Origin of the sequence: Demequina sp. (assembly GCA_024707205.1) — a bacterium.
Classification (GTDB): domain Bacteria; phylum Actinomycetota; class Actinomycetes; order Actinomycetales; family Demequinaceae; genus Demequina.
Map to the genome: position 1 here is coordinate 344,698 of JANQAD010000001.1, position 56,973 is coordinate 401,670.

Annotated in this window: 55 protein-coding genes, 3 tRNA genes, 1 pseudogene and 1 riboswitch (2 of these 60 cut by a window edge); of the genes and pseudogenes, 29 read left to right on the top strand and 30 right to left on the bottom strand. The window is 68.4% G+C overall.

Going from position 1 to position 56,973, the window contains the following annotated elements; genetic code table 11:
- Positions 1-381, bottom strand: partial view of a trigger factor gene (tig, locus tag NVV57_01745; GenBank protein ID MCR6711479.1) — the start only. Its footprint begins 939 nt before the window's first position; the window shows 381 of its 1,320 coding nt (coding positions 1-381); the start codon lies at positions 379-381; the stop codon falls past the left edge of the window.
- Between the two features lie 114 nt (positions 382-495).
- Between tig and NVV57_01750 the strand changes: the two genes are divergently transcribed.
- The 5 genes from NVV57_01750 to NVV57_01770 all read left to right on the top strand — a co-directional run bounded on the left by NVV57_01750 (position 496) and on the right by NVV57_01770 (position 4,761).
- Positions 496-1,056 (top strand): hypothetical protein, encoded by a 561-nt coding sequence (locus NVV57_01750; GenBank protein MCR6711480.1) that lies wholly within the window; start codon positions 496-498, stop codon positions 1,054-1,056.
- Between the two features lie 26 nt (positions 1,057-1,082).
- Positions 1,083-2,261 (top strand): MFS transporter, encoded by a 1,179-nt coding sequence (locus NVV57_01755; protein ID MCR6711481.1) that lies wholly within the window; start codon positions 1,083-1,085, stop codon positions 2,259-2,261.
- A 236-nt stretch (positions 2,262-2,497) separates the two neighbouring features.
- A complete protein-coding gene (locus NVV57_01760; protein ID MCR6711482.1) occupies positions 2,498-2,914 on the top strand; it encodes a MarR family transcriptional regulator in 417 nt (138 codons plus the stop codon).
- Complete coding sequence (locus NVV57_01765) at positions 2,911-4,122, top strand: MFS transporter (protein MCR6711483.1); 1,212 nt, start codon at positions 2,911-2,913, stop codon at positions 4,120-4,122. The genes NVV57_01760 and NVV57_01765 overlap by 4 nt, the downstream gene beginning before the upstream one ends.
- A gap of 36 nt (positions 4,123-4,158) precedes the next feature.
- Complete coding sequence (locus NVV57_01770) at positions 4,159-4,761, top strand: GNAT family N-acetyltransferase (protein MCR6711484.1); 603 nt, start codon at positions 4,159-4,161, stop codon at positions 4,759-4,761.
- 10 nt (positions 4,762-4,771) lie between these two features.
- Here NVV57_01770 and crcB read toward each other — a convergent pair whose 3' ends face one another.
- The 4 genes from crcB to NVV57_01790 form a co-directional block, all read right to left on the bottom strand.
- Positions 4,772-5,149 (bottom strand): fluoride efflux transporter CrcB, encoded by a 378-nt coding sequence (gene crcB / locus NVV57_01775; GenBank protein ID MCR6711485.1) that lies wholly within the window; start codon positions 5,147-5,149, stop codon positions 4,772-4,774.
- Positions 5,146-5,661, bottom strand: a complete 516-nt coding sequence (locus tag NVV57_01780) for a CrcB family protein (protein MCR6711486.1) — start codon at positions 5,659-5,661, stop codon at positions 5,146-5,148. Before NVV57_01780 ends, crcB begins: the two co-directional genes overlap by 4 nt.
- A 43-nt stretch (positions 5,662-5,704) precedes the next feature.
- Positions 5,705-5,778: riboswitch (Fluoride riboswitch) on the bottom strand.
- 78 nt (positions 5,779-5,856) lie between these two features.
- Complete coding sequence (locus NVV57_01785; protein MCR6711487.1) at positions 5,857-6,903, bottom strand: NAD(P)-dependent alcohol dehydrogenase; 1,047 nt, start codon at positions 6,901-6,903, stop codon at positions 5,857-5,859.
- A 159-nt stretch (positions 6,904-7,062) separates the two neighbouring features.
- Positions 7,063-7,136: transfer RNA gene (locus NVV57_01790), tRNA-Pro, on the bottom strand.
- A 55-nt stretch (positions 7,137-7,191) separates the two neighbouring features.
- Here NVV57_01790 and NVV57_01795 point away from each other — a divergent pair.
- Positions 7,192-7,265: transfer RNA gene (locus tag NVV57_01795), tRNA-Gly, on the top strand.
- Positions 7,266-7,278: 13 nt separating this feature from the next.
- Here the strand turns inward: NVV57_01795 and NVV57_01800 are convergent.
- Genes NVV57_01800 through NVV57_01815 form a run of 4 tightly spaced genes read right to left on the bottom strand, consistent with a single transcriptional unit; the run spans position 7,279 to position 10,909 of the window.
- Entirely contained in the window at positions 7,279-8,688 is a 1,410-nt protein-coding gene (locus tag NVV57_01800; GenBank protein ID MCR6711488.1) for an aminotransferase class III-fold pyridoxal phosphate-dependent enzyme, read from the bottom strand.
- Between the two features lie 26 nt (positions 8,689-8,714).
- Positions 8,715-10,046 (bottom strand): phosphotransferase, encoded by a 1,332-nt coding sequence (locus NVV57_01805; GenBank protein MCR6711489.1) that lies wholly within the window; start codon positions 10,044-10,046, stop codon positions 8,715-8,717.
- A gap of 1 nt (position 10,047) precedes the next feature.
- Positions 10,048-10,464, bottom strand: a complete 417-nt coding sequence (locus NVV57_01810; protein MCR6711490.1) for a DUF1761 domain-containing protein — start codon at positions 10,462-10,464, stop codon at positions 10,048-10,050.
- A 28-nt stretch (positions 10,465-10,492) separates the two neighbouring features.
- The gene (locus tag NVV57_01815) at positions 10,493-10,909 is read right to left on the bottom strand and encodes a DUF1761 domain-containing protein (protein ID MCR6711491.1); all 417 of its coding nucleotides are present in this window, start codon (positions 10,907-10,909) and stop codon (positions 10,493-10,495) included.
- 170 nt (positions 10,910-11,079) lie between these two features.
- On the opposite strand from NVV57_01815, the gene NVV57_01820 reads away from it, so the two are divergent.
- From NVV57_01820 to cysE, 6 genes are all read left to right on the top strand, one after another.
- The gene (locus NVV57_01820; protein MCR6711492.1) at positions 11,080-11,973 is read left to right on the top strand and encodes an ABC transporter ATP-binding protein; all 894 of its coding nucleotides are present in this window, start codon (positions 11,080-11,082) and stop codon (positions 11,971-11,973) included.
- Positions 11,970-12,875: an ABC transporter permease subunit gene (locus NVV57_01825; protein MCR6711493.1), complete on the top strand. Its 906-nt coding sequence runs from the start codon at positions 11,970-11,972 to the stop codon at positions 12,873-12,875. Before NVV57_01820 ends, NVV57_01825 begins: the two co-directional genes overlap by 4 nt.
- Positions 12,872-13,783 (top strand): ABC transporter ATP-binding protein, encoded by a 912-nt coding sequence (locus tag NVV57_01830; protein ID MCR6711494.1) that lies wholly within the window; start codon positions 12,872-12,874, stop codon positions 13,781-13,783. Before NVV57_01825 ends, NVV57_01830 begins: the two co-directional genes overlap by 4 nt.
- Positions 13,780-14,505: an ABC transporter permease subunit gene (locus NVV57_01835; GenBank protein ID MCR6711495.1), complete on the top strand. Its 726-nt coding sequence runs from the start codon at positions 13,780-13,782 to the stop codon at positions 14,503-14,505. The genes NVV57_01830 and NVV57_01835 overlap by 4 nt, the downstream gene beginning before the upstream one ends.
- A 304-nt stretch (positions 14,506-14,809) precedes the next feature.
- Positions 14,810-15,745, top strand: coding sequence for a cysteine synthase A (gene cysK / locus NVV57_01840; GenBank protein ID MCR6711496.1), 936 nt, complete (start codon positions 14,810-14,812; stop codon positions 15,743-15,745).
- Positions 15,746-15,755: 10 nt separating this feature from the next.
- A complete protein-coding gene (cysE, locus tag NVV57_01845; protein ID MCR6711497.1) occupies positions 15,756-16,415 on the top strand; it encodes a serine O-acetyltransferase in 660 nt (219 codons plus the stop codon).
- Between the two features lie 151 nt (positions 16,416-16,566).
- Here cysE and NVV57_01850 read toward each other — a convergent pair whose 3' ends face one another.
- Complete coding sequence (locus NVV57_01850) at positions 16,567-17,058, bottom strand: DNA starvation/stationary phase protection protein (protein MCR6711498.1); 492 nt, start codon at positions 17,056-17,058, stop codon at positions 16,567-16,569.
- A 124-nt stretch (positions 17,059-17,182) separates the two neighbouring features.
- Between NVV57_01850 and NVV57_01855 the strand changes: the two genes are divergently transcribed.
- Both NVV57_01855 and NVV57_01860 read left to right on the top strand, forming a co-directional pair.
- Positions 17,183-17,677, top strand: a complete 495-nt coding sequence (locus NVV57_01855) for a CoA-binding protein (protein ID MCR6711499.1) — start codon at positions 17,183-17,185, stop codon at positions 17,675-17,677.
- Between the two features lie 72 nt (positions 17,678-17,749).
- Entirely contained in the window at positions 17,750-19,006 is a 1,257-nt protein-coding gene (locus NVV57_01860) for a GNAT family N-acetyltransferase (GenBank protein MCR6711500.1), read from the top strand.
- Positions 19,007-19,200: 194 nt separating this feature from the next.
- Here NVV57_01860 and NVV57_01865 read toward each other — a convergent pair whose 3' ends face one another.
- Positions 19,201-19,650 carry a ribose-5-phosphate isomerase gene (locus NVV57_01865; protein MCR6711501.1) on the bottom strand — a complete coding sequence of 150 codons (450 nt, stop codon included), beginning with the start codon at positions 19,648-19,650 and terminating at the stop codon, positions 19,201-19,203.
- A gap of 90 nt (positions 19,651-19,740) precedes the next feature.
- Here NVV57_01865 and NVV57_01870 point away from each other — a divergent pair, with 90 nt between their 5' ends.
- The gene (locus tag NVV57_01870) at positions 19,741-21,678 is read left to right on the top strand and encodes a peptidase M13 (protein MCR6711502.1); all 1,938 of its coding nucleotides are present in this window, start codon (positions 19,741-19,743) and stop codon (positions 21,676-21,678) included.
- Here the strand turns inward: NVV57_01870 and NVV57_01875 are convergent.
- Positions 21,668-22,174 carry an isoprenylcysteine carboxylmethyltransferase family protein gene (locus tag NVV57_01875; GenBank protein MCR6711503.1) on the bottom strand — a complete coding sequence of 169 codons (507 nt, stop codon included), beginning with the start codon at positions 22,172-22,174 and terminating at the stop codon, positions 21,668-21,670. The two genes, NVV57_01870 and NVV57_01875, sit on opposite strands and share 11 nt — an antisense overlap.
- Positions 22,171-24,018 carry an ABC transporter ATP-binding protein/permease gene (locus NVV57_01880; protein ID MCR6711504.1) on the bottom strand — a complete coding sequence of 616 codons (1,848 nt, stop codon included), beginning with the start codon at positions 24,016-24,018 and terminating at the stop codon, positions 22,171-22,173. The genes NVV57_01875 and NVV57_01880 overlap by 4 nt, the downstream gene beginning before the upstream one ends.
- Before the next feature lie 132 nt (positions 24,019-24,150).
- On the opposite strand from NVV57_01880, the gene NVV57_01885 reads away from it, so the two are divergent.
- Genes NVV57_01885 through NVV57_01895 form a run of 3 tightly spaced genes read left to right on the top strand, consistent with a single transcriptional unit; the run spans position 24,151 to position 26,861 of the window.
- Positions 24,151-25,488, top strand: coding sequence for a kelch motif-containing protein (locus tag NVV57_01885; GenBank protein MCR6711505.1), 1,338 nt, complete (start codon positions 24,151-24,153; stop codon positions 25,486-25,488).
- 30 nt (positions 25,489-25,518) lie between these two features.
- Positions 25,519-26,643 (top strand): MFS transporter, encoded by a 1,125-nt coding sequence (locus NVV57_01890; GenBank protein MCR6711506.1) that lies wholly within the window; start codon positions 25,519-25,521, stop codon positions 26,641-26,643.
- Entirely contained in the window at positions 26,640-26,861 is a 222-nt protein-coding gene (locus NVV57_01895) for a hypothetical protein (protein ID MCR6711507.1), read from the top strand. Before NVV57_01890 ends, NVV57_01895 begins: the two co-directional genes overlap by 4 nt.
- Here the strand turns inward: NVV57_01895 and NVV57_01900 are convergent.
- A complete protein-coding gene (locus NVV57_01900; protein MCR6711508.1) occupies positions 26,851-28,071 on the bottom strand; it encodes an MFS transporter in 1,221 nt (406 codons plus the stop codon). The two genes, NVV57_01895 and NVV57_01900, sit on opposite strands and share 11 nt — an antisense overlap.
- A gap of 172 nt (positions 28,072-28,243) precedes the next feature.
- Here NVV57_01900 and NVV57_01905 point away from each other — a divergent pair, with 172 nt between their 5' ends.
- Complete coding sequence (locus NVV57_01905) at positions 28,244-29,167, top strand: NADP-dependent oxidoreductase (protein ID MCR6711509.1); 924 nt, start codon at positions 28,244-28,246, stop codon at positions 29,165-29,167.
- Between the two features lie 21 nt (positions 29,168-29,188).
- Here the strand turns inward: NVV57_01905 and NVV57_01910 are convergent, their stop codons facing one another.
- On the bottom strand, positions 29,189-29,701 hold the full coding sequence (locus NVV57_01910; protein MCR6711510.1) for a hypothetical protein: 513 nt from the start codon (positions 29,699-29,701) through the stop codon (positions 29,189-29,191).
- 238 nt (positions 29,702-29,939) lie between these two features.
- Positions 29,940-31,184 (bottom strand): MFS transporter, encoded by a 1,245-nt coding sequence (locus NVV57_01915; protein MCR6711511.1) that lies wholly within the window; start codon positions 31,182-31,184, stop codon positions 29,940-29,942.
- Positions 31,185-31,397: 213 nt separating this feature from the next.
- Between NVV57_01915 and NVV57_01920 the strand changes: the two genes are divergently transcribed.
- Genes NVV57_01920 through NVV57_01940 form a run of 5 tightly spaced genes read left to right on the top strand, consistent with a single transcriptional unit; the run spans position 31,398 to position 38,488 of the window.
- Positions 31,398-31,988 (top strand): MarR family winged helix-turn-helix transcriptional regulator, encoded by a 591-nt coding sequence (locus NVV57_01920; GenBank protein MCR6711512.1) that lies wholly within the window; start codon positions 31,398-31,400, stop codon positions 31,986-31,988.
- Positions 31,989-32,001: 13 nt separating this feature from the next.
- Positions 32,002-34,572, top strand: coding sequence for an aminopeptidase N (pepN, locus tag NVV57_01925; protein ID MCR6711513.1), 2,571 nt, complete (start codon positions 32,002-32,004; stop codon positions 34,570-34,572).
- Complete coding sequence (pepN, locus tag NVV57_01930) at positions 34,572-37,118, top strand: aminopeptidase N (protein ID MCR6711514.1); 2,547 nt, start codon at positions 34,572-34,574, stop codon at positions 37,116-37,118. The genes pepN (NVV57_01925) and pepN (NVV57_01930) overlap by 1 nt, the downstream gene beginning before the upstream one ends.
- 51 nt (positions 37,119-37,169) lie before the next feature.
- A complete protein-coding gene (locus tag NVV57_01935) occupies positions 37,170-38,267 on the top strand; it encodes a hypothetical protein (protein MCR6711515.1) in 1,098 nt (365 codons plus the stop codon).
- Positions 38,264-38,488, top strand: coding sequence for a hypothetical protein (locus NVV57_01940; protein ID MCR6711516.1), 225 nt, complete (start codon positions 38,264-38,266; stop codon positions 38,486-38,488). Before NVV57_01935 ends, NVV57_01940 begins: the two co-directional genes overlap by 4 nt.
- Positions 38,489-38,491: 3 nt before the next feature.
- Here NVV57_01940 and malQ read toward each other — a convergent pair.
- Positions 38,492-40,620 (bottom strand): annotated as a pseudogene (malQ, locus tag NVV57_01945) (4-alpha-glucanotransferase).
- Positions 40,621-40,680: 60 nt separating this feature from the next.
- Here malQ and NVV57_01950 point away from each other — a divergent pair.
- Genes NVV57_01950 through NVV57_01960 form a run of 3 tightly spaced genes read left to right on the top strand, consistent with a single transcriptional unit; the run spans position 40,681 to position 43,031 of the window.
- Positions 40,681-41,718, top strand: a complete 1,038-nt coding sequence (locus NVV57_01950; GenBank protein ID MCR6711517.1) for a mechanosensitive ion channel family protein — start codon at positions 40,681-40,683, stop codon at positions 41,716-41,718.
- 21 nt (positions 41,719-41,739) lie between these two features.
- The gene (locus NVV57_01955; GenBank protein MCR6711518.1) at positions 41,740-42,159 is read left to right on the top strand and encodes a globin; all 420 of its coding nucleotides are present in this window, start codon (positions 41,740-41,742) and stop codon (positions 42,157-42,159) included.
- Positions 42,159-43,031, top strand: a complete 873-nt coding sequence (locus tag NVV57_01960) for an acyl-CoA thioesterase II (GenBank protein MCR6711519.1) — start codon at positions 42,159-42,161, stop codon at positions 43,029-43,031. Before NVV57_01955 ends, NVV57_01960 begins: the two co-directional genes overlap by 1 nt.
- Before the next feature lie 114 nt (positions 43,032-43,145).
- Here NVV57_01960 and NVV57_01965 read toward each other — a convergent pair whose 3' ends face one another.
- The 5 genes from NVV57_01965 to NVV57_01985 all read right to left on the bottom strand — a co-directional run bounded on the left by NVV57_01965 (position 43,146) and on the right by NVV57_01985 (position 48,695).
- Positions 43,146-43,427, bottom strand: coding sequence for a hypothetical protein (locus NVV57_01965; protein MCR6711520.1), 282 nt, complete (start codon positions 43,425-43,427; stop codon positions 43,146-43,148).
- Positions 43,428-43,429: 2 nt separating this feature from the next.
- Positions 43,430-45,112, bottom strand: a complete 1,683-nt coding sequence (ettA, locus tag NVV57_01970) for an energy-dependent translational throttle protein EttA (GenBank protein ID MCR6711521.1) — start codon at positions 45,110-45,112, stop codon at positions 43,430-43,432.
- A 100-nt stretch (positions 45,113-45,212) separates the two neighbouring features.
- Positions 45,213-45,668 carry a single-stranded DNA-binding protein gene (locus tag NVV57_01975; protein MCR6711522.1) on the bottom strand — a complete coding sequence of 152 codons (456 nt, stop codon included), beginning with the start codon at positions 45,666-45,668 and terminating at the stop codon, positions 45,213-45,215.
- A gap of 124 nt (positions 45,669-45,792) precedes the next feature.
- Entirely contained in the window at positions 45,793-47,109 is a 1,317-nt protein-coding gene (locus NVV57_01980; GenBank protein MCR6711523.1) for a 50S ribosome-binding GTPase, read from the bottom strand.
- Positions 47,106-48,695, bottom strand: a complete 1,590-nt coding sequence (locus tag NVV57_01985) for a dynamin family protein (protein ID MCR6711524.1) — start codon at positions 48,693-48,695, stop codon at positions 47,106-47,108. Before NVV57_01985 ends, NVV57_01980 begins: the two co-directional genes overlap by 4 nt.
- A gap of 74 nt (positions 48,696-48,769) precedes the next feature.
- Between NVV57_01985 and NVV57_01990 the strand changes: the two genes are divergently transcribed.
- Positions 48,770-48,842: transfer RNA gene (locus tag NVV57_01990), tRNA-Arg, on the top strand.
- Between the two features lie 19 nt (positions 48,843-48,861).
- On the opposite strand, the gene NVV57_01995 is transcribed toward NVV57_01990, so the two are convergent.
- Positions 48,862-49,497, bottom strand: a complete 636-nt coding sequence (locus tag NVV57_01995) for a DUF4386 domain-containing protein (GenBank protein ID MCR6711525.1) — start codon at positions 49,495-49,497, stop codon at positions 48,862-48,864.
- Positions 49,498-49,589: 92 nt separating this feature from the next.
- On the opposite strand from NVV57_01995, the gene NVV57_02000 reads away from it, so the two are divergent.
- On the top strand, positions 49,590-50,231 hold the full coding sequence (locus NVV57_02000) for a TetR/AcrR family transcriptional regulator (GenBank protein MCR6711526.1): 642 nt from the start codon (positions 49,590-49,592) through the stop codon (positions 50,229-50,231).
- An 11-nt stretch (positions 50,232-50,242) separates the two neighbouring features.
- On the opposite strand, the gene NVV57_02005 is transcribed toward NVV57_02000, so the two are convergent.
- The 7 genes from NVV57_02005 to NVV57_02035 all read right to left on the bottom strand — a co-directional run.
- Entirely contained in the window at positions 50,243-50,767 is a 525-nt protein-coding gene (locus tag NVV57_02005) for a substrate-binding domain-containing protein (protein ID MCR6711527.1), read from the bottom strand.
- 481 nt (positions 50,768-51,248) lie between these two features.
- Entirely contained in the window at positions 51,249-52,775 is a 1,527-nt protein-coding gene (locus NVV57_02010; GenBank protein ID MCR6711528.1) for a sugar ABC transporter ATP-binding protein, read from the bottom strand.
- Positions 52,776-52,820: 45 nt separating this feature from the next.
- Positions 52,821-53,450 (bottom strand): hypothetical protein, encoded by a 630-nt coding sequence (locus NVV57_02015; protein ID MCR6711529.1) that lies wholly within the window; start codon positions 53,448-53,450, stop codon positions 52,821-52,823.
- A 23-nt stretch (positions 53,451-53,473) separates the two neighbouring features.
- Positions 53,474-53,842: a hypothetical protein gene (locus NVV57_02020; GenBank protein ID MCR6711530.1), complete on the bottom strand. Its 369-nt coding sequence runs from the start codon at positions 53,840-53,842 to the stop codon at positions 53,474-53,476.
- Between the two features lie 18 nt (positions 53,843-53,860).
- Positions 53,861-54,877, bottom strand: coding sequence for an ABC transporter permease (locus tag NVV57_02025; GenBank protein ID MCR6711531.1), 1,017 nt, complete (start codon positions 54,875-54,877; stop codon positions 53,861-53,863).
- The gene (locus NVV57_02030) at positions 54,874-56,373 is read right to left on the bottom strand and encodes a sugar ABC transporter ATP-binding protein (GenBank protein ID MCR6711532.1); all 1,500 of its coding nucleotides are present in this window, start codon (positions 56,371-56,373) and stop codon (positions 54,874-54,876) included. The genes NVV57_02025 and NVV57_02030 overlap by 4 nt, the downstream gene beginning before the upstream one ends.
- A gap of 141 nt (positions 56,374-56,514) precedes the next feature.
- Positions 56,515-56,973, bottom strand: partial view of an ABC transporter substrate-binding protein gene (locus NVV57_02035; GenBank protein ID MCR6711533.1) — the 3' end only. It continues 546 nt past the right edge of the window; 459 of the gene's 1,005 nt are visible here — the last part of the coding sequence; the start codon falls outside the window, past its right edge — the gene reads right to left on this strand; the stop codon is at positions 56,515-56,517.

The window sequence follows — 56,973 nt, forward strand, 5'->3', positions numbered from 1 at the left end:
CGTGTCCGCGGCCGGGAGGGTGACCTCGGGGCGCACCTCGACGGTTGCGGTGAACTCGAGGCCCTCGTCGCCGCTCTCGAGGCCGGGGATCTTCACGACCTCAACCTCAGGTTGACCATAGGGGCGGATGCCCTGCTCCTGCACGGCCTCCGAGTACCAGCCAGGCAGCCCGTCGTTGACGGCGTGCTCGATGATCGCGCCCTTGCCAACACGCTGCTCAAGGATCTTCGGCGGCACCTTGCCCTTGCGGAAGCCGGGAATCTGCACCTGCGAGCCGACGTGCTCGTACGCGTGCTTCATCACGGGCGCGATGTCCTCTTCGGTGAGGGTGATTGTCAGCTTGACGGTTGTCGCGTCGATCTGCTCAAGGGCGCTGGTCACTGCTACTCCTGTGTGTGGATGGATCCGTAGGCGCGCGGCCACGGGCAACCCGGCGATTCTACCCGCTCGCGACCGCGTGCGGCATCGCGAGGCAATGCGTGGAATCCTCTGCCCATGACCAACTTCACGCTCGGCGCGCTCGAGGCCGCCCCAGCGTCGGGCAGCCACGGCCTCCTCGCCACGCCCACGGCCGCCCTTATCTCGCGGCTGGGTTGGGGTGAGCGGCTTGGCGCGGTGGCAATAGACCCGACGCTGTCCGACACTGCGGCCTTCGTCGCCGCATATGGGGTCACCGAGGACACGGCGGCGAATTGCGTCGTTGTGAGCGGCTCGCGCAACGGCGTGGAGAAGGTCGCGGCGTGCGTCATCCTCGCCCATACCAGGGCGGATGTGAACGGCGTGGTCCGCAAGCTGCTCGACGTGCGCAAGGCGTCCTTCATGCCGCTCGACGAGGCCGTGGAGCGTACGGGTATGGAGTACGGCGGCATCACGCCCATCGGCCTGCCGGCGGAGTGGCCCATTCTTATCGACTCTCGCGTGGCGGACACGCCGCTCGTCACCCTGGGGGCGGGCGTGCGTGCGGCGAAGATCATCGCTCCCGGCCCGCTGCTCGCCGAGCTTCCTGGGGCTCAGGTGATCGATGGGCTGGCGCGGGACGTCCCGGCGCTACAGTAAGCGCACTCGTCAACCCGGAGGTTTGAATGGCTCACGCCGCCCTCGCCAGAGCCCGCGTGTGGGCGACCGTTGCCTTCGCGCTCCAGGGCCTGATGCAGGCGCTCGTGCTCACCAACCTGCCTGGGCTCGAGGACCGCACCGGCATTGGTGACACCGAGGTCTCTCTTGTTGTGCTGGCCGTGCTGGTGTTCGCGGCGATCGGGTCACTCGTTGGCGGCGCGGTCGCTGTGCGGCGGGGATCCGCGTTCCTGCTGGTGCCGGCGTTCACGCTACAGGCGGCGGCGGTGCTGCTCGCGATGATCAACCTGCCATTCGCGGCGCTGTTCCCCGTGTACGCGCTGTTCGGGTTTGGCGTTGGCCTTGGAGACGCGGGCAACGGCATGCAGGGCCTCACGATCCAGCGCGCGTATGGCCGCCCCATCTTCACCACGTTCTACGCATTCCAGACGGCGGCCGCGATCGCGGGAGCCCTCATCGTCTCCGGCATCAACGGCACCGGCGCACCGTTCGAGGTGTCCTTCCTCGTGGGCGCCGTCATCGCGCTCGGTGCCGTGCCGGGCCTCATTCGCGGCCTCGCCCGCGATCCGGAGCAGGGCGTGCCCGAGGCCGCCAAGCCTCCGCTTCCGTGGCGCGGCCTCACCCTGTTCGGCCTGGTAATACTCGTGGTGTACGTGGGCGACGGCGTGGTGTCGACGTGGAGCTCGGTGTACATCGACAAGACGTTCGTGGCGTCGGCGGCGGTGTTGCCGCTTGGGTACGCGGCGTATCAGGGAACGGTGCTCTTGGCCCGCATCCTCGGCGACCGCCTGGTCGCAGGGGTGGGGCGCGTGGTGGTCATCTGCTTCGCGGTGGCGCTCGCCACCGCCGGCTTCCTCCTCGCCGCCGTGGCGCCGACCGTGTGGCTGGCGGTGGCGGGCTTTGCCGTTGTTGGTCTTGGGCTTGGCGTGATCGTGCCGCTGTCGTTCTCCGCGTCCGGTGACCTCGCGCCGGAGCAGATCGACGAGATCGTGTCGCGGCTCAATCTGTTCAACTACGTGGGTGTTGTCGTGGGGTCTGCTGCCACCGGGATCATCGCCGACGCGACCTCCTGGCGGTTCGCGCTGCTTGTGCCGGCCGCGCTGATCCTGGGCATCCTCACCGTTGCCCACACCTACCGCGAGCGCGCGGTGCCGGCGCCGCCCCCAACCTCCGCCCCCGCGGTTTAGGCAGACTGCGCATACCGTTCCGGCCAAACTCGCGTGGTTTAGGCAACTGGCGCATACCTTGCGCCGGAGCCGCGCTTAACCCTCGGTCGCCGGGTGCGAGCCCCGTTCGGCGCGTGGTGTGCCTAAACGGGGCGCCCAACGCGGATTTGGTATGCGTGAGCTGCCTAAACCGCAGGTGGGTGGGTGCGGGGTGGACGCGGCGTTCGATATCCATAAGTCAGTTATATAGTTGCCTTATGGACAGTTCCCAGCGGCGCCTGATCGTCGACCTCATCTCCGCCACCAGTCGCCTCACGCGCATCGCCGCCGTGGCGTCCGGCAACACCACGCCCGCGAGCCAATGGCGCATCCTCGGGGTTCTCGAGAGCGACGGACCCGCGCGCATCGGCGAGATCGCAGCCGCGCTGCGCATCAGCCAGCCGGCCATCACCCAGTACGCCCCCACCCTTGAAGAGCAGCGCCTCGTCTCCCGCGCCGCCGATCCGCACGACGCGCGCGCCACCGTCCTGACCATCACCCGCGAGGGCCGCCAGGCCCTCGCCGATTGGCGCGCCGAGCTTGCGGGCGCCGTGGCCCCGCTGCTCTCGGACCTGAGCGACGACGACTGGGCGGCCATCTCCCGCACCGTGGAGATCCTCGGAGCCTCGGCATGAACGTCCTCAAGAACCAGCCGAAGTCCGTGTGGGCGGTCGCCTTCGCATGCGTGGTCGCGTTCATGGGCATCGGCCTCGTGGACCCCATCCTGCCTGCTATCTCCAAGAATCTGGGCGCCAGTGCGGCGCAGACAGAGATGCTCTTCACCTCGTACCTGGCCGTCACCGGCGTGATGATGTTCTTCACCTCCTGGATCTCCGGAAAGATCGGCGCGCGCAAGACCCTGCTCGTGGGGCTAGCGCTCATCGTGATCTTCGCGACCCTCGCCGGGGCGTCGGACACCGTGGGCCAGATCATCGGACTGCGCGCCGGATGGGGCCTGGGAAACGCCCTGTTCATCTCCACCGCGCTCGCCACCATCGTGGGCTCCGCCGTAGGCGGCTCCGAGGCCGCGATCGTGCTCTACGAGGCCGCGCTCGGTCTTGGCATCGCGATCGGACCGCTCCTTGGCGGCCTTCTCGGCAACGTCAGCTGGCGCGCGCCGTTCTTCGGCACCGCGGCGCTCATGGCCATCGCCTTCATCGCGATCATCTCGCTCATCCGCACCGACCCCGTTGCTCGAGTCCCCGTCAAGCTCTCGGCGCCGTTCCGCGCGCTCGCCGTGCCAGGGCTGCAACGCCTCGCGATCGCCGCGCTGTTCTACAACATCGGCTTCTTCGTGCTCCTGGCCTACTCGCCGTATCCACTGGGCTTCAGCGCCATCGGGCTCGGCCTGACGTTCTGCGCGTGGGGCATCATGCTCGCGATCACGAGCGTGTGGGTCGCTCCAGCCCTGACGCATCGCTTCCCGCGCACCCGCGTGCTCTACACGACGCTCGTGCTGCTCGCGGTGCTGCTCGGCGTGACCGCACTGGTCGTGGGCTCGCCGCCCGCGCTCGTGGCGTGCATCGTGGTCGGCGGCGCGCTGCTCGGCGTGATGAACACGGTGCTCACCGAGTCCGTGATGGAGGCCACCGACCTGCCCCGCACCGTCGCGTCCTCCGCCTACTCCGGCGTGCGGTTCATCGGCGGCGCAGCTGCCCCTCCGCTCGCCGCGGCGCTCGCCGCCCGGGCGGGCGATTGGCTCCCCTACACGGTCGCCGCCGTCTCGGTGCTGATCGCCGCCACGGTCGTCTTCGTGTCGCGCGAGGTCCTCGCCCGGGTGGACCACGTCCACGAGGACGCGCTCGAGGAGGCCCAGGCCATCACCGCAGGCGAGGTCGTGTAACCCACCCAGCCGCGCCGTCGGGCATAGCCTGGCGGCATGGCCGAGAAGGTGGTGCCCGCGAACGAGGCGAGCTGGGATGACCTGCAGTTGATTTTCGGCGAGCGTGGCTACCCGCACCGCTGCCAGTGCCAGCGCTACAAGATGGGGCAGGCGGGGTACGCGCCGCAGCCTTGGGAGGCGCGCGCGGAGGCCTTGCGTGCGCAGACAAACTGCGGCCAGCCCGACGCTGTGGAGACCTCCGGCTTAGTGCTTTACCTGGACGGGGAGCCGGCTGGGTGGGTGGCGGTGGAGCCGCGAGTGGACTACCGAATCTTCCACATCAACGAGCCCACCGCGACCGTCTGGCGCGGGCGCGAGCAGGACCGCGGGGATCCGGACGTGTGGTCCGTGACGTGCTTCCGAGTGCGCAAGGAGTTCCAGGGGCTTGGGCTGACGCATCCGCTCTGCGCCGCGACCGTGCCGTTTGCGCGGGAGCGTGGGGCGCGGATTCTCGAGGGGTATCCCATCATCACCGACGGTGCGGGCAGCATCACGTGGGGTGAGGTGTTCGTGGGGCCGCTGGGGGCGTTCCTCGATGCGGGGTTCACGGTGGTGCACGAGCCGTCGAAGCGGCGTCGCGTTGTGCAGATCAAGTTCTGAGTAGTTTCGCCTAGAACTGCGAGCCGAGCCACAGACCTGCGCCCGCTGCCAGGGTTGCGGCCACGAGCACGCCAAGGCCGTTGACCGTCGCCGCCGCGCACTTGCGCTCCTGCATGAGGCGCACCGTCTCGAAGCTCGCCGTGGAGAAGGTGGTGTAGCCGCCTAGGAAGCCGGTGCCGACGACGATGCCCCAGCCGTCGGGCAGTGCGTTAGCCGCGACCGCGCCCGTCAGGAGGCCGAGGAGGAACGAGCCCGTGAGGTTGATGGCGATGGTGCCCCAGGGCAGGGTGCCGTCGGTGCGGGACTTGATCGCGCCGTCGAGCAGGAAACGCGCGGCAGCGCCGACGCCTCCCGCGAGGGCGAGCAGCAGGAACAGGGGTGCGGTCATGCCCGCTCCGCCCTGCTGGGGCCGTGGGTGAGCACGCCGAGGCCGATGCCGGCCCACGTGGCGACAGCGCCGATCAGCACCGTCGCGAGGCCGTACGCCACCCCAGCCCCCGCGCGCCCGTCCCCGATGAGATGCGCGGCGTCGGTCGCGAGCGCGCTGTAGGTGGTGAAGCCACCCATGAATCCGGTGCCGAGCAACAGCCGGAGCGTGCGGCGTCGGCCATGATCGGGTCCGCGGCGCACGAGGCTCTCCAGGAGCACACCAAGCAGGAATGCGCCCGCGACGTTGATGGCGAAGATCGTCACCGGGATGCCGTTGACGGCGGGGAACGCGAGGCTCAGTGCCTCGCGGGCGCTGGTGCCGACCGCGCCCCCGGCGAAGACGAGCGCGAGATACGCGGGGCGGAAGTGGAGGGGCCGCGTAGGGCCGGCGTCCGAGTCTTCGACCTCGATGTCTGGGTCGTGAGGGAGACCTGCGAACTCCGCGTCAACGCCGTGCGGGGTGTCGCTCATCGGCACTTCTCGCGTTTCGTGGCAGGGATCACCCGTGACTCCTCTCGTCACAGGTGCTATCAGCCGGTATCGGCGGTTTGGACCGTGGCCCCGGCGAGCTCCATCACCGTGTACTGCTCTGCGTCCGATAGTGGCACAGGGTCCCCAAACCGACAACCCGTCTCCCTTGTGTAGGAAGAGCGAGCGCCGGCGATGCTAGGGCGCGAAAGTGGCGGCGTCGATCACGAACCGGTAGCGCACATCGGCGTCGAGGACGCGCTTCCACGCCACGTTGATGTCGTCCGCGCCGATCAGTTCCGTCTCCGGCGCCACCCCATGCTCGGCGCAGAAGTCGAGCATCTCTTGGGTCTCACCGATGCTGCCAATTCCGGAGGCCGCGAACGAGCGCCGGTTGTTCATCAGTGCGAAGACACGCACGGGCAGCGGCTCCGGCGGAGCGCCAACGTTGACGATGGTGCCGTCCAGCCGGAGCAGCCGCGCGTATGCGTTGATGTCCACCTGGGCGGAGACGGTGTTGAGGATGAGATCGAACGTGTTCTTGAGGTCCTTGAAGGTCTGGGGGTCCTCGGTGGCGCGGTAGTCGTCGGCGCCGAGCTTCCGGCCGTCCTCCTCCTTGGCGAGCGTTCGGGACAGCACCGTCACGTGCGCGCCGAGGGCATGGGCGAGCTTGACGCCCATGTGCCCAAGGCCGCCCATGCCGACAACCGCGACCTTGGAACCCGGGCCCACCTTCCAGTGGCGCAGCGGCGAATAGGTCGTGATCCCCGCGCACAGCAGCGGGGCCGCTTTCGCCATGTCGAGGGCGTCGGGGATGCGCAGCACGAAGTCCTGATCCACGACGATGTGGCTCGCATAGCCACCTTGGGTCTTTGTGCCGTCACGGTCCACGCTGCCGTAGGTGCCGGTGTTGCCGTTGAGGCAGTAGTTCTCCATCCCCGCGAGGCAGTTCTCGCAGGTGCGACACGAGTTGACCATGCAGCCGACGCCCACGCGATCACCCACCGAGTGCTTCGTCACGTCGTCGCCAACCTCTGCGACGACGCCCACAATCTCGTGACCCACAACCTGCGGGTAGGTGATCTCGCCCCACTCACCGCGGGCGTGGTGAATATCGGAGTGACAGATTCCCGAGTACTGGATCTCGATGCGGACGTCTGCGGGGCCCACCTCTCGGCGCTCGATCGTGATGCGCTCCAAGGGTCCGTCCTTGGACGTTGCGGCAACGGCGAAGGCTTGAGACATGACTTCCTCCGGGCTGGTCTCTGACTCCACGGGCGCCGGTGCGGCGCGGGCACTGAGTCTGTTCGTCGGGGTGATCGTCGCGCCGCTTCGCGGCGCTCCTCCCTCCTCCGTTCGCTCGCCCGACCGAGAGCTTCGCTCTCGTCGGGCTCACTCACTACGTCGGGGTGACAGGATTTGAACCTGCGATCTCCTGCTCCCAAAGCAGGCGCGCTACCAAGCTGCGCTACACCCCGTGCACCCGCAACTGGCGGGCTCGGCTACTCTAGTACGCGCTGCAGGTGCAGCAGTGCGGGCGTAGCTCAATGGTAGAGCCTCAGTCTTCCAAACTGATGGTGCGGGTTCGATTCCCGTCGCCCGCTCCAAGGCAGCCCGACGCTACAACCTGGCCCGAGCGTCGGACATGGTGAGCACATGATCCAGCGCCGCCAAGAACCGTGCCACGCCAGGCAGGTCCAAAGTCAGCGGCGGCTTGATCTTCAGCACGTTCTTGTGGTCGCCCGTAGGCTGCACGATGACGCCCTCGTCGAGCATCGCGTCGCAGATCTCGCGCGCACCCTCGGGATCGGGAGAGTCGGGCCCGCCGATCTCCACTCCCAGGTACAGCCCCATCCCGTGCACCGCGCCCAACCTGGGGTGGCGCGCGGCCAGGGCACGCAGGCCGTCGGCAAGCTCCAGCCCCACCACCCGCGCGCGCTCCTGCAGTCCGTCCTCCTCCATCGCGCGCAGCACGGTTGACCCCACCACGCATGAGACCGGCGACCCGCCGGCGGATGAGAAGAACGACCCCTCCACCGCAAAGCGGGCAGCGATCTCCCGCGTCGTGATGACCGCGCCAAGCGGATGCCCGTTGCCCATCGCCTTTGCCACCGCGATGATGTCCGGCACCACGCCCTGCTGCTCGAACCCCCAGAAGTGCTCGCCGAGCCGCCCGTATCCCACCTGCACCTCGTCGCTCACGCACAGCCCGCCGCGAGCGCGGATCGCCGCGTAGACGTCCCGCAAATACCCGTGGGGCAGCAGAATCCCTCCCCCGTTGCCGAAGATCGGCTCGCACACGAGGGCCGCGGGCGGCTCGGGCAGCGCGGCGATGAGCTGGGCGGCCTCGGGCGCGTATCGGCCGGCGTCCGCGCCGGGGTGCGCGCCCCGGTACGCGTTGGGCGTCGGCAGCAGCTTGACCCACTCCGGCCGCGTCCCAAGCGCTCGCGGGTTGTCGCCAAGAGAGGTCGAGAGGGCATCGGCTCCAACGGTCCACCCGTGGTACGCCTCGGTGATCGCGACCACATCGGGCCGCCCCGTGGCCGCGCGCGCAATCCGGATCGCGAGGTCCACCGCCTCGGAACCGGAATTCACCAGAAACACCTGGTCCAGCCCCGGCGGGCATCGCCGCGCGAGCGCCTGGCTGAACTCCACGATCGCCGCATAGTTGAACCGCGAGTTCGTGTTGAGCAGCCGCAGCTGCCGCGACACCGCATCCGCAACGCGCGGCTCGCCGTGCCCAAGGATCGCGACGTTGTTCACCATGTCCAGGTAGCCGCGGCCGTGGTCGTCGAACAGGTGGTGCCGCCAGCCGCGCTCAATTCGCGGCGGCCGCTCGTAGTAGTGCTCCTGCACGGTCGCGACAACCGCCTCGCGCGCCACGGCCAGTTCCGCCGCGCTTGGGCCCGACGCTGGGGCCGGTTCCCGCCCGAACAGCACCGAGGGGTCGGGACAGATTCGCGCCCAGCGGTCCTCGAGGCCTGGCTGCACATAGCGGGGCGGGCTGATGGGCGCGGCGCACAACTGCACCCACAAAGGTCCTGAAGTGCTGCCGATCACCGTGCGGCGGGAACCGTGGTGCCGGCCTCGACCTCGGGATCGACCCCCAGGAGGTTGACCCAGCCGCCATCCACCAGCGCGAGCACCATCGCCCCGTCCCCCGCCGAGCGGATGAGCGCGTGGGCGGGTGCGAACACCGCCTTGCCCGGCGCGAGCACCGCCCCCATGCCCAAAGGTATGGATCGGGGCACCACTCCGGTAGCAGCGTCGGGCACAAGCTGGGGCGCGCCGTAGCGGGTCACGCACTCTGGGAGGTCCTCGGGGTTGGGGCGCGTGAGCCACTTGCCTCCGTCGTGCAGCGGTGACGTCACGGACAGGTCCAGCCCCGGGAGGTCGCCGAGGCCCGCGAACATGCGCACGAGCGGCGCCTCCCTGCGCGGCAGAAGGCCCACGGCGTCGAGCATCAGCAGCTCCGCCTCGTCGTACGGGAGGGCGAGGGCGCGCGAGAGCACCAGCCGCTCAAACGGCCGCCGCGCGATTGCATAGGTGTTCTCCGGATCGGCGGCGAGCACCCGCGCCGCGCCCGCCTCGAGGACGAGAGCCCTTCGCACAACAAGCGGCCAGATCGCCCGCGCCTCGTCGAGCGCGAGGGGACGCCTCGCGTGGAAGGCGGCCACGGCGTCGAGCACCTCGGCCATGACCGGGCCATCGTGCGCAAGGAGGGACGTGAGGGTGACCGCGAGCTCCGCCACGGCCCAGCTTGGGGCGAGGTCGCCGAAGTCGATCACGCCAGCGAAGTCCTGATCCTCGCCGAGCACCACGTTGTCTTCCGTGAGGTCACCGTGGATGACCTGCACCGGTAGCGCGAGCCGCGCGGTGCGCTCAAGGCTCGCGGCGAGCAGTGACCCGAGCGACGGATCGCCCGCCACCACGCGCGGGGCCTCACGGAGGTCCCAGTCGCCGCCCTCGACGAGCCCAGGATGGGAGAACGACGCCAGCTTGGCGACCATCTCGCCGGAGACCGAGCCGAGCGCCGTGCCGACACCGGGCACGATGCGCCGGGAGCCGACGCTCATCTCGCCTGGCACATAGGAGATCACCCGCACGAACGGGTGCGTGCCCTCAATCTCGACCACGGCCTCGCCGTCGATGGTCAGGCGCGGCGACGGCACATCGAACGTAGCCACCGCCTCGGCGAGGAACTCGAGGGCCGCCGACTGCGCCTCGAGCGCGGATCGCGGAGTCGCGGACGCCTTGACCACGTACCGCGCACCCTCGGGCGTCACCGCAAGAAAGTTCAGGTCCTCGTTGCCGCCAAGCTCCGTGAGGCGCGCAACAGTGAGCCCGAACTCCTCCTCGGCAACCTGCTGAGCTCGCGCCGCGTCCACGTCAGAAGAGGCCCAGAATCACGCCGGCAATGGCGAGCCCCACCACGTCATGAATCCCATCGAGCACGGTCACGAGCGGTGAGCGCTGGGCAAACCCGTTGTGCAGCGCGTGCGCGCCCGCTCGGTACACGAGGCCGACGATCGCGCCGAGCACGAGCCCATCGAGCCAGGTATCCGCGCCAACCGCGGCCATGAGCATCGCGAGCACGATCACGCCGAGCACGTTCGCGAGGATGGTGCCGCCGAACGCGACCCCCACGTTTGCGTTCTCCACCGCCTCGTCGGTCACGTTGGCGGCGCGCTTCCACACCTTCCACACACCTGCGGACGAGTAGTACCACCACCCGAACGCGAAACTCACGACGAAGGCGACAGCCACCGCGAGCCAATTGATTCCCTCAAACGTGAGCCAGTCCATCGCTCCTCCTCCAGCCCCGCTTTTTACGCTACAGGAACGCCCCAAGCACCGCTCCGGCAGCGGCGAGGGCGAGAACGTCATGCAGACCGTCGATGGCGGTCAGCCCCCAGGGTCGGTCCTCGAAGAGGTCGTGGAACACCTGGTTGAGCAGGCGCATCACGAGGCCGATCGCAGCGCCAAACAGCGCGCCCTGCACCACCGAGGTCACAAGCAGCTCAGCCATCAGCACGTTCATGAAGACGACCGTGACGAGGGTGATGGCGAAGCCGATGGCCAGCCGGCGCACCCTGCCCTCGCGTTGAGCGTCCAGGTCGAGCCCCGCGAGCCGCGCCCAAGCGGCGCCGAGAGCGCGCTCGTGGAACCACAGAAAGCCCACCAGGAACGCGGCGAGCGACGCGACGAGAACCCCCACCCACCGCACGTCGCCAAGATCAAACCAGGCCATGCCGCCATGGTGCCGCAGCGTCGGGCATGCCCGACGCTGGCGCGCCGAAGCGCAGACGTCGCCTCCGGGAAAGGTCAGGGTTGTCCCCCATGTCGCGGCGGCCCGGGCTCCGTTAGTGTCGACCCGTGGCCACCATCACGACGAGCGCGCTGACGCGGACCTTCGGTCCCGTGACCGCCGTGCAGAACCTCACGGTGGAGCTGCCCGGCGGCGTGGTTGGCCTCGTCGGCGCGAACGGCGCCGGCAAGTCGACGCTCATCAAGATGCTGCTCGGCCTCATTCCCCCCACCTCGGGCGGCGCGACCATCCTCGGCTTCGACTGCCTCAAGGACGGCCTCAAGATTCGCGAGGTCGTCGGGTACATGCCGGAGAGCGAATGCCTCCCGCTCGACGTCTCTGCGACCGAGTTCCTCGTGCACATGGCCCGCATGTCCGGCCTGCCCGCGTCGAGCGCGCGCGAGCGTGCCGCGGACACCCTTCGTCATGTGGGCCTCTACGAGGAGCGATACCGGCCCATCGGCGGCTATTCGACCGGCATGAAGCAGCGCGTCAAGCTTGCACAGGCGCTCGTTCACGACCCCAAACTGGTGTTCCTCGACGAGCCGACGAACGGCCTTGACCCCGCCGGTCGCGACGACATGTTGGGACTGATCGCCAGGGTCAGCTCCGACTTCGGCATCTCCGTGGTGGTGACGAGCCACCTCCTGGGGGAGCTCGAGCGCATCAGCGACCACATAGTCGTCATCGACGGGGGCGTGCTGCAGAGGTCTACGTCGACCGCGGAGGCGACCCAGCTGAGCGGCACCCTCCTCGTGGAGGTCACCGACAAGGCCGACGTCGTGATGGCGAGGCTTCGCGACCAAGGTGCGGCCGTGGCCGCGGCCCGCGCGCCGGGCAGCTTCGCGGTCGAGCTCACCGACGAGCGCGTTCCCGCCGCGGTCGTGGCGATCGTCGCCGAGCTCGGCGTTGGCCTGGTGCGACTGCAGCGGCGCCGCCACCACCTGTCCGAGATCTTTGCAGCAACTGGATCGACCGCGAGCGGCGCCGGGGAGGCGCGGCCATGACGACGCAGCCCAACGGTGCTGTTCCAAACGACAGCGTCATCCACGACATCGGCTTCCGCCACTACGACGGGCCGCGCCTTGGCCGCGGCTGGGCGTTCCGCTCGCTCCTGCTCGAGACGCTGCGCGGGGCCTTCGGCTTGGGCCGCCCCGCGAAGGTGAAGATCATGCCGTGGGTGCTCATCGGCCTCATCTGCGCGCCGGCGATCATTATCGTCGCCGTCACGATCTTCACCAGCTCTGCGGAGCTGCCCCTGAGCTACACGCAGTACCCGTTCGCGATGTCGCTGCTCGTCTCGCTGTTCCTTGCCGGCCGCGCGCCCTACGCGGTGTCGCGCGACTTGCGTGACGGCACCATGCCGCTGTATCTGTCGCGGCCCATCAAGCGCCAGGACTACGTCTACGCGAAGCTGCTCGGTCTCGCGGCGGCCGTGTGGATCTTCGTCTCCGCACCCGTCACCATCCTCTTCATCGGCGCGCTGCTCGCGAAGTTCCCCGTGCGTCAGCAGATCTTCGGCTGGCTTGGCGGCCTGCTCGCGGGCGCCCTCTTGGCGCTGCTCATCAGCGCGATTGCGCTCGCGCTCGCATCGCTGACCAAGCGCCGCGGACTGGGCGTGGCGGCGGTGCTCGCCACCCTGGTGCTGCTCAACGGGTTCGTCGCGGTGCTGGTCTCCGTGGTCAACATGCAGGCCTCGGAGACGGCCGGCTCGTACTTCGCGGTGCTGGATCCGTACCTGCTCGTGGACGGGCTCATCGCCGGGTGGCTGGGCGTGGATCCGCTCAACGGCATTGCCCAGCCCGACGGCGCGATCGGCGCGGCCTTCTTCACCCTGGCGTTCGTGGTGATCCTCGCCGGTGCCGTCGCCTTCCTTCTGCGCCGATTCAGGAAGGTGGGGGGCGTATGAGCACCATCGAGCTCAAGGGGGTCTCCCGCTGGTTCGGAAACGTCGTCGCGGTCAACGACGTGACGATGACCATCGGCCCCGGCGTCACGGGCCTCCTCGGCCCCAATGGCGCGGGCAAGTCCACGCTGCTGGGGATGATGAGCGGATTCCTGCCCCCCTCGTCGGGCACCGTCACGATCGACGGCGTGACCGTGTGGCGCAATCCCGCCATGTACAGCGACATCGGCCTTGTCCCAGAGGCCGAGGCGATGTTCGACACCATGACCGCCGAAGAGTTCGTACTCGCAAACGCACGGCTGCACGGACTCGCGGAGCCCCAGTCGGCCACTCTCGCCGCGCTCGAGCAGGTGGAGCTCCTCGACGCGCGGGACCGCCGCGTCGGCACGTTCTCCAAGGGCATGAAGCAGCGCGTCAAGATGGCGACGGCCCTGGTACACGAGCCCAAGGTGCTCCTGCTCGACGAGCCGTTCAATGGCATGGACCCGCGCCAGCGCATGCACCTTCTCGCCCTCCTCGAGCGCCTCGGGGACAACGGGCACACCGTACTGTTCAGCAGCCACATCCTCGAGGAGGTCGAGGACGTCGCGGGCACCATCGAGGTGGTCGTCGCCGGCCGCCAGGCCGCGTCCGGCGACTTCCGCAGCATCCGGCGCCTCATGACCGAGCGCCCCCACCAGTATTCGCTGTCCTCGAGCAATAACCGCGCGCTCGCCGCGGCGATCATCTCCGACGGCTCCGCGGACGCGGTGAGCCTCACGCCCACGGGCCTCGACGTTCAGGCCTCGGACTTCGGCCGGTTCGTGCACGCCCTCCCCCGGATCGCGCGGGACGCGCAGATCTCGCTGTTCGACGTCACACCGGCCGACGAGTCCCTCGAGAGCGTCTTCGCCTACCTGGTGGCGCGATGAACGCCGTGATCATGCGCTTGGCGCTGCGCTCGCTGCTCGGCAGCCGCAGGGTGTGGATCCTCATCGGCCTCAGCGTCCTGCTGTTCGCCGTCGCCGGGCTCACCCGCTGGGGATCGGGCGGCGCCGTTGACGTGGCGACCGGCGTCATCGTGAACTTCGGCTTCGGCTTGCTCGTCCCGATCATGTGCCTCCTTATCGGCACGGGTGTCATCGCCCCGGAGATCGAGGACGGCTCGATCGTCTACCTCCTCGCGAAGCCGGTGCCGCGGCGCACCATCGCGCTGTCGAAGCTCGTGGTCGCGGTGGTGGTAGCGGTGGTCTTCTGCGTGGCGTCCGTGGTGATCGCCGCCGAGATCGCGGGCGACAAGGACGGCCAGCTGGCGCTGTCGATGGGGGTGGCGACGGCCCTTGCGTCTGTCGCCTACGTCGCGGTGTTCTTCATGATCGCCGTCCTCACGCGCAACTCGATCATCGTCGGCCTCCTCTACGCGCTCCTGTGGGAGGGCGTCCTCGCGGGCTACGTCCCTGGTGTGCGGACCTTGAGCGTGCGCCAGTGGGCGCTCGCTCCTGCGGAGAAGATGCTCGAGGGCAACACGGACATCGCCATCAGCTCGGACGTGAGCCTCGCGGCGGGAGTCATCCTGCTGGCGGCGGTGACGGTTGGGTCCGTTGTGGTCGCCATTCAGCGACTCAAGGTCCTCTCTGTGCGCGTGAGCGAATAGTCGCCTAGGGCCCGACGCTGACTCGCCGACGCTTGCCCCTCCCCACCGCACGGGGCTAGATTGGGCGCACCCGCACACTGGAGGCCCCACCGCCATGAGCACACAGCGCACTGCCGCTTCAGCGCTCGCCTGCGCGCCGTCCATGTGCGTGGTCTCCTGCATGCCCTGCTGCATGTGCTGCAGCTGTCTGTAGAGCGCTGTCCGGGCCCCGTCGAGGGGTCAGTGAGGCCAGCGCTCGCCCAAGGAATCTGACAACCCAGTCGGGCGTTACAGCGCCCAGGATCATTAGCAAAGGAATCGCACCATGGCTCGGATTTATGAGGACGCAACGGCCCTCGTCGGCAACACCCCTCTCGTCAAGATCAACAAGCTCACCGAGGGCGCGGGCGCCACGGTGCTCGCGAAGCTCGAGTTCTACAACCCCGCCAACTCCGTGAAGGACCGCATCGGCGTCGCGATCATCGACGCCGCGGAGGCCGACGGCTCCCTCAAGCCGGGCGGAACGATCGTGGAGGCCACCTCCGGAAACACGGGCATCGCGCTCGCGTTCGTCGGTGCCGCTCGCGGCTACAACGTGGTGCTCACCATGCCGGAGACGATGTCCAAGGAGCGCCGCGCGCTTCTGCGCGCGTTCGGCGCCGAGCTCATCCTCACGCCCGGACCTGCGGGTATGAGCGGCGCGGTCGAGGCCGCGAACAAGATCGCCGAGGAGCGCGAGGGCGCGGTGCTCGCCCGCCAGTTCGCGAACGTCGCGAACCCGGAGATCCACCGCAAGACCACCGCCGAGGAGATCTGGAACGACACCGACGGCGAGGTTGACATCATCGTGGCCGGCATCGGCACCGGCGGCACCATCACCGGAGTCGGTGAGGTGCTCAAGGCCCGCAAGCCCGGCGTGCAGATCATCGCCGTGGAGCCCGCAGAGTCCGCGATCCTCAACGGCGGCGCCCCCGGTCCGCACAAGATCCAGGGCCTCGGCGCGAACTTCGTTCCGGAGATCCTCAACACCGAGATCTACGACGAGGTCATCGACATCGACTCGGAGACTGCCGTTGCGACGGCGCGTGCCGCGGCCCGCAAGGAGGGCCTGCTCGTCGGCATCTCCTCGGGCGCCGCTCTCGCCGCCGCGGTGCAGGTGGCGAACCGCCCGGAGAACGCAGGCAAGACCATCGTGACGGTCATCCCGTCCTTCGGTGAGCGCTACCTCTCCTCCGTGCTCTACGCGGACCTGATGGACTGAGGCTCTCCCTGTGTCCGATCGCCTGAACCCCCTGGCCTTGGCGCTGGAGGACATCCGCACGGCCCGGCACCGCGACCCCGCGGCGCACAGCTGGCTTGTCATTGCGGTGTCATACCAGGGGGTTCACGCGGTCTGGCACTATCGTGCGGCGCACTGGCTGTGGACTCACGGCCTCAAGACCTACGGCCGCCTGTGGTCGCAGTACGCGCGGCGCCGCACGGGCATCGAGATCCACCCGGGCGCCGAGCTAGGGCGTCGCCTGTTCATCGACCACGGCATGGGAGTGGTGATCGGGGAAACGGCGATCGTCGGCAACGACGTGCTGCTGTTCCACGGGGTCACGCTCGGTGGCACCACGATGAGCCAGGGCAAGCGCCACCCCACGGTCGGCGACCGCGTCGTCATCGGCGCAGGGGCCAAGGTGCTGGGAGCGGTGCACATCGGATCCGACGCGCGCATCGGAGCGAACGCGGTAGTCGTCAAGGACGTGCCGGACGGGGCAACCGCCATCGGCATCCCCGCCGTCGTGCGTGAGCACCCCAAGCCGAAGGAGGCCTACACCGCGGCCTCCGCCATCGACATGGGCGACTCGCACCGACACCCGGCTCCCGACTACCCGTCGCCGTTCGACAACGTCGAGCCCCACGAACCGGCGATGTACTACATCTAGCCCTACGCGTAACTCAGTGGTGTACTAGTGGCAGGGCCCGGGGAATCGCCCGGGCCATCACAGCCTGGCGCGCCCCCTCAGCCGCGCCACGGAGCACGGCCCCCCACCGTCACGGTGGGGGGCCGTTGCTGTACCCAGCGTCGGGCCTGAATCAGGCGAGGAGCGACCGCAGCATCCACGCGGCCTTCTCGTGTGCCGCGAGGCGAGCGTTCAGGAGGTCCGCGGTGGCGGTGTCCTTGGCGTCCTCGGCAACGTCAACGAGGGGCCGGATGATCTTCACCACCGTCTCGTTGTCCTTGACGAGGTTCTTCACCATGGTCATCGCGTCGTCCGTGGGAACGTGGTCCTTGACGGTGGCGAGCTCGGTGAACTCCGCGAACGAGCCGGGAGCCGTGGCGCCCAGCGAGCGCATCCTCTCGGCCAACAGGTCTGCGGCGTCGTGGAGCTCGATGTACTGCTCCTCAAGCATGAGGTGGAGCGAGCGGAAGTGCGGGCCGGTCACGTTCCAGTGATAGCCCTGAGTCTTCACAAACAGCGTGAACGTGTCCGACAGCACGGTCGCGAGGGCCTGGTTGACGGACTTCAGATCGGTATCGCTGATCCCCAGGTCAGGGGTCTGCAACTGCGCCTTCGACGTAGCCATGTTCGTGTCTCCGTTTCCGGACCGCGTATTCACGGTCTCAATCGCGTAACGACAGGGCCAGCGGGCCCATTCCTCGCCCCCCGTCCCATGGAATGATCCTCTCAAAGGGGGTGTTTGGATGCATATGGAAGCGATCAACGACTTCGAAATCGAAGCGTGCCCTATGCCTCAGTCGGGGCAGGCGCCGGACGACGCGGCTCTCGCCGAGCTCCTCGCGAACGCCGAGTCGATCGCCGTCGTGGGCGCGAGCCCCAACGAGGCTCGCACCAGCCACCAGATCGCCAGGTGGCTCATGGACCACACGCCCTACGAGGTCTATCTGGTCAACCCCACCGCCACGGAAGAGGAGATCCGCGGGCACGGCTTCTACGCCTCGCTTGCCGAACTTCCCGTGGTGCCGGACATCGTGGACGTGTTCCGCCGTGCCGAGCACACTCCTGGCGTCGCCACGGAGGCCGCCGTGGCCGGGGCGGGCACCCTGTGGCTTCAGCTCGGGGTGATCAACGAGGAGGCCATGGGCATCGCGCGCTCCTCCGGCCTCGCGGCCGTCGAGAACCGCTGCATCAAGGTGGAGTACGCGCGCCTTCACGATCGCATCGACGCCCTGCGCGTTGCGTAGCCACGCAACGGTTGGGTTACGGCTTGGTCGTTTCCCTCGCCTTTTCGTGCCCGACGCTGACACAGTTGGCATATGACAGAGCAGTCTTCGTACCGGGTGGTTGACATCCCGCTGGACCGTTCGGACGAGATGTTGGACGTCGACGGATGGGCCTTCGCCAACACCGCGCAGGTTGCGACCGTCGACATCCTCAAGGGCGTCATCGACTGGGATCGGGCCCGCGGCATCGAGGTCGCCGACGCGGCCGTTGCCCCCGTTGGCACCATGGTGGCGGTCCACTCTTCGCACCCGTACGAGATGCGTGTGCCCGGCGGTGGCACGGTCGCGACCTCCGGTCTCACGTGGGTGGGCGTGCACTCGGGGCACCGCAGGCGCGGGCTCCTCACGCGGATGATCGACGACCACTTTGCGCGCGCTCTCGCGCGAGGCGAGGTCGTGAGCACCCTCTACGCCGCGGAGACGGCCATCTACCAGCGGTTCGGCTACGGCCTCGCGTGCCAGTCGTACTTCTACGGCGGCGGGCGCGGGCCCGAGCTACGGGAGATCCCCGGTTCCGACGACCTCCGCCTAGAGCTCGTGAGCGCGGACGTGGACAAGCACTCGCAGATCGTGCGCGACGTGCTCGCGCGCGTGAAGCGACCGGGCGCGCACGCGACCATAGGCGACCCACTCATGAGGGATCTCTTCATCGACCCCGAGCTCTGGCGCGAGGGCGCGGAGCAGCTCCGGTTCGCGTGGGTCAGTGACGCCGAGGGACCGGCCGCCTTCGCCATCTTCGCCCGCAAGCTGGGGTGGACCAATGGCGCTCCCGACGGAGAGTTCGGCATGTGGACGTGGGCCGCGGCTACCGGCGCTGCCGAGAGGCGCCTGCTGTCCGTGGTGCTGGACCTGGACCTCGTGGCCAAGGTGAAGATGCGCAACATCCCGGCGGACGGCCCCTTCGTGACGCTGCTTAAGGACATCCGCAGCGCGCAATTCACCGTTCGCGACAACATCTGGGTGCGGCTCCTTGACGTGCCCAAGGCTCTCGCCGCGCGTTCCTATGGCGCCGATGCCGACGTCACCGTCGAGATCACCGACAAGCAGCTTCCGGACAATGCCGGAGTGTGGCGGTTCGCGATCGCAGGCGGCGAGGCCAGCGTGACGCGCGCAGAGGGACCGGCGCAGGTCACCATCCCCACTCAGGAGCTGGGCGCCGCCTACCTTGGCGGGGTCACGCTCGCGTCGCTTGCCGACGCCGGTCTCGTCACGGGTGAACCGGCCGCGATCGCCGCGCTCTCCGCGGCATTCGTTGGGGACCAGCTGCCGATCAGCCCGGTCTCGTTCTAGCTGGAGCTGTCACCCCGCGGCTGCTCACTCCGCAGCTTCGCGCGCCGTCGCAGCGCGGCCTCCAGAGGGATGACCGCCGAGTTCATCCCTCTGGTTCACGAGAAACACGCAATCAGAGGGAGCAATCCGCAACCCATCCCTGTGGTTGCCCCGGGAGTGGACGACACTGGGGCAGGGTCGGCCCCGCCGCTCGGTTAGCGCTCGGCCTCGTACGCGGCCAGCTCGGCGATGCGGCGCTTGTGGCGCTCTCCCTCGCTGAACGGCTCGGCGATGAAGGCGTCCACGAAGGAGATGGCCTCGGCCTCGGGGTGCATGCGCCCGCCGACAGCCACGACGTTCGCGTTGTTGTGCTGACGGCCAAGCTTCGCGGTCTCGAGGCTCCACGCGAGCGCCGCGCGCACGCCCTTCACCTTGTTAGCCGCGATCTGCTCGCCGTTCCCGGAGCCGCCGATAACGATGCCGAGCGAGCCCGGCTCGGCGACAGTGGCCTCGGCCGCGGCGAAGCAGAACGAGGGGTAGTCGTCCTCGGGGTCGTAGGCGTGCGCGCCGTGATCGACGACGTCGTGCCCGGCCGCCCTGAGGTGCTCAACGAGGGCCTGCTTGAGGTCGAATCCGGCGTGGTCTGATCCAATGTGAAGGCGCATGCGGCCATTGTGCCAGGCCTGGATTCACCAATAGCGAAGCGAGCGCGAAAGTGAACTGGCCCCAGCGTCGGGCCCCGTTAGGGTTGGCCCATGACGAGCGCCTCCGGCATTGATGCAGCCTCCCTCTCGAAGACCATCCGCCCGCAGGACGACTTCTTCCGATACGTGAACGGAACGTGGCTCGACAGCCACGCGATCCCGGCCGACCGCGCGGCGGACGGAACCTTCCACAAGCTGCGCGACGACTCCGAGATCGCGGTGCGGCAGATCATCGAGGAGGCGCCAGAGGACTCGCTCGTGGGGGCGCTGTACCGCAGCTTCATGGACGAGGACACCCTCACGGCACTGGGGACCACCCCGCTCGACAGCGACCTCGCCGAGATCGACGCGGCGGAGTCGCCGGAGTCGCTCGCCGAGCTCCTTGGCCGCCTCCAGCGTGAGGGAACGCAGGGGGGCGTCGGCTACTACGTGTTCGCGGCCAAGGCGGACCCCGATTCGAACGTGGTGTACCTGCTGCAGTCTGGCTTGGGGCTGCCGGATGAGGCGTTCTACCGCGAGGACGCCCACGCGGAGGTTCGCGCAAAGTATGTGGAGCACCTGGCTCGCATGGCGCAGTTGACCGGGATCGGCTTCGACGCCGATGCCGTGATGGCCGTTGAGACGGCGCTCGCCGAGCACCACTGGGACGTGGTGAAGACCCGCGAGGCGGAGCTCACGTACAACCCGACGACGCTGGCGAAGCTCGAGGCCGACGCCCCGGGGTTCCCGTGGCGTGCGTGGGCCGACGCGATCCGCCTGCCCGAGGCCGCGCACGACCTGCTCATCGCGAGCGAGCCGAGCTACCTCAGCGAGTTCGCCCGGCTGTGGTCCTCGCTGCCCCTTGAGCAGTGGAAGGAGTGGCTGCGCTGGAAGCTCGTCGCGTCGATCGCACCGTATCTCACCCCTGAGATCTCCAAGGCGAACTTCGACTTCTACGGGACGGTGCTCAGCGGCGCCACGGAGCAGCGCGTGCGCTGGAAGCGCGGCGTGCAGTTCGTCGAGAGCGCCGCTGGCGAGGCCGTGGGCGCCGAGTATGTGGCACGCCACTTCCCGCCGGACCACAAGGAGCACATGGACCGCCTCGTGGCCACGCTCGTCCGGGCCTACGGCGAGGCCATCGGCGAGCTCGAGTGGATGACGCCCGAGACCAAGGCGAAGGCGCTGGACAAGCTCGCGCAGTTCACTCCGAAGATCGGCTACCCCGACAAGTGGCGCGACTACAGCGGCCTCACCGCGAGCGCGACCGACCTCGTGGGCAACGTCCGCGTCTCGTCCGCCTTCGATGAGGACTGGGACTGGTCAAAGATCGGCAAGCCCGTTGACCGCAGCGAGTGGCTCATGACCCCCCAGACGGTCAACGCCTACTACCTGCCGGTCGCGAACGAGATCGTGTTCCCCGCCGCCATCCTCCAGTCCCCGTTCTTCCACCCGGAGGCCGACGACGCGGTCAACTTTGGTGGCATCGTCGCCGTGATCGGCCACGAGGTTGGGCACGGTTTCGACGACCAGGGCTCCAAGTACGACGGCACCGGCAAGCTCGACGACTGGTGGACGGAGGCCGACCGCGAGGCGTTCATGGAGCGCGCGAACAAGCTCATTGAGCAGTTCGACGGCTACTCCCCCAAGCAGCTCGGCCCCGAGCACACCGTGAACGGCGCGCTGACGGTCGGCGAGAACATCGGCGACCTCGCGGGCGTCGAGGTGGCACTGCGCGCATACGAGATCGCGCTCGGCGGATCGCTTCACAACGCGCCCGTGGTCGACGGCCTCACCGGCGTGCAGCGCTTCTTCATCGGCTACGCGCTCTCCGAGCGCACCAAGCGCCGTGACGAGGCCCTCATCACGCAGATCAACACCGACCCGCACTCGCCGGAGGAGTTCCGCATCAACGGCGTTGTGCGCAACGTGGACGCCTGGTACGAGGCGTTCGACGTCCACGAGGGCGACGAGCTCTACCTGGCCCCGGAGCAGCGCGTCACTATTTGGTGAGGCGCGGACGCTTGGGCCACCATGCGGGCACCTCGGCGCAATATGCCTCGTATTCGGCACCAAACGTAGCGCGGAGCGTCGGCTCTTCGTAGAGCTTGACGAAGAGCACAACGGCCACCGCGAAGACCGCGAGGTACACGAGAAGGCCGAGGCTCGCGAGCAGCAGTGCCTGACCCGCGATGACGGCGCCGACGGCCAAGTACATGGGATTGCGCACGTACCGGTAGGGGCCGCCAACGACGAGCCGCTCGGTAGGTGCGGTGGGCGCTGGGGTGCCCCGCCCGTCGGCCGCGAAGCGCCACACGCCGTACAACAGCACCGCGCTGCCCACCGCGATGAAAACCCACGCCACCGCGACGGCGAACGCCCCTTGGGGGTGTGCCCCCGCGTACTCATAACGTGTTATGAGTAACGGGACCACACCACCCATCACCCCTGGCACGAGGATCACGAAGACGAGGTTGCGGAGCAGGTCGCGGCGCGTGGGCGCGCTCACACCGTCTCCTGCTCGGCCGCGAGGCGCGAGTACAGGCCGCCGAGCGCGAGCAGCTGCGTGTGCGTGCCGGACTCCACGATGTGGCCAGCCTCCACCACGTGGATCACGTCCGCGTCCCTGACGGTCGACAGCCGGTGGGCCACCACCAGGGTGGTCCGGCCCTGCGCCGCGCGGTCGAGCGCCGCCTGCACCACGCGCTCGCTCACCGTGTCGAGCGCGCTCGTGGCCTCGTCGAGCAGCAGCACCTCGGGGTCCTTGAGCAGCACGCGCGCGATCGCGACGCGCTGCTTCTCTCCCCCGCTCAGCCGGTATCCGCGCTCGCCGACGACCGTCTCGTAGCCGTCGTCGAAGCTCATGATGGCGTCGTGGATGTTGGCGGCCTTGCAGGCCTCCTCAAGCTCGGCCTGGGTCGCATCCGGCCTGGCATAGCGCAGGTTCTGCGCGATCGTCGCATGGAACAGATACGTCTCCTGGCTCACCACGCCAACGTGCTCAACGATGCTCTCGTGGGTGAGTCGCCGCACGTCCTCGCCGGCGAAAAGCACGCTCCCGCCCGACGCTTCATAGAGTCGGGCGGCCAGGTACACGATGGTCGTCTTGCCGGCGCCGGAAGGGCCCACGAAGGCGTGCGTCTCGCCGGGGCGAGCCGAGAACGAGACCCCTGCCAGCGTCGGGCGCGAATCCTCCCTGGCATCCGGGTAGCGGAACGTGACGTCCCGGAACTCGATCGCGCCGAGAGGGCCGGGCGCCTCGGAGACCGGCACCGCATCCGGCGCGTCCGAGATCGCGGGAACGAGGTCCAGGTATTCGAAGATGCGGGCGAACAGCGCGCCAGACGTCTGCACATCGAGGGCAACGCGCATGAGGGACATGAGCGGGAACAGGAGCCGCGCCTGGACGGCCGTGAACGCGACGATCGTTCCCGCCGTGATCGCCTCCTCCTGGCCGTGGGTCAGCAACAGTCCTGCTACGAGGTAGATCACGGCCGGAACCGAGCTCATGATGACGCTCACGAGCGCGAAGAACCGCTGCCCCGCCATCGCCTGCCGCACCTGCAGTCGCACGAGGTTGCGGTTCTCCGCTCCGTACCTCTCGGACTCGAGGCGCTGGCGGTTGTGCGTCTTTGACAGGAGGATCCCGCTCACGGAGAGCGTCTCCTGGGTGATCGCGGTGAGCTCGCTGTACGACTCTTGGGTCTTGGTGGCGATGCGTGCGCGCACCTGGCCAACGCGCCGCTGCACCACCACGAGCCCGGGCATGAGGATCACCGCGAGCAGCGTGAGACGCCAATCGAGCGCGATCATCGCGACGAGGCTCGCGATGATCGTCACCGCATTGCCGAGGATGGTCGAGAAAAGCGTGGTGAGGATCCCGGACACGCCGCCGACGTCGTTCTGCAGCCGCGACTGGATGACGCCGGTCTTGGTGCGCGTGAAGAACGCGAGGTCCATGGACTGCAGCCGGTCAAAGACCGTGACTCTGAGGTCACCCGTGACCCTGTTGCCAACGGTGGAGGTGACGTACGTCTGCCACACGCCCAACCCCGCGATTACCAGGTAGAGCGCGATCGTGAGGGCCACCAGCTGCGTCAGAAGGGTCATGTTGACGCCGCCGCTGGGCGGGAAGAGCGCGTCGTCGAAGATCCGCTGCAACACGAGCGGCGGCACCACGGCCGCGGCCGAGCTGAGCAGCACCAGGATCGCGGTCAGCGTGAGGCCCCGGCGGTAGGGACGGAACATGACGACCACGCGCCGCCACAGATGCGGGATCTGCGGGGCCTCCGCGTTCTGCGCCCGGATGACCTCCTCGTCTCCGCGGCCACGGCCCCCTCCGCCGCGGGGCATTCCTCCGAAGGTCACGCCCCAACCCTACGTCGGGGCGAGGGTCACGATCCGGTGACAACAGCGTCGGGCCTGGCACATACCGGCAATATCGCCCGTTAAGGTAGGCGTGAACTTCGCTCAAGGGGGCCACGCGTGATGGGTGCCGAAAAGCGCCACCGCGCGCGCCGACGCTGGGGCTGGCTTGTCGCCGCAGTCGCCGTGACTGCGCTCACCGCATGCGACAGCCCCGGCGCGAACCCCACGCCAACGCCCACCTTCAGCTACACCTCCCCCACTCCCGCGCCCAGCAACACGACCGACGCGAACGGGCGCGCCCTCCCCGGCTTCGTCACGTTCAGCGCGGACCTGCCGCAGGCGCAGGCGCTGCCGCCGGGCCTGCTCGCGCAGACCGGACCCGGATGGAGCCTGCAGACCTACCGCCCACAGGTGGACCCCGTGAACACGGTGGGGGGCGTCGTCCCTGGTATCGCGGCCACCGTGCAGGTCGTGTACCTCGTGAATCCGGAGGGCAGGCGCTACCAGCTGCTGGAGCTGGACCCCGGCACGCCCATCATCATCGAGTCGTGGAGCGCGGGCGAGTCGATCGCATATGTCACCCAGTGCGACCCCATCGAATGCGACCCCACCGCCCCGGCGCAAGTGCTCGACCTGCTCACCGGCGAGCTCAGTTCGCCGACCGGCATCGACGTGTCCATGCACGTGGGCACCACCGCCCGCGACTCGGTGCGGTGGTGGCAGAACGCCCGGAGCGCGGCCTCCCTCGACGCGGCGGGGCGCATCACCACCGTCAAACAGGACTGGGTCGCCGCCTCCATCTCGCCGGACGGCGACTTCCTCGCGGTGGTCCGGGCGGGCGAATACAGCCCCTACGCGTCCTCGGGAACGGCCATCGTCGACACCGCCACTGGCACGATCACGGACCTGGCAAAGCTGTGGGAGGAACCCCTCAGGTGCACGCCATTCCGCTGGCGAGCCGACGACGCGCTCGACGTTTCCTGCTGGGACCCCGAGCGGCTCGTGTGGCGCGTCTTCGCCGTGGGACCGGGCGCCGATGAGATGAAGGAGAACAAGTCCGCGACCGCCACCGCCCCCGACGACGGGCCGTGGGTGCAGCCAGACTTCTTTGTCACGGACGGCGTGTGGGCGGGCCCGTTCACCGCGGACGGTGCGGCGCGCAAGGTGCCCGGCGACGTGGCGATCGGCCTGGCGCGCAACGCCGGCTTTGAGCAGCTCGTGGTGCCCGACGCTGCGGTTGGCTCCGCGCGCATCGTCGCCGCCGTTGACGGCCGGCTCTACATCGAGGCGACGCAGGCGAACAACCTCTCACTGAAGACCGCGTGGGTCTACGACGTGGAGGCGAGCTCGTGGCTCGAGGTGGGGCCGCTGCCGCCCGCTGGAGCCACGCGGGGGCTGCTCGCAAGCGAAGGCTCCCCAGCGTCGGGCATGACGAGCTTCGCCGTTGCACCCTGATGTGTCAGCGCATCGTGAAAGACTGACGGCGTGACCGAGCCGCTAGACCCGATCCCGCAGGATGCGGAACCCGAGGCGTACGCGACGGAACTGCCGCATGGTCACACCTCGCTGTGGCGAAACCGCCCGTACGTGGCGCTGCTGACGGGAGAGACCGTTGCGGCGGTCGGCGTCGAGATCGCGCAGGTCGCGATCCCGATCATCGCGGTGACCTACCTGGTGGCCACCGAGTTCGAGATCGGCGTGCTCGGTATGGCCGAAGGCATCGCGTTCCTGTTGCTGTCTTTGCCGGTTGGCGCGTGGGTCGACAGGGTGTCGCGCAGGCGCGTCATGATCGGCGCGAACATCGTGCGCGGCCTCGCGATGGCGGCGATCCCGATCATGTACTTCAACTTCCGTGAGTCCTTCGATGTGCCGCAGCTGATGGTCATCGCCCTCATCATCTCCGCGGCAGCGGTCTTCTTCGACACGGCGTACATGTCGATCGTGCCCGCTCTCGTCTCGCGAGATCAGCTCGGGGACGCGAACTCGCGGCTGCAGATCTCCTCAGAAACGGCGCGCGCGGCCGGGCCGGGCCTTGGCGGCCTGCTCGCCAAGGCGATCAGCGCCGCGTGGCTGCCGCTCGCGGCGACCTTCGGATACCTCGTGTCCGCGTTCGCGATCTGGAGGATCCCGGCCGACGAGCCGCCCCCACGCGCACACGACTCGAAGTTCCTCGCGGAGATTCGCGAGGGAATCGAGTTCGTCTTCCGCAACCAGTACATCCGGCCCGTGGTGCTCGCGACCACGGCGTCGAACCTGTTCGGCACCGTCGCCTACACGATGATCCCGGTGCTGCTGCTGCGCCAGCTGGGACTCGGTCCCGCGTCCTACGGCCTGATGCTGACGATCTCCTCCGTTGGCGGCATCGCGGGAGCGTTCTCCGCGCCGTGGTGGATCAAGCGCTTCGGTGAAGGCAAGTCCATTCCGGCCACGTACATCTTCGCTTCCGTGCCGCTGTTCATGATGGCGGCGTCCTTCGCAATGCCGCGACCCGCCGCGATCGCCGTGGTCGCCGTTGCGGGGTTCTGGGGGTCGGCGGCATCGTCGCCTTCAACGTGGTCCAGGTGTCGATGCGGCAGAAGCAGTCGCCGCCGCGCATGCTCGCGCGCATGACCGCGTCGATCCGCACGCTGATCTGGGGCGTCGGCCCGCTTGGCGCGCTGCTGAGCGGCATCGTCGCCACCCACTGGGGGCTCCAGTCGGCCTTCTGGATCGGCGCGATCGGCGAGACGATCGGCGTGCTGTTCCTGGTGTTCTCGCCGCTGTGGCGTCTGCGCAAGGTGCCGGATCCCGACTGGATGGCCGAGGAAGACGCCTCCGCTACGGAGTAGGCGTCCGCGCGTCGTACTCGCGCCAGCCGCGTTGAACCCGCGTGAGCACCGCGATGAGGCCGATGATGATGAGTCCGCCGAACAGCGGGGGGCACCACAGCGCGGCCGCGGTGGCGAAGATTCCCGCGTAGAGGTCGCCGATGCGCGGCCCGCCGGTCACCACGACAATGAACACGCCCTGAAGGCGACCGCGCATCTCGTCGGGCGCCGCCTGGATGATCATGGAGCCGCGGAAGATCGCGCTCACCTCGTCGGACGCGCCCATGCCGGCCATCGCGAATGCGAGGATCAGCAGCGCGGGCCAGTAGATGCCGCCCCAGCCGTTTCCTGGGTGGTGGTCAACCCGCGTCATCCAGTACGCGCCCACCCCGAACAGCAGCACAAACGCGCCGTAGACGGTGATCGCTCGAGCGATCGCAACGCCGTGGCGGTGGATGCGCGCAACCGGTCCGGAGAAGACGCTCGTCAGCGCCGTGCCGACGGCTCCGGCCGCGGTGAGCGCGCCCACCGTGAGCGAGCCGCCGCCGATAACCGTGGCACCGAGCGCGGGAAACAGCACGTACGGGCGCCCAAACGTCATCGCGATGATGTCGACGATGAAGCTGAGGCGGATATTGGGTGACTTCCGCAGGAACTCCATGCCCTCGACGAGCACGTGCCAGCCCGCCTCGACCGGCTCGCCGAGCCGCGGCAGCGACGGCAACGTCCAAATCCCGAGGAAGCCGGCGGAGAACAGCACCGCGTCCACGGCGAACGTCCACGGCAGCCCAACACTCGCCGCGAGGATGCCCGCGAGCGCGGGGCCTACGGTGAGCATGGTGCCGAAGGAGATGCCGTTGAGCGCGTTCGCCCTCGAGATCATGTCCGGCGGCAGGATGCGGCCAACGACGGAGCCGCGCGTGGTCATCATGATGGTGCCCGCGACGGAGTTGATGGTGGTCACCACGTAGAACGGCCACACGGGCGAGTGCGAGCCATTGCCCGCCTCCACCGCCTCCCAGACCGACAGCGCCACGAGCCCGAGCACCGACGCCCATGCCACGAGCGCGGAGATGATGAGCACTCGCCGTCGGTCGAAGACGTCCGCGAGCACGCCGCCCCACAGCCCCGCGATGATCATCGGCACCAGCGCCACGCCGCCGACGAGACCCACCATGAACGTGGACTCCGTCATGTCGTAGATCTGCAGGCCAACTGCCACGGCGGACACGAACGTGCCGATGCCGCTGATGAGCCCCCCCGATCCACAAGCGCGCGAATGCCGGGCTCGCCTTCAGTGGAGCGAAGTCGACCAGGTGGCGCTTGGGAAGGTCCGACGCCGCGGTTGCCTCTTGCGCGTCGGTCACCGGAAGATTCTACGTACGTGCGGGGTTGGGCCTTGCATGCGAGCAATCACCTACGCCGAGTTCGGCGACCTTTCCGTTCTGCAGCTCTCCGACATCCCCGAGCCCACGCCCGGGCCCGACGAGGTGATCGTCGAGGTAAAGGCCGTTGGGCTCAACCCCGTGGACTGGAAGGCGCGACAGGGCTACCTGGAGGGGTCGATCGACACGGTTTTCCCCGCGATTCCTGCGTGGGACGTCGCCGGTGTTGTCACGCGGCTTGGCGCAGACACTCCCGAGTTCGAGGTTGGTGACGAGGTCTTCGCGTACGCACGCAAGGACGTACTGCATGGCGGGATGCTCGCCGAGAAGGCCGCCGTCCCCGTGCGGGCGCTCGCCAAGAAGCCAAGGTCGCTGAGCTTTGTCGAGGCCGCTGCAGTGCCACTTGCGGGACTCACGGCGCTACGCACGGTCCGGCGCGCGCACGTGGAGGCGGGCGACCGAGTCCTCATTCACAACGGCTCGGGCGGCGTCGGATCGTTCGCGATCCAGCTCGCCATCGCGGCCGGGGCAACGGTCACGGCAACCGCCTCCGAGCGAAATCACGACTACGTGCGTTCGCTCGGCGCAACCCCGATCACGTATGGCGACGGCGTCGCCGACCGCGCGCTCGACGTGCATCCGGAAGGCTACGACGTGGTGCTGGACTACATCGGTAAGGAGGCGGTTGAGGCGAGCGCGCCGCTCTTGCGCTCGGGATCCCGCCTCGTGACGATCGCGGCGGGCAAGTCGGCGATCGAACTGGGCGGGTCAGTGGTGTGGGTGCGACCAGACTCCGCGGCGCTGGGCGAACTCGCCGAACTGATCGACGAAGGCAAAGTCCGCGTCGAGGTTGCGCGCACCTACCCCCTCGAGGAGGCCGCGGACGCCTACCGCGAACTCGAAGGCGGCCACGTGCGGGGCAAGATCGTGGTGACCGTGTGAGTGCCGGGACCTCGCTCCTCCTCAGTCTGTAGGGAAGCAGTCCACTCCGAAAACAGGGTCGTTGGTCGGGCCCGAGGGTGTGGCCAGTTCGAGCGCGAGTAGCTCGATCTCGCTTCGTGTTGCGGCGTCATCGACCTCCACCCCATTGTCGCGTAGGCAGTCGATGATGCCTTGGCGGTCCACGCGTTCCCAGTGGTCTTGCTCGATTGCGGCGTTCTTCGGCTGCCATATGTAGAGCTGCTCAGCGAGTGAGCTGTAGCGGGTGGCGCACTCGTCCATCACGGCCTGACTCGCGTCACTGCCCAGCGCCGTCGACTCGGTGATCGCATAGCTGGGAACGGGAAATCCGTAGGTGTCGAGCGGATCCTGCCAGTGAGCCTGCAGCCCCTGCTTCTCCACGCACTCGAAGTTCAACTCGATGAGGCCTGTGACGTCGGCCCAGGTGAGTTCGCCTGACGGCGCCGCCGATTCCAACACCTGCTGTTGCTCCTCGCCGATGGTTTGGAATTCGCCGGTCTGCTCGAAGTACGCCACCCATGACGAGATTGACGAGCCAGAAGTAGGCGCGGCGGAAACCGCCGTACGAGGTGATGAGCACGCCGCAACGCTGATTCCTAGAGCGACCACAGCGCCAATTGCCAGGGCACGCATTCCTGCGTTGCGTGCAAAGTCCGTCATTGCGCACACATCCCACGCGTCCTCAGGCTCCGTGCGCTACCGACGCTAACGAGTTGTTGCAGAGCTCGCGCGCTGAGGTTGTACAAGATCGCGGCTACACCGCGCCGAGCGGCTCCGCTTGGGCATGGTCCGCGACCTTTCCAGACGTGCGCCTCGTGACTGCCCACCCCGCGAGCGCGAACATGACTCCCGGCACGCAGAGCGCGAGCCCGAGCCAGGTTGGGGCGAGGTAACCCCACCCCGCGGCAATCGCGGCTCCGCCGAGGAACGCACCGAGCGAGTTGCCGAGGTTGAGGGCCGAGTGGTTCACCGCGGCGGCCATGGTCTGGGAGTCGCCCGCGACGTCCATGAGTCGGGTCTGGATCGCGGGCGAGATCGCGGCCGCCGACGCGCCGACCAGCAGCACACCAACGAGCATCCCCGGAAGCGTGCTCGCCAAGAGGCCGAGCACAACGAGCGACGCAGCGAACACACCGAACAGTTGGAACACGGCACGGATGGCGCCGCGGTCGGCCATGCGCCCGCCGATGACGTTGCCGATTGTCATGCCGATGCCGAGCATGGCGAGCGCGAGCGGCACGAAGGCGGGGCTCGCGTGGGCCACCTCGGTGGTCATGGGCGCCACGTACGAGTACACGGCGAAGAATCCACCGAACCCTAGGGCGCCGGTGAGAAGCGCGAACCACACCGCCGGCTTGCCGAAGGCGGCGAGTTCTCGGCGCATCGTGGCGTGAGGGTCCTTCTCACCGCGTGGCACGAGGAGGGCGATCGCGACGGTGGCGATGGTGAAGATCACGGCAACGAGGCCGTAGGCGACGCGCCAGCTGGCGTGTTGGCCAACAAAGGTGATCGCGGGGACTCCGACGACGTTCGCGATGGTCAGGCCCGCGAGCACATAGGCGACGGCGCGTCCGCGCTGCGACGGTCCCATGAGGCGCGCGGCCACCAGAGCCGCGATGCCGAAGTAGGCGCCGTGTGGCAACCCGGCGAGGAACCGGAAGGCGAGCGCCGCCCCGAACGTGGGCGCGAGCGCGGACGCGATGGTCGCGACAGTGAACGCGACGCCAAGGGTGACGAGCACGGCTTTGCGCTCGAAGCGGGCGGCGAAGGCGGCGATCGTGGGGGCGCCGACGACAACGCCGAGCGCATAGGCCGAGATGACCCAGCCGGCGCGCGAAATCGCCGCGTCCTGGTTTGAGGCCCACAGCGCCGGCTCGAGGCCCTGCGCGATCTGAGGCAGCACGCCCATCGCGACGAACTCGGTGGTGCCGATGCCAAAGCCGCCGAGCGCGAGCGCGAGCAGCGCCAAGCGCGTCTTCGCAGGCGTAAGTGAGGACAAGGGGCCACCGTCCGGGTCTGAGGTGAGCCCAGCGTCGGGCCTGGTGAGTGAGACGCAGGCAAGCCGCCCGCTATTCCCAACGTTACCGTTCGGTAGGCGAGGGGCACAGCCCAGGCGTGACCCGCGTCCCCAACCCCCGCGGCGCCGAACCCTGTCCACAGGCGGCGCCGCTCCGAGGTGGGACTCTCTTCCGCCAGTCATAACGTGTTATGAGTGACAGAAGAGACACCCACCAGGGCGATGACCCAGCAAGAGGTCAGCCAGATGATCATCGACCAATACCTCGAGGAGTCGCGCCGCGCCGAGGCGAGGTGGGAGGGGTATGACGACGAGCTCGACGACTCGGTGAGCCTCGCGTTTGAGGTGGTGCGCGCCGCCAGGGCGTTTGAGCATCACCTCATGCTCGCGGCCAAAGACCTCACCATGACCGCCCTGCAGGCGCGGTTCGCGTGGTTGCTTGCGACGGAGCCCGGGGGCGTGCCGGTGAGCAGGCTCTGGGTGGAACTGGGGATGAGCCAGCCGGGCGCCCATCAGATGATCCAGCGGATGCTGGCGAGGGGACTCGTCGAACTCGATATCAGCTCGTGGGACACCCGCAACGTGGTGGTGCGGCTCACGGACCTGGGACTGGCCCAGTGGGCGGAGGTCAAGCACCGCTTGCGCGACGTGTGCCAAGAGCTTCGCGACGGCGTGGGCGAGCCACAGGTCCCGGAGCTCCGCGGCAACCTCCAGGAGATCGAGCGCGTCGACGAGCGGTTCCCATTCTTCAGGTCTCTCCGGAACCCCACATGGTTGCTGTCGTGAAAGACTTATCCCCATGCCTGGAACCAATCTCACGCGCGCCGAGGCAGAAGCCCGTGCCGCCATCGTCTCCACCGAGACCTACCGCATCGAGCTGGACCTCACCACCACCGAGGACACCTTCCGCTCAAGCTCGACCGTGACCTTCGCCGCCACCCCCGGCGCGGACACGTTCATCGACCTCATCGCCCCCGAGGTCCTCAGCATCACGCTCAACGGCGAGCAGCTGGACCCCGCCACGCACTTCGCGGACTCCCGCATCACGCTCCCCAACCTCAAGGAGCACAACGAGCTCACCGTGGTCGCCAACTGCGCCTACATGAACACGGGCGAGGGCCTGCACCGCTTCATCGACCCCGAGGACGGCGAGACCTACCTGTACTCGCAGTTCGAGGTCGCGGACACGCGCCGCGTCTACGCCGTGTTCGAGCAGCCGGACCTCAAGGCCACGTTCCAGTTCACGATCGCCGCGCCGCGTCACTGGCACGTGATCTCCAACTCCCCCACGCCGGCCGCGATCCAGACCCTGCAGTACCCGCCGCCCGCTCACGCCACTTGGGCGTTCAAACCCACGCCGCGAATCCCCTGCTACGTCACCGCGATCGTCGCCGGGCCGTACCACCGCGTTGAGGGTTCGGTGCTGAGCCGCAAGGGTCGCATCGGCGCCGACGTGTACTGCCGCAAGGCCCTCGCGGACTACCTGGACGCCGACGTCATCATCGACGAGACGCAGGCCGCATTCGAGTTCTACGAGAAGCACTTCGAGATGGACTACCCGTTCGAGAAGTACGACCAGCTCTTCGTCCCCGAGTTCAACGCGGGCGCCATGGAGAATGCCGGCTGCGTGACCCTGCTCGAGGACTACGTGTTCCGCGGGAAGGTTGCCACGGCACGCCGCGAGCGTCGCACCGTCACCGTGCTCCACGAACTGGCCCACATGTGGTTCGGCGACCTCGTCACCATGAAGTGGTGGAACGACCTGTGGCTCAACGAGAGCTTCGCCGAGTTCGCCTCCACCCTCGCGACCGCAGAGGTCACCAAGTACAAGAACTCGTGGGTGACGTTCAACTCTCTCGAGAAGTCCTGGGCGTACCGCCAGGACCAGCTCCCCAGCACGCACCCGATCATGGCGAACATCCGCGACCTCGAGGATGTGGAGGTCAACTTCGACGGCATCACCTACGCGAAGGGCGCGTCCGTGCTGCGCCAGCTGGTCGCATGGGTGGGCCAGGACGCGTTCTTCCAGGGCGTCGCCGAGTACTTCCGCAAGCACCACCACGGCAACGCCACCCTCGGTGACCTGCTCGCCGAACTGGAGAAAGCGTCGGGCCGCGACCTCAGCAGCTGGTCAGACGTGTGGCTGCAGAAGGCTGGCGTCACCACGCTCCGCCCCGTCATCGAGACGGACGAGAATGACGTGATTACCAGGTTCGACGTGGCCCAGGAGGCCCCCGCCGAATGGCCGACGCTGCGCCCTCACCGCTTGCGCATCGGCGGCTACGACGTGATCGAGGGCCGCCTGGAGCAGGTCTGGATCGAGGAGACCGACGTCGACGGAGCGCTCACGCCGATCCCCGACCTCGTCGGCCGCCCGCGGCCCTCGCTCATCCTCGTCAACGACGACGACCTCGCGTATGCGAAGGTGCGCCTCGACGACGCTTCGCTCGCGACCGCGGTCGGCTCGCTCGACACGCTGCCCCCGCTCCCCCGCTCCCTGGTGCTCGCCGGCGCGTGGGACATGACCCGCGACGCGGAGATGCCCGCTCGCCAGTTCATCTCCCTCGTCCTGGGCAACATCGCCGCCGAGAGCGAGTCCACGGTGGTCCTCGTGCTGCTCCGCCAGCTCGCGACGACGCTCAGCCTGTACGTGGCGCCCGGCGCCGCCAAGGAGGAGACGGAGAAGGCGGCCGACGCGCTGTGGCAGCTCACGCTCCAAGCCGAGGCCGGCAGCGACAACCAGCTGCAGTTCCTCCGCGCGTTTGCAGGCCTCGCAAGCACGGACGCGCAGCTCGACAACCTCGAGGCGCTTCTCGACGACAAGCTCCACCTTGACGAGCTGCCGATCGACGCCGACCTCGCGTGGGACCTCCTCGGCGGCCTCGTCGCGGGCGGCCGCGCCGAGGAGATCGCGATCGAGGTGCAGCTGAGCAAGGACGCGACGGCCTCCGGGCAGCGCCGGGCCGCGCACTCCCGCGCCGCCCTCCCAACCGCCGCGGGCAAGCGCGCGGCATGGGACGCTCTCGTCAACCCGAAGTCGGGAGAGGAGCTGCCGAACGCGATCATGTTCGAGGCGATCACGGGCTTCAACCGCGCCCACGACCTGTCGCTGCTCGAGCCGTACGCGGACGAGTACTTCGCGATGCTGCGCACCACCTACACGGACCGCACCAACGAGACCGCGCAGAACCTCATCGAGGGCCTGTACCCGGTCGAGCTCGCGGGCCGCGTGCCGGACCTGCAGGCCAAGGCCGAGGAGTGGCTTGCCGCGAACGAGGACGCGCATGACGCCCTCAAGCGCATGGTCATCGAGGGTCACGACGGCGTGCGCAGGGCGCTCGAGGCGCAGGCGAAGGACGCGCAGGACTAGTGGCCAACATCAAGCGCGAGGAGGCGGCCGCGCGCGCGGCGCTCATCGCGAGCGCAGAGTACGACGTCACGTTCGACTTCACGGGCGGCGGCGACACGTTCCGCTCGCGCAGCGTGGTGCGCTTCGCCGGCGTGCCCGGCGAGGCGACGTTCGTCGACGTCGTCGCCGCGGGCGTGACGAGCGCGACGCTCAACGGCGTCGCGCTGTTCGACCCGACGGGCGGCCGCCTCGCGCTTCCCGGCCTCGCGGCGGACAACGAGCTCGTGGTCGAGGCGGAGTTCGCGTACTCGAACGCGGGCGTCGGCATCCACCGCTTCGTGGACCCGGAGAACGGCGAGACCTTCCTCTACAGCCAGTTCGCGACCATGTACGCGAGCCACGCCTTCGCGTGCTTCGACCAGCCCGATATCAAGGGCACCTTCGCGTTCACCGTCACCGCCCCAGGCAACTGGGTGGTCGCCTCGAACTCGCGGGCGCCGCTTCCCAGTGGGGGGCCCGACGGCCCGCTCACCTGGGCATTCGACCGCACCGTCCCCCTCCCCACCTATGCGACTGCCGTGTGCGCGGGGCCGTACGCGTTCGTCGAGGGAACCATCCAATCCGTGAAGGGCGAGATCCCGGCGCGCGTCTACGGGCGGCCGCAGCTCCTGGAGCACTTCGCGGCCGAGCGGATCTTCGCGGACAGCCAGGCCGGGTTCGAACTCTACGAGCGCATCTTCGACACCGAGTTCCCCTACGACTCCTACGACCACGTCTACGCGCCGCAGTACAACTTCGGCGCCATGGAGAACGCGGGCTGCGTGACCGTCTCCGAGGACCGGCTGCTGTTCCGCGGCCGCGCGAGCGACGCGCAACTCGAGTTCCGCACGGTCGTCGTCATGCACGAGCTGGCCCACATGTGGTTCGGCGACCTCGTCACCATGAGGTGGTGGGACGACCTGTGGCTCAACGAATCGTTCGCGGAGTACGTCGGCACGTACGCAGCGGCGGTAGCCACCGAGTGGGCAGACGCATGGGTCACCTTCGCGGCCGAGCGCAAATCCATCGCCTACGCCACGGATCAGCTGCCCACGACGCACCCGGTGCTCTCGGACCTGCCGGACGTGGACTCGGTGGCCGGCGCGTTCGACATGATCACCTACGCCAAGGGGGCGTCGGCGCTCAAGCAGCTCGCCGCGACCCTCGGCGAGGACACCTTCTTCGCAGGCGTCGCCGCGTACCTGAAGAAGCACGCCTTCTCCAACGCGACCCTCGGCGACCTGTTCTCCGAACTGGAGGCAGCGTCGGGCCGATCGCTGAACGGGTGGCGCACGGCCTGGCTCGAGACGCCGGGCGTGACGACGCTCGCCGCGGAGGTCACCGCCGACGCGAGCGACCGCATCACGGCCGTTGCGGTGACGGAGGCCGCGCCGGAGCGCTGGCCGCTGCCGCGCCCGCACACGCTCGTGGTGGCGGGCCTTGAGCTGTCCGACGGCGTTCTCACCTCCGCGTTCGAGGTCCCCGTGGAGACAGACGGGCCGAGCACCGAGGTGGAGCGGCTCGTTTCGCAGCCGCGACCGGCGCTGCTGCTGCCGAACGGGGGCGATCTGACGTACGCGAAACTGCACCTGGACCCGGTGTCGCTCGCTGCCGCTCGCGACCACGCCGCCCACATCGCCGACCCCATGAGCCAGGCGCTCGTGCTCGACGCGCTGTGGCACATGTGCCGGGACGGCGTGCTGTCCGCGAGGGACTACGTGGAGCCGACACTTGCGGCTCTACCAGGCATCACGGTGTCCGCGGTGCGCGAGTCGCACCTGCGAACGATCGTCACCGCCGTGGCGCGATACGCGGCGCCGGACACCGCTCAGCAGCTGGGCGCCGACGCCGCCGAGGCCGCGTGGGCCGCCCTCGAGGGCGCGGAACCCGGATCTGACGCGCAGCTGCTGTTCCTCAAGGGCTATGCCTGGCTCGCGCGAACGCCGGGCCAGGCGGATCGGATCGAGGCGCTGCTCGGCGACGTGCTTCACCTTGACGGGCTGCCGATCGACACCGAGCTGGCGTGGGACCTGCTTACGGCGCTTGCCCAGTGCGGGCGCGCGGACGACGCGACCGTCTCCGAGCACCTCACCAAGGACGCGACCGCGGCCGGCGAGCGCAGGGCTGCAGGCGTTCGGGCGGCAATAGGAACGCTCGAGGCCAAGCAACGAGCCTGGGACCTGTTGGCACACCCCGATGGCGCTCCCCTGGCCAATGCCTTCGCGTATGAGGTGGCGCTCGGGTTCGCGAAGGCGACAGATGCGGCGTTCATGGCTCCGCTCGGTGAGGCGTTCTTCGCCGAGGTGCGCGGGCTGTTCGACTCGGTGGACGTCTACGTCGGCCTGCGCGTTGTGCAGTATGCGTACCCGTCGTTCCTGGTAGGTCGTGGAGTCGACATCGTCGGGCTCGGCGAGCGGTGGGTCGCGGAGAATGCCGACGCGCATCCGGTGCTCATGAAGCTCATGGTCGAGGGCCTGGATCATGCGCGCAGGGCTGCAGCGGCGCAGGAATCTTCCGCTTCCGTGTGAACCTCGCCACTCTCCCTTCGATCTGGGGGTGAGTCCCGTAGAGTTCCTGGCGTGAAGACTGAGGGACTTCGCGGCGCCTCCGTGCGCCGCGTTCTTGCTGTTATGGGCCTTGTTGGCGCGCTCGCCTGGGTGGCGCCGGCCGCGCTCGCGGACTCGAACGACAACGGCGGCTTCGAGGGCTTCGCCCTTGGCGACCCCGTTGGCCAGTTCGGGTGGACCGCGAATGACGTCGGCGCGTACCACGCGGCCAACTTCGACGTCGCCATCGTCGATCCGTCCGCGGTGTGGGGCAGCGCCCTGGGGTCGCGGGCGCTGCGCGTGTCCAATGCCGTGTCGTCCGGCGGGTTCGGCAACCAGCTGCAATCGGCCTCGCTGACGAACGACGCGGGAGAGACCGACGCCGTGAACAGCGCACTCTCCGGCGGCACGCGCCAGACGCGCTTCAGCGGCACCATCTCCTTCGCATCGGCCACCCAGACCTACCAGCCGGGGCTCGTGTTCGGGTTCTTCCCCGACCGCGGCGACGGCGCCCGCATGGCGAACTTCCGCATCTCGGATCAGCCGGACGGACTGCAGTTGGACGTCAGCCTCGTTGACCTCGACGCCGACAACTTCGTCTATCACACCATCGCGTCCGGGCTGTCGCGGACTGAGGTGCACACCCTGGAGTTCACCCTGGACTTCGTCGACGGCTCCAACAACGACGTGCTGTGGCTCGGCGTGGACGACTCCACCTGCACCACGTTCTCGGCCTCGGGCTCGTGGGAGGAGTACCACCGCCAGTGGGCCGGAAACGACCCGCCCATCACGTTCCCCGTGGACTCCATCATGTTCCGCGTGTACAACCCTCCCGCTCCCGCGAACGCGGGCGGGGGCATCCTGTTCGACACCTTCAACTTCAGCAGCTCCACGGTTCCCGCCATGCGCGGCGAGGGCGCTCCGGCAGCCCCGCAAGCTCCCGTCGCCACCGTGGATGGTCAGGCGGTCCACGTGACCACGTCGGCGCCGGCCACGAATGTGTGCCAGCCAGTGACCTCCTACACGGCCACGCTCACGCCTCAGGGTGGCGGTACCCCGATCACCCTCACCGGTCCCACTCCCGACTTCGACTTCGACGGCGTCCCCCTGGCACCTACACGGTTATCGTGACCGCCACGAACAGCGCCGGCGCCTCCGACCCATCCCAAGGGTCAACGGCGACGGTTACCGCGCTCGCGAGCCCCTCGCCGTCGCCGGACCCGAGCGATAGCGATGGCGACGGCAATCCTGATGACGAACTGGCCAACACCGGCCCGACGCTGGCTCCCCTTGCGGCGATAGCGCTCGGCTTGGTGGCGCTCGGGTTCGTGGTGCGGCGGCGCGGGGCCTGAGGTCTACGCCCGCGCGTCGCGCAGCACGTCCACAAGCTTGCGCATGCGCGGGTGATCGAAGAGGTCGTCGAGCAGCACTGGCGCGCCTTCGCTGTCGCACAGCGGAATGCGCCAGTTGGGGTATTCCTGGTCGGTGCCCGGCTGGTTCTGCGTGCGCCGCTCGCCAACGCCGTCGGTGATGGCCACACCAACGAGCGGTGCCGGGGTGTTCATGGCGAGCACGTTCAACCCGCCGATGATCTCCTCGTCCGTGGGGTGCGGCGCCACCCAGCCGCGCTCCTCGAGCAGGTCCACCATGTCGCCACGCTCCGCCCGGGCCTCGGCGAGGAGGATGTCGGGATCCACCGTGAGCAAACCGAGTTCCTCGCGCAGGATCACGTGCTCGCCTGCAAGATAAGCGGCCGTGGGCGGTAGGTCATGCGTGCCAACGCACGCGAGCGTGTCGGCCCTGTAGTGCTCAGGCCGCTTGGCCCGGCCGTCGGCCTCCTTCTCAAACCAGACCACCGCGGTGCCGAGGATGCCGCGGGAGGCAAGGTAGTCGCTCACCCATGGCTCCACGGTGCCCAAGTCCTCGCCGATCACCACGGCCCCGGCCCGCTGGGCCTCGAGGATCGCGATGCCGATGAGGGCCTCGTGGTCGAACTGCACGTAGGCGCCGTCCGAGGCGCCCGCGCCGACGGGAATCCACCACTGCCGGAACATGCCGATGACGTGGTCGATGCGCAGCGCGCCGCAGTGGCGAACCGCCGCGCGCACCAGGTCGCGGAACGGGATGTAGGCCGCGGCCTCGAGCGCGCGGGGCTGCCACGGAGGCTGGTTCCAGTTCTGGCCCTGCTGGTTGTACATGTCCGGCGGCGCCCCAACCGACATGCCGCGCGCGAGGACGCGCTGGAGCGCCCACGCGTCTGCACCTTCAGGGTGCACGCCAACGGCCAGGTCCGTCATCACACCGATGCTCATCTGCGCCGCGCGGGCGCTCGCCTGCGCGCGCTCGAGCTGCTCGTCGCACACCCACTGCAGCCACGCGTGGAACAGCACGCGGTCCGCGTGCTCCTCGCGCCACGCGGCCACCGCGGGCGCCAGCGGGCTGTCGAGCTCTTGCGGCCACTCCTGGCCGGCGAACTCCTCCGCGATGGCACACCACGTGGCGAAGTCCTCGAGGGACTTGCCCTCTCGCAGGCAGAACGCCTCGAACTGCGCCTGCCTGCCAGGTGTGCGTTCCACCTGGTAGATCTGGCTGAGGGCCTCCTCCTTCGCGCGCCACACGGCATCGCGGTCGATGAGGTCCGACGTGGTGTTTGCGCGCCGCGGCTTCTCTGCGGCCCACTCGATCACCGCGCGCTGCTGGGACGGGACGTAGGCGACTTCGGCGATGTCCTCCACGCGGATGTAGAGCGGCGAGAGGAAGCGGCGGGATGTGGGCCGATACGGCGAAGCCTCGATCGGCGAGACGGGCTCCGTGGCATGCAACGGGTTGATCAGGACGAAGTCGGCGCCCGCGCGAATCTTGGCCAGCGCACACAGCTCTCCAAGGTCGGAGAAGTCGCCGAAACCCCACGATCGCGCCGACCGCAGCGAATACAGCTGGGTGGTGAAGCCCCACGGCCGGTTCGATCGCACCTCGGACGGCAGGTCGAGCCGCTCGGGTGTCACGACAATCCAGCCGCGACCGCGTCGGCCACTTGAGATCGCCTCGAGACGATGCCAGCCCAGGGGCAGATCCCCGGGAACGAGGAAGGTGGCGCGGCCGATCAGGCGGCCGTCCGCGTGCCTCGGCGGGACGTATCGATCGAGCTGCTCCAGGCCGCGGGTCTCCCCCGCCTCGAGCCGCAGGGAGGCCTCAACCGAGTCGCCGTCGGTGACGTGCACGGGGACTCTCGCGAACGTCCCTGCCGCAACACCGTAATAGGAGGAACGATGCGCTGCCACAGGTGGTCGTCGAGTTCGGCGAGCGACCTCCAGCATGCCGTGTCGGACGACGCGTCCAGGTCGAGCGCCGCGAGCGCCGAGCGCATCGCGAGAGTCGAGCACGAGTGCATGTCACCGTCGTGGCCAAGGTACTGTGTCGAAATGCCGCACGCGGCCGCCAAGGCGAGCAGAGCGTCGGACGCTTGCTCGGCTTGCGTTTCCATAAGCCAATCCTGCCAGAGCGCGAGGGGCGCCACGCGCGTGGCGGTCGGTAGGCTGGGCGGGTGACTCTCCTCCGCCTTGCGAGCCAGGATGACCCCACCTTCTGGGAGGCGGCCGCCGGCGTGGGCATCGCGCTCGTCGCGATCATCATCGCGTGGGTCATCCTGCGATTCATCATCATCTGGGTCACGCGCGGCATTGAGCGCGGCACCGACCTCACCGAGCGGCAGAAGCGGAAACTCGCAAGTTACGGCAAGGAGCCGGTCGCCGCCAAAGAGGAGCAGGACTATCGGCTCGAGCGCGAGCGCCGCCACAAACGAGCAACGACGATTCGCTCGGTGCTGACCTCGTTCCTCACGGTCCTCGCGATCACCACGTTCATCTTTGTGCTCCTCGGCGCGTTTGGCGTTCCCGTGGCCGCGCTGCTCGCCAGCGCCGGTGTGCTTTCCGTCGCCGTCGGCTTCGGCGCCCAGTCGCTCGTGAAGGACCTGATCAGCGGCGCCTTCATGCTCATGGAGGACCAGTACGGGGTCGGCGACATCATCGACGTCGGCGAGGCCACCGGCACCGTTGAGGAGGTGGGCCTGCGCTGCGTCCGTCTGCGCGCGCTCGACGGCACGGTTTGGTATGTGCCGAATGGCCAGATCGTGCGGGTGGGCAACATGACGCGGACGTGGTCCCGGGTGCTCGTGGAGCAGCGCTTCGCGTACGACACGGACCTCGATGCGGCACGCGGGGCGCTGCTGGACGCCGTCGCGGAGGCGCGAAAGGACCCGAACATCGACGCCGCGATCCTCGGGGAGCCCGAGGTGCCCGGCATCGAGGCCATCGCGTACAACTCGGTGACGGTCAGGGTGCTCATCCAGGTGAACCCCGCGACCCAGTGGACCGTGCAGCGCGAAATCCGGAGGCACCTGCGCCGGATTCTCGCGGAGCGCGGCATCGAGGTTGGCGCACCGGAATCCGTCCCCGTGATCGGAGTGCACGTTCCCGGCGCGCAGGTCGACAAGAAGAAGCCCGGCCCGCGCAAGAAGACGGACAAGGCGACCGTTCCGCAGACGCCGGCCGACGCGCTCCCCTCCAGAGGACGGCGAAGGTGATGACGCGTGACCCAGCCAGGAATGAGCGTCGGGCAGGGACCGACGCACGGCGTCAGTGAGAGCTTCTTTGACGCGGTAGGCGGCCATGCGACCTTCGACGCGATAGTGCGCACCTTCTACCAGGGCGTTCAGTCGGATTCGGTGCTACGCCCCATGTACCCGGAGGAGGACCTGGAGGGCGCGATCCACCGCCTCACGATGTTCCTCGAGCAGTACTGGGGCGGGCCAACCACGTACTCCGACGAGCGCGGTCACCCGCGACTGCGCATGCGCCACCAAGGGTTCCGAGTCAACCCGGACGCGCGCGACCGGTGGATCGAGCACATGCGGCACGCGGTCGCGCAGCAGAATTTGGCGCCGCTGCACGCGGTCACCCTCATGGACTACCTGGAGAGGGCCGCATACTCGATGGTGAACACGTTCGACGATTCGGAGAACTGATGGAGCACCTTGAGGACACGTGGGCGGCTGAGGCCGTGGCGAGCGGCATGGCCGCGCTCTCCTTGAGACAGCATGGCCCCACGACCTTCGAGGGGGACTCGCTTCCCATGCCCGGCGGGCGGGTCTTCGGCGGCCAGGTGCTGGGGCAGGCGCTCATCGCGGCCGGCCGCACCGTCCCCGAGGGTCGCCACGCTCACTCGCTGCATGGCTACTTCCTGCGCGCCGGCGACGCCACCCGCCCCATCCGCTTTGAGGTGGAGGTGCTGCGCGACGGCGGCTCGTTCTCCGCGCGGCGCACCCACGCCTTCCAGGACGACAAGCCGATGCTGTCGATGATCGCCTCCTTCCAGGAGGCTCAGGACGGCCCCGAACACCAGGTCGCCATGCCCGAGGTGCCGCCGCCTGACGCCGTGGCGAGCGGAGTCGATGTGCTCGCCCCGTATGCAGGTCACCCCAACGCGGACTTCTGGATCCAGCAGGCGCCCTTCGACGTGCGCCACGTGGAGGGCTCGCTGTTCCTTGGCCCGGACTCCACTCAGCGCGCGTACCAAAGCGCGTGGATGCGCATCCGCACACCCATCGAGGCCGACGAGCTCACGCAGCGCGCGCTCCTCGCGTTCGGCTGCGACCAGGTGATGCTCGAACCGCTGCTGCGCCGCCACGGCGCGTCGTGGGCAACACGGGACATGGCCTTCGCGAGCCTCGACCACGCGATGTGGTGGCACCGGCCCGCGCGCGCCGACGAGTGGCTGCTCTTCGTGCAGGACGCACCCACCGCGCAAGGCGGTCGCGGCCTCACGGGCACGTGGATCTTCGCCGAGGACGGGACGCTCGTCGCGTCCGCGTCTCAGGAGGGCATGTTCCGGCTGTAGGCGGTCACTCTGCCTGTGACGCCTCGCTGGAATGGGCGCTGAGGGTCACCAAATCCCGTTTTCGACGCACTCAGCGCCCATTCCAGGGCGCGGCAACGCGCGCGGCCGCGAGGCTCACTCGTCGTCGTCCCAGCGGCCCTTCTTGTCGAGTTTCGAGAGGTCTATCCACTTCGTGGGACCCTTCGCCTCGCGCTCCGCACGCTGCACGGTCACGGACTTGCGCCACATCACCAGCAGGACCACGACGGCGGCAATAATCAGCCCGGTGAAGACCATCACGGTGGGGAACAGCCAGTCCGGAGCTTCGGGCCAGATCGTGACGTCCGGATTGAACGGATCGGGCTCCGTGGTCGGCGTTGGCGGTGGCGACAGCACTGTCGGTCCCCCGAGTGTCATGGCTAACTCCTCGTGAGCTTGCGGTACGTGACGCGGTGGGGGCGCGCGGCCTCCGCCCCGAGGCGGGCGACCTTGTTCTCCTCGTACGAGGCGAAGTTGCCCTCGAACCAGAACCAGTTGGCCGGGTTCTCGTCGGTCCCCTCCCACGCGAGGATGTGCGTCGCCACGCGGTCCAGGAACCAGCGGTCGTGGCTGACCACAACGGCGCAGCCGGGGAACTCAAGCAGGGCGTTCTCGAGCGAGCCGAGGGTCTCCACGTCGAGGTCGTTGGTGGGCTCGTCAAGCAGGAGAACGTTGCCGCCCTCCTTGAGCGTGAGCGCGAGGTTGAGGCGGTTGCGCTCACCGCCGGAGAGCACCCCTGCCGGCTTCTGCTGGTCCGGGCCCTTGAAGCCGAATGCGCTCACGTACGCGCGCGAAGGCATCTCCACCGCGCCCACCTTGATGTAGTCGAGGCCGTCGCTCACGACCTCCCACAGCGACTTGTCAGGGTCGATGCCGCCGCGGCTCTGGTCCACGTAGGACACCTTGACGGTCTCGCCGATCTTGAGGTCGCCGCCGTCGAGCGGCTCGAGCCCGACGATGGTCTTGAACAGCGTGGTCTTGCCCACGCCGTTGGGTCCGATGACGCCCACGATTCCGTTGCGCGGAAGCGTGAAGGACAGCCCGTCGATGAGGATGCGGTCGCCGAAGCCCTTCTTAAGGTTCTTCGCCTCGAGCACCACACTCCCAAGGCGGGGGCCCGGCGGAATCTGGATCTCCTCGAAGTCCAGCTTCCTGGTCTTCTCGGCCTCCGCGGCCATCTCCTCGTAGCGGTTGAGTCGCGCCTGGGACTTGGTCTGGCGACCCTTGGGGTTCTGGCGTACCCACTCGAGCTCCTCTTTGAGGCGCTTCGCGAGCTTCGCGTCCTTCTTGCCCTGCACCTGCAGGCGCTCCTGCTTCTTCTCCAGGTACGTGGAGTAATTGCCCTCATACGGGTAGAGGCGGCCGCGGTCGACCTCGCAGATCCACTCCGCGACGTGGTCGAGGAAGTAGCGGTCGTGGGTCACGGCGAGCACGGCGCCCGGGTACTTCGCGAGGTGCTGCTCGAGCCACAGTACGGACTCGGCGTCGAGGTGGTTCGTCGGCTCGTCAAGGAGCAGCAGGTCGGGCTTCTCGAGGAGCAGCTTGCACAGCGCCACCCGGCGGCGCTCACCACCGGAGAGCACCTTGACGTCCGCGTCCGGCGGCGGGCAGCGCAGCGCGTCCATCGCCTGCTCCAGCTGGGAGTCAAGATCCCACGCGTCCGCGTGGTCGAGCTCGTCCTGGAGCTTGCCCATCTCGGCGAGGAGCGTGTCGTAGTCCGCATCCGGATTCGCCATCTCCTCAGAGATCGCGTTGAAGCGGTCAAGCTTCGCGTAGATCTCCCCCACGCCTTCGCGGACGTTGCCGATGACATCCTTGTCCTCGTTGAGCGGCGGCTCCTGCAGCAGGATGCCGACGCTGTAGCCAGGGCTCAGCCGCGCCTCTCCGTTCGAGGGCTGCTCAATTCCGGCCATGATCTTGAGGATCGTGGACTTACCAGCACCGTTGGGGCCCACGACGCCGATCTTCGCGCCCGGGTAGAACGCCATGGTGACGTCGTCAAGGATGACCTTGTCTCCGTGCGCCTTGCGCGCCTTGTGCATGGTGTAGATGAACTCGGCCACTGGTGCTCCCGTCGCGTGAAAACTGCCTGGCTAAGCCTACGCGACGCCACCCGTGACGTTGCCGCGGGGCCCGACGCCGTGGCCCGGGCCCCGCGGTCGCCTACACCGGGCTCTCAACGAGTTCGAGTTCCTCCTCGACGTCGTTCTCCACGGACTCGGCCTCGATCGGCTCGTCGGCCGCCGGCTCCTTCGCGTCCACGACGGCGCGCGTGAAGTCCGCGACGCCACGGGTCAGGTCATGCCCCACCACCTGGGCGTCGATCTGCAGGTCCGTGCGCGGGCCGCCCTGGCCCTCCCACTCGTGGCTCTGCAGGCGGCCCGCCACGATGATCGGCTGGCCCTTCTTCACGGACTTCGCGATCAGGAGCGCGGCGGCCCTGAACACGCGCACGGTGAACCACTGGGTCTCGCGATCAACCCACGCGTTGTTCGTGCGGTCGTAGTAGCGAGAGGTAGTCGCGAGCCGGAAGCTCACCAGGTCGGTGCCGCCGGGCACCACGTGCAGCTTGGGGTCAGTGGCCACCCAGCCAGTGACAGTCACATTCAGATCATTCATGGCGCCCTCCTGACGCGTGCCGCACCGTGCGGCTTGCGAACAAGGCTGACAGCGCTGCCCGACGCCGGGGCTGGCTGAGTGCCTCGGCTGTGGATAGCGCGGAGTCGGGTGCGATCTGGGGACGCTAGTCGCGAGCGAGCTCCGTGAGCTCGTCGAGGTTGCGATACGCCTGGTGGATGAGTTGCGTCGGCTCGGCAACGAGCGGAACGAGCACCGTGCGCACGGCGGTGCGGCCCCGCGACCTCACCGCCTTCGCGGCCGAGCTCGCGCGTGCCCGCTTCGTCAGCGCGCCCTTCACGCCGGACTCGCGCGGGATCTTGGGCCACTCGACCGCCTCCAGCGCCGAGTTGATCTCCTCGGCGAGCAAGGTGGCGGGGGCGATCGCCTCTGCGACCACCCGGTGCCAGGCGACGGGCAGCCCATGCGTCGCCTCGTCCACCCAGTCGAGCCGCTCGCGCTCCACGGCCTCGGTGCGAACGCCGAGAAGCGCAGGCACCGCCTTGGTGCGCCCAAGAGCGACAGCCGCGGAAGCGTCGGCCAGTGCCTCGATGCCGGCCGCGGTCGCCAAGGCGTCAACGAGCTCCTCGATGTCTGGAAGTTTGGGGTCGGCGTCGCGCGCGAGCGCCCTTGAGAGCGACCGCCCGGCCGCGACGAGGTCCGCGCGAACGGCCTCCGCGGCCACGGAGTGGGCCTGCGCCGCTCCGGCAAGTTCGGCGAGCAGGTTGTCGACACCCTGCCCCGTTCGCGCGCTGATGGGCATGACGGGAACGCCCGTGAGCCCGTCCTCCTCGAGCAGCCGCTGGAGGTCTCGCACGATGTCCCACGCCGCCTGCGTCTCGAGCCGGTCCACGTGGTTGAGCACCACAAGCGAGGGCTGACCGTGGTCCGAGGCGACGGCCAGATACGCGCTGTGCACGGCGTTGTCCGCGTACTTCTGCGGGTCCATGACCCACACGAGCAGGTCCGCGAGCGGCACCACGCGGTCGACGATCGTGCGATTGTCCGAGTTCACCGAGTCGTGGTCCGGCAGGTCCAGCAGCACAACGCCGCGCAGCTCGGCGTCGCCGATGAGCCCGAGCCGGCGCGACTGGTCCACCCCGATCCAGTCGAGCAGCGACGTCGCCGCGTCTCCCCACGTGGCGGCGGAGACCTCGGACGTCGTCGGCCTCGCGACGCCAGGAACGGCGAATTGCGTGCCCGTGAGCGCGTTGAACAGGCTCGACTTCCCGGAACCCGTGCCGCCGGCGAGTGCGACGATCGTGTGGTCCACGCCAAGCGCGAGGCGGTGCTCACACCTCTCGATGGTCACCATCACATCCGCGCGCACACCAGGCTCAATGGCCTCGGACGCCCACTCGAGCGACGACCGCAGGCGCGCGACGCGGGAGTGCAGGGAACTCGTCTCATCCGGCCTTCCAACGTCCTGGAACGACAGGCTCACAGCAGTCCCCGCAGCTCGGCGCGGCGAAGGCGGATCTTCGCGGAGGCGTCGGGCATGAGCGACGCGATGTCCGTCGGCGCGAGCACCTCGAGCGCCTCGCGGTTGATCGCGTAGCGGCGCGCGGCGCCGAGCTCCTCGCGAGCGGCGGCGAGCGCCGCCTCCGTGTCCCTTCCCGCGAGCACCGTGAGCGCCTCATGCGCAGCGCCCACACCCAGGGCTGCAGAGGCGAGCGTCGCGCGAAGGCCCGTCTCCCCCACGACCTCCACCGCTCCCTTGGACCCGGGCAGGCCCATCGCGATCTCGTCGCAGCGACCGAGCCATGCGCGAGTCGCGTCCGCCGCGGTGCGCTCCCTGTGCTCGCGCGCGTCGCGAGGATCGCGCTGCGCGGCAAGCCACGTTCCCGGGCCTTCGCCGCCGACGGCGAGGTCGCCCACGATGCCTTCGGCCGCCTTGGACGCGGCGAAGGTGAGCGTCGCCTCCACGGCCCCGATGACGTCGGCCTCGATCGCGTTGAGGGCCACGTCGCGCGCCTCCCGCGCCACCCTGCGCTTGGTCCACAGCGAGTTGCGCAGCCGGAACAGCGGGCCGCCCTCGCTCGTGGCCTGACGCCAGCGGGTCTCGAGCGCGCCGGTGGCGACGCCCTCGTACCAGTCGTCCCCGCCCTCGTTCTCAGCCTGCGCCGCGCGTCGGCGAACCACCGCGCGCACCTCCTTGGCGACGGAGGCCTGGTCGTCCATGTGCTCGGCGAGCCGCTCGAGCCACTCCTTGAGAGCCTCGGCGCTGCCGTGGAGCGTCCGCTCCACGATCGTCGCCGCCGAGGCGGCAGCCACGGAGTCGAGCCAACGGCCCAAGCCGCCAACAACGTCGGCCGGAACGCTGCCCCACGACCCCGTGTCCTCAGGGATCACGAAGAGCGGAAGCATCTCGAGGCCCTCGTCGGCGAGCCGCGAGACGAGATCGCTGCGCACCTGGGCGGCGACGTCCATGGTGACGCGGTTCAGCACGATCGCGATCGAGGCGCCACGCTCCGCTCCCGAGCGAAGCGCCTGCCACGGCACCGCGTCCCCGTACCGGGCGGCGGTCGTCACGAAGATCCACAGGTCCGCGGCATCGAGCAGCTCGCGCGCGATCTCCCTGTTCTCTCCCCGCACGGAGTCGAGATCTGGCGAGTCCACGATCGCGAGCCCGCGCGGCACCGCCTCCGTTGCCGCCGCGGTTGCCCGACGCTCCACGGGCGTCAGCACCTGGGTGTCCAGTGGGTGGTGGAACAGGAAGGGCGCCTTCGTGGTGGGCCTGAGGACGCCGGCCGGAGTGAGGTCCTCGCCGAGCAGCGCGTTGACCACTGTCGACTTCCCGGATCCGGTGGATCCAGCGACGACGACGATCGCGGGGCTCGCCTCGTCCTTCACGCGCGGAATGAGGTGGTGATCGAGCTGATCGAGCGTCTGCTCCGCGAGAGCCATGGCCTCGGCGGCGCCGTCCACGGGAATGGGAAGCTCGATGTCGGCGACCGCCTTGCGGGTGTCGACGAGCGCATCGAGGAGGGCGCCTGGGTATGACCAGGTCTTGATGGGCGAGATGCTCATCCTTACCTCCTCGTGACCTGCGGCTTTAGGCTACCGTTCCAGGGCACACGCCGTCCGCACTAGCCTTAAGGCGAGCCCCTGTAGCTCAATGGATAGAGCAACGGCCTTCTAATCCGTAGGTTGCAGGTTCGAGTCCTGCCGGGGGCACTTTTCTTGGGCACTTTGTTCACGCCTCGCGCACGCCCTTGACGAGCAGATACACGGCGAGCGAGATCTCCCACGCGAAGATCGGCACGGCGGCGGCCGACGCCGTGGCTGAGACCTGCTCTTGCGCACCAAAGAGCACGGCCAGGTTGGAGATGCCGACGAGGGGCGCGCCGATCATGCCGAGCACAGGGATCCAGCGGGGCACGAGCCGCAGCCGGAAGAGCGTGGTGGCCAGCACCAGGGTGTTCGCCACCACGATGAGTCCGGGCCCGATGAGGAACGTGGCGCGGTAGAGCTCGAGGAGTGGCTCGCTCCCCGCCCCGCCGGCTCGCGTCCAGACCAGGGCGGTCACGGCCGCAGCCCCGGCGAGGATCACGCCCGCCTCCGCCGTCCTCAGGATCGCGTAGGGCGCTCCAGCGATCGGCGCCCGCTCCCGCAGGATCGCGAGGAAGCCTAGCCCTGTGCCGATGACCGCAAGAGCCAGGACGATATCCAGGGTGACGCCGACGAGCTGCCTTGTGCCAGCGTCGGACCCCTGGAGCCAACTGTCATCGGTGAGCATGGGTCCGTAGAGCGCGACGGCCCCAACGGAGGTCACATGAGTCACCAGAAACAGGGCACCTACCAGGATGGATTGCTTGCGAAGGGTGGACATTTCCGGGCCTCTCGGTGAGAATTTGTGTACGGCGTACACCTACCGGTCATGAGCGTAAGGTATAGCGCGTACACCGTCAAGTGGAGGTGCGCATGGCGCTCAGCAGATCGCGCGTCATCGGCGAGGCGGTCAGCCTCGCGGACGCGGTTGGCCTCGATGCCGTGAGCATGCGCGCGCTCTCGGAGCGGCTCGGCGTGGTGCCCATGGCGCTCTACAAGCATGTGCGCAACAAGGACGAGCTGCTCGACGAGATGGTCGACGCCGTCGTTCGCGAGATCGCTCCCCCGCCTGCGACCGGGCAGTGGAAGGCCGACGCCCGTGCCCTCCTCGTCGCGGCGCGCGCGACCCAGCACCGGCACCCTTGGGCATGGGACGCGATCGAGACTCGCGGGGGGCCGACCCCGGCGGCCCTCGACCACATGGAGGCCATGATCTCTACGCTGCGCGGCGGGCTCAGCGCGCCCCTCACCCATCAGGTCATGCACGCGTTGGGCAGCCGCCTGTGGGGCTTCAGCCAGGAAGTGTTCTCATCTCCGCCGCCAAGCGACCCGGAGAGCGCCGCCGCCGCAGCGGCGATGCTCGCTCAGCGCTGGCCGTTCGTGCTCGAGTCCGCGATGTCGGCGCGGCACGGACCGGAAGGGATCGTCGGGCCTGGGTGCGACGACGAGGCCGAGTACCTGTTCGCCGTGGACCTCATCCTCGACGGGGCCGAGCGACTGGCGGCCGCGGGCTGAGGCGAGGTGCCTCAGCGCTGCTTGGTGGACGCGCGCACTACGAGCTCGGTCGGCAGCGGCGTGTCCATCGTGTCGTTCTCGCCCTCCTCGAGCGACAGCAACACCTTCTGCATGAGCTGGCGGCCTAGTGCCGCGAAGTCCTGCCGCACGGTGGTCAGCGGCGGGTAGAAGAAGGCGGCCTCCGGAACATCGTCGAAGCCCACGACCGACACGTCGTCCGGCACTCGCATGCCCCGCTCTCGCAGTGCGGACAGCAGGCCCAGGGCCGAGAGGTCATTCGAGGCGAACACTGCCGAACCGGGCTCAAGGTCGAGGTCCAGCCCGATGCGGTAGCCGCTCTCCGCGGTCCAGTTGCCCTGCAGCGGGTCTGGGGCGTCCAGGCGATGCGCGGACAGTTCGTCCCGCCAGCCGCGGATGCGCTCCGACGAGTCGGGGGCCGCATTCGGGCCGGTGAGGTGGTGGATCCGCGTGTGGCCGAGTTCCGCGAGGTGCCGTACCGCGGCCCTCGCCCCGCGATACTGGTCGATCGAGACCACGCGCGGCGAGCGTCGGGGGTGGAGGCGGACGCGACCACGGGGATGGCGATGTCGAGGCCGCGAACCAGTTCGAGCACGCTGAAGTCCGTGACCACGGCCACGATCGCGTCCACGCGCTGCCGTAGCAGCCCCTCGACCGCCAGTCGGGTGGTCTCCGGGTCCGAGTCGACCGTGCTCACCGTCTCCACGGAGTAGCGAGCCACGCGAGCCGCGAGGTTGAAGTGCATCGCGATCGAGACCGGGCCGTGATCCGAGATACCAGGCGTGATGAGGCCGATGGTGCGGGTTCGCCGCGTGACGAGAGCGCGCGCCGCCGGCGACGGGCTGTAGCGCAGTTGGGCGATGGCCTGCTCCACGCGCTCCTGGGTCGCCGGCCTCACGTTCGGAAGGCCGTTCAGCACCCTCGAGACCGTCTGATGCGACACGCCTGCGAGCCGCGCCACATCGAAGATGTTGGCGGCCCGCGGTGGCTTCTCGTCGGTCACTCGTCGTCCTCGTCCTGGCTGCCCTGCGCCACAAGCGCGAGCACCGAGTCCACGGTCACGTCCCCCGAGGCGAGGGTCTCGACGATGTGCCCGTCGCGCATGACGGCCACGCGATCGGAGACGCGCAGCACCTCCTCCAGCTCGGCAGAGATGAAGATGACGGACAGCCCGTTGTCCGCGAGCTCGCTCACAAGATTCTGGATCTCGACCTTGGCGCCGATGTCGATCCCCCGCGTCGGCTCGTCAAGCACCAGCAGGCGTGGCGCGAGCGCAAGGAGGCGAGCGAGCAGCACCTTCTGCTGATTGCCTCCAGAGAGCGTCCCCGCGGGCCTGTCCAGCTCCGCCGGCTTGATCCCGAGCGCCTCGACCCAGCTCGCCGCGAGCTCGCGTTGGCGCGCAGGCCGCATGCGGTGCCAGATTCCGCGATCCGCCTGCACGGCGAGCACGATGTTCTCGAGCACGCTGAGCTCCGAGACGATTCCCTCCGCGCGGCGATTCTCCGACGAGTAGGCGACGCCCTTGGTGAGCGCCCTGTGCGGGCTCGAGAACTGCTGGTCGGTGCCCGCGATCATGATCACGCCCGAGTGGAGGCGGTCAACTCCCGTCACCGCCCTCGCGAGCTCCGTGCGGCCGGAGCCGAGCAGTCCGGCGACACCGAGCACCCGGCCCTCGAACAGGTCCACGTCGGCACCCCGAATACCGCGGAACGTTGTGAGGTCCCGCGCAGAGAGGAAGGGCTCGTCGCCCTCGAGGTCCGACGCTGTGGCCCGGTTTCGCGTCTTGAGTTCCGTCTCCTTGTGGCCGAGCATCTTGTGGACCAGGTCGATGCGCAGCAGCTCTCGCGTGAGGTACTCGCCAACGAGCTTGCCGTCCCTGAGGACGGTGACGCGGTCGCAGATCTCGTAGACCTGGTCGAGGAAGTGGCTCACGAAGAGGATCGCGACGCCGCGCTGCTTGAGCTCGCGAATGACGCGGAAGAGTTCGGCGACCTCATCGACGTCGAGGCTCGACGTTGGCTCGTCGAGCACGAGGACGCGAACCTGGGTGGAGATGGCGCGGGCGATGGCCACGAGCTGCTGCACGGCGACCGACTGGGATCCGAGGAGCGAGGCCGGATCGATGTCCAGACCGAGGTCGGACAGCACCCGGTGCCCTTGACGGCGCATCTCCTTCGCGTCGATGAGTCCGGCACGGCGCGGCTCCCGCCCAAGGAAGATGTTCTCCGCCACCGAGAGGTTGGGCAGCAGCTCTATCTCCTGGTAAACCGTGCTGATTCCCGCGTGCTGGGCGTCGATCGGGGAGTGCAGTCGCAGCTCGCTGCCGTCCAGGTAGAGCGTGCCGCGGTCGAGCGGCAGCACCCCGGTGATGGCCTTGATCAGCGTGGACTTGCCGGCGCCGTTCTCCCCCATGAGCGAGTGGACCTCGCCGGGAAACATGCGGAAGTCCACACCGTCGATGGCCGCGTCCGCGCCAAAGAACACCGTTGCATCGGTGATCTCGAGAAGCGGCTGTGGCTGGTCCACGTCGTCATTATCTAGGTGCGGGGTGCGCGCGCGTGCCAGGCGGCGCTAACCGCGCCGCTCGGCCCGTGCCACGATGCCGCGCTGCACCACGATGAACACGAGCAGCAGGAGGCCGACGATGATGCGCGTCCACGACTGTTCGGCTCCCATGAAATTGATCACGGTGTTGATGGTGCCGAACACGAAGACGCCGATCATGGAGCCGAGGACGTACCCCCTGCCGCCCGTGAGCACGGTGCCGCCAATGACCACGGCAGCAATAGCGTCGAGCTCCCAGCCGATGCCGATGCGCGGCTGCCCCGCGCCGTTGTAGGCCGCGAAGACGAGGCCGGCGAGACCTCCACACACGCCACTGATCACGTATACGGCCACCTTGACTCGCGCCACGCTGAGTCCCATCAGACGGGCCGACTGCTCGTTGCCGCCTACCGCGTAGATGGTGCGTCCGAATCGCGTGAACTGCATGACGAAGGCGCCGATCGCGACGACGACGAGGGCGATGATCCCGGTCGGAGTGATGTACCACTGGCCAAGGTGGAACCTGGTCGACTGCAGCCACAAGACGGCCTCGTTCTCGACCTTGATGGAGTGAGTGCTCACGATGAATGCGAGCCCGCGGGCAAGGAACAGCCCCGCGAGCGACGCTATGAACGGCTGCACGTCGAAGTACTGCACGAGAACGCCGATGAGCAGCCCGATCAGTGCGCCGCCACGAGTGTCAGCGGAATGGCCACCGCCGCGGACATGCCGCCCGCAAGCATCTCGGACAGCCAAATGCACGTGAAGGCCATCACCGAGCCAACGGAGAGGTCGATGCCTCCCGTCACGATGACGAACGTCATGCCCACTGCCAGGATCATCAGCGCCGCGTTGTCGAGCAGCAGCGACGAGATGTTGCTCGGCGACAGGAACCTCTCCCACTTCAATCGCGCCGCGACGAGGATCAGGATCAGGATCGCTACGGCCGCGAACGTCGGCATGAGCGAGGCGTGACGGCTCATGAACGTGTGGTACTTGGTTGCGAGTGACGCTCGCTGCTGTGGCCGCGTCGCTTCGATCGTTGTCATGCCGCGACCTCCACATCGCTAGAAACCCTGGCGGCCCCGCTCCCGCTGCGCAGCGACCGAGCCCAGCGGTGCAGGCTCGGCGACTGAATGAGCACCACGATGATCACCACGAGGGCGAAGAAGACGGGGCTTTGGTCGGACGAGATGCCCAGGAAGAGGATCGTGGAGTCGAGGGTCTGGATGAACAGCACCCCGATCACGGTTCCCGCGATCGTGAACTTCCTCCCATGAGGGAGGTCCCTCCCAGGACCACCGCAAGGATCGCGTAGAGCTCGATGAGCTGGCCGGAGTTGTTCGCGTCCGCCGCTGAGATGTTCGACGCATACAGGAGGCCGGCGATGCCGCCAGAACGCCGCTGACCATGTAGGCGCCCCAGATGATCCCGCGGGAGCGCACGCCGGCGAGCCTGCTGGCCTCCGGGTTGATGCCGACGGCCTCGGTGAGGACCCCAAGCGCGCTGCGGCGCTCCACGAAGGCGACGATCGCCACCATGACCATCGCCAAGATGAATGCGAACGGCAGCAGCAGCATGTAGCCGTTCGCGATGAAGTCGAACGGCGTGGAGTTGATGGTGGTGATCCTGCCCTTTGTGATGAGCAGGGCGACACCGCGCCCGGCGAGCATGAGCACGAGCGTGGCGATGATCGGCTGTATCTTCACGACCGCTACCAGGAGGCCGTTCCAGGTGCCGAGCACGAGCGAGACGAGCAGCGCGGAGACGACCGCGGTCGCGACAACGGCGGGATTGTTGGGGTCGCCGGACTCGGCGATGATCTGCAGCGCCACGGCCCCCGACACGGCCATGATGGCCCCCACCGACAGATCGATGCCGCGCGTGGCGATGACGATGGTCATGCCGAGCGCCACCAGCATGAGCGGGGCGGACTGGCGAAGGATGTCGATCAGCGCGCCGTAGAGCTTCCCGTCCTGAACGGTGATGCGGATGAACCGCGGGCGAGCTATCGCGTTGATCACGATGAGAGCGATGAGCGCGGTCGAGGGCCAGAAGAGCCGGTGCTTGATGATGTTCTTCACGCTGCGGTTTCCTTGCCTTCGTTCGCGATGTAGTCAACGAGCCCGTCGAGATCCACCGCGCTGGAGTCGAGCTCTCCGATGCGCTTGCGGTCTCGCAGCACCACCACGCGCTGCGCGATGCGGAGCACCTCTTCGAGTTCCGACGAGATGAAGATGACAGACAGACCGGCTTCAGACAACTCGGCGACCTTCCGCTGGATGTCCGCCTTGGCGCCCACGTCGATGCCCCGCGTGGGTTCGTCTAGGATCAGCAGCCGTGGTGCGGTAGCGAGCCAGCGCGCAAGCAAGAGCTTCTGCTGATTGCCGCCGGACAGGTTGCGGGCCAGGGCGCTCGGGTTTGCGGGACGCACGTCGAGCGACGTCATGTAGTCCGCGACGATCGCGTCCTGTTCCGCCTTGCGGATCTTGTGCAGCCACCCTTTCCGCGCCTGGATGCCGAGCACGATGTTCTCGGCCACGGTGAGGTCGCCGATGATTCCCTCGCCGCGGCGGTCTTCGGACGAGAAGGCGACGCTGTTGTCGATCGCGTGACGCGGGGACGTCAGCCGAACGGGCTTGCCGCTCAGCTCAATGTGCCCAGCGTCGGGCCTATCCGCCCCGTAGAGAAGCCGAACGAGCTCCGTGCGGCCGGAGCCGAGAAGACCCGCGATGCCCACAACTTCGCCCTGGAACACGTCGATGTCGGCGGGCTCGAGGAAGCCCCTCTTGCCGATGCCCGTGGCGCGCAGCACGGGCGCTGCCGCCCTGTCGATCTGACGGTCGGCCGCGGTCGCGATGGCGGAGAGGTCGTCGAGCTCACGCCCGATCATCTTGGTGACGAGCTGGTCTCGCGGCAGATTGCGGGCCACATACTCGCCAACGAGCTTGCCATTGCGCAGCACGGTGATGCGATCGGCGATCTCGTACACCTGGTCAAGGAAGTGGCTCACGAAGAGGATCGCGACGCCCTTTGCGCGCAGGTCCCTCACAACCTGGAACAGCGCGTCCACCTCGCCCCGGTCGAGGCTCGAGGTGGGCTCGTCGAGGATGAGCACCTTCGCGTCGAGCACCATGGCCCGGCTGATGGCCACCAGCTGCTGAATGGCAATGGAGTGGCTCGACAGCAGCGACCTGGTATCGAGGCTGAGGCCCAGCCCTGCGAGGTGCTCGGCGGCGGCGGCGTGGGTTGCCGACCAGCTGATCCTGCCGCCGGACCGCGCCTCGTGCCCGAGCATGACGTTCTCGCCAACCGTGAGATTGGTGCAGAGGTTGACCTCCTGGTAAACCGTGGAGATCCCGGCCTCCTGAGCGTCGGCCGTGCTGTGAAACGTGCGCTCCTCGCCGCTCACGACGATGGTGCCGCTGTCCGTTGCATACACGCCGGTGAGGGCCTTGATGAGGGTGGACTTGCCGGCGCCGTTCTCGCCCATGAGCGAGTGGACCTCGCCCGCGCGAAGCGTGAAGTCCACCGCGTCGAGCGCGAGCACGCCGGGGAATGCGATGGTGATGGCCTTCATCTCGACGATGGGACGGACGGCGGTGTCCTGGGGGTCTGTCACGAGGATTTCCTTCTTTGAGTGACTCTGTGCGAAGCACCGGGGGGTCGGCCGAAACCGACCCCCGGCTGTGTCGCTGGTGTACCTACTGTGGTGAGTTGCCTAGTAGGGACGTGCGTCCAGAATCTCCTGCGTGATGTCGTCCTGCGTGAAGCTGCCGTCCTTGCCGTAGCTGACCTTCTCCACGTCGGATCCGGCGAGGACTCCCTTGACGAGCGCGGCTGCGGGCTCACCGAGGAGCGGGTTGCACTCGACGATGTAGTTGATCTTCTTGTCGAGCAGTGCCTGCATGCCGTCGTGCACACCGTCGATCGAGATGATCTTGATGTCCGTGCCCGGCTTGCCGCCCGCTGCCTCGATCGCGTCGATCGCACCCAGCGCCATGTCGTCGTTGTGTGCGAAGACCAGGTCGATGCCGTCGAGCCCGTACTTCTGGATGAATCCCTCCATGACGGACTTGCCGCCATCGCGGGTGAAGTCACCGGTCTGAGAGTCGATCTTCTGGATCTGGGTGCCGACGATGGCCGCGTCGAAGCCCTCGGCGCGGTCGTTGGCCGGCGC

Coding starts and splice junctions, on each gene's coding strand:
- NVV57_01750 (MCR6711480.1), top strand. CDS start 496: ATGACCAACTTCACGCTCGGCGCGCTCGAGGCCGCCCCAGCGTCGGGC.
- NVV57_01755 (MCR6711481.1), top strand. CDS start 1,083: ATGGCTCACGCCGCCCTCGCCAGAGCCCGCGTGTGGGCGACCGTTGCC.
- NVV57_01760 (MCR6711482.1), top strand. CDS start 2,498: ATGGACAGTTCCCAGCGGCGCCTGATCGTCGACCTCATCTCCGCCACC.
- NVV57_01765 (MCR6711483.1), top strand. CDS start 2,911: ATGAACGTCCTCAAGAACCAGCCGAAGTCCGTGTGGGCGGTCGCCTTC.
- NVV57_01770 (MCR6711484.1), top strand. CDS start 4,159: ATGGCCGAGAAGGTGGTGCCCGCGAACGAGGCGAGCTGGGATGACCTG.
- crcB (MCR6711485.1), bottom strand. CDS start 5,149: ATGACCGCACCCCTGTTCCTGCTGCTCGCCCTCGCGGGAGGCGTCGGC.
- NVV57_01780 (MCR6711486.1), bottom strand. CDS start 5,661: ATGAGCGACACCCCGCACGGCGTTGACGCGGAGTTCGCAGGTCTCCCT.
- NVV57_01785 (MCR6711487.1), bottom strand. CDS start 6,903: ATGTCTCAAGCCTTCGCCGTTGCCGCAACGTCCAAGGACGGACCCTTG.
- NVV57_01810 (MCR6711490.1), bottom strand. CDS start 10,464: ATGGACTGGCTCACGTTTGAGGGAATCAATTGGCTCGCGGTGGCTGTC.
- NVV57_01815 (MCR6711491.1), bottom strand. CDS start 10,909: ATGGCCTGGTTTGATCTTGGCGACGTGCGGTGGGTGGGGGTTCTCGTC.
- NVV57_01825 (MCR6711493.1), top strand. CDS start 11,970: ATGACGACGCAGCCCAACGGTGCTGTTCCAAACGACAGCGTCATCCAC.
- NVV57_01830 (MCR6711494.1), top strand. CDS start 12,872: ATGAGCACCATCGAGCTCAAGGGGGTCTCCCGCTGGTTCGGAAACGTC.
- NVV57_01835 (MCR6711495.1), top strand. CDS start 13,780: ATGAACGCCGTGATCATGCGCTTGGCGCTGCGCTCGCTGCTCGGCAGC.
- cysK (MCR6711496.1), top strand. CDS start 14,810: ATGGCTCGGATTTATGAGGACGCAACGGCCCTCGTCGGCAACACCCCT.
- NVV57_01850 (MCR6711498.1), bottom strand. CDS start 17,058: ATGGCTACGTCGAAGGCGCAGTTGCAGACCCCTGACCTGGGGATCAGC.
- NVV57_01855 (MCR6711499.1), top strand. CDS start 17,183: ATGGAAGCGATCAACGACTTCGAAATCGAAGCGTGCCCTATGCCTCAG.
- NVV57_01860 (MCR6711500.1), top strand. CDS start 17,750: ATGACAGAGCAGTCTTCGTACCGGGTGGTTGACATCCCGCTGGACCGT.
- NVV57_01865 (MCR6711501.1), bottom strand. CDS start 19,650: ATGCGCCTTCACATTGGATCAGACCACGCCGGATTCGACCTCAAGCAG.
- NVV57_01870 (MCR6711502.1), top strand. CDS start 19,741: ATGACGAGCGCCTCCGGCATTGATGCAGCCTCCCTCTCGAAGACCATC.
- NVV57_01880 (MCR6711504.1), bottom strand. CDS start 24,018: ATGCCCCGCGGCGGAGGGGGCCGTGGCCGCGGAGACGAGGAGGTCATC.
- NVV57_01895 (MCR6711507.1), top strand. CDS start 26,640: ATGACCGCGTCGATCCGCACGCTGATCTGGGGCGTCGGCCCGCTTGGC.
- NVV57_01905 (MCR6711509.1), top strand. CDS start 28,244: ATGCGAGCAATCACCTACGCCGAGTTCGGCGACCTTTCCGTTCTGCAG.
- pepN (MCR6711513.1), top strand. CDS start 32,002: ATGCCTGGAACCAATCTCACGCGCGCCGAGGCAGAAGCCCGTGCCGCC.
- NVV57_01955 (MCR6711518.1), top strand. CDS start 41,740: ATGAGCGTCGGGCAGGGACCGACGCACGGCGTCAGTGAGAGCTTCTTT.
- NVV57_01960 (MCR6711519.1), top strand. CDS start 42,159: ATGGAGCACCTTGAGGACACGTGGGCGGCTGAGGCCGTGGCGAGCGGC.
- NVV57_01965 (MCR6711520.1), bottom strand. CDS start 43,427: ATGACACTCGGGGGACCGACAGTGCTGTCGCCACCGCCAACGCCGACC.
- NVV57_01975 (MCR6711522.1), bottom strand. CDS start 45,668: ATGAATGATCTGAATGTGACTGTCACTGGCTGGGTGGCCACTGACCCC.
- NVV57_01985 (MCR6711524.1), bottom strand. CDS start 48,695: ATGAGCATCTCGCCCATCAAGACCTGGTCATACCCAGGCGCCCTCCTC.
- NVV57_01995 (MCR6711525.1), bottom strand. CDS start 49,497: ATGTCCACCCTTCGCAAGCAATCCATCCTGGTAGGTGCCCTGTTTCTG.
- NVV57_02000 (MCR6711526.1), top strand. CDS start 49,590: ATGGCGCTCAGCAGATCGCGCGTCATCGGCGAGGCGGTCAGCCTCGCG.
- NVV57_02020 (MCR6711530.1), bottom strand. CDS start 53,842: ATGACAACGATCGAAGCGACGCGGCCACAGCAGCGAGCGTCACTCGCA.
- NVV57_02030 (MCR6711532.1), bottom strand. CDS start 56,373: ATGAAGGCCATCACCATCGCATTCCCCGGCGTGCTCGCGCTCGACGCG.